This is a genomic window from Streptomyces rishiriensis (assembly GCF_003112535.1).
GTDB lineage: Bacteria > Actinomycetota > Actinomycetes > Streptomycetales > Streptomycetaceae > Streptomyces > Streptomyces rishiriensis.
In genome coordinates this window covers 225454-280490 of sequence record NZ_BEWA01000004.1, presented here as the reverse complement: position 1 = coordinate 280490, position 55037 = coordinate 225454, and the positions used below count along the sequence as shown (strand labels likewise).

General features: G+C 71.7%; 54 protein-coding genes and 3 pseudogenes (2 of these 57 only partly in view). 35 read left to right on the top strand and 22 right to left on the bottom strand.

Going from position 1 to position 55037, the window contains the following annotated elements; translation table 11 throughout:
• The 8 genes from Sri02f_RS08300 to Sri02f_RS08265 all read right to left on the bottom strand — a co-directional run.
• Positions 1-1154 carry the 5' portion of a hypothetical protein gene (locus Sri02f_RS08300; RefSeq protein ID WP_159106677.1) on the bottom strand. It extends 205 nt beyond the left edge of the window, so 1154 of the gene's 1359 nt are visible here — the first part of the coding sequence; its start codon is at positions 1152-1154; the stop codon falls past the left edge of the window.
• 213 nt (positions 1155-1367) lie between these two features.
• Positions 1368-1745 (bottom strand): hypothetical protein, encoded by a 378-nt coding sequence (locus tag Sri02f_RS08295; RefSeq protein ID WP_109000427.1) that lies wholly within the window; start codon positions 1743-1745, stop codon positions 1368-1370.
• Positions 1746-2248: 503 nt separating this feature from the next.
• The gene (locus Sri02f_RS08290) at positions 2249-3712 is read right to left on the bottom strand and encodes a HAMP domain-containing sensor histidine kinase (protein WP_109000426.1); all 1464 of its coding nucleotides are present in this window, start codon (positions 3710-3712) and stop codon (positions 2249-2251) included.
• The gene (locus Sri02f_RS08285; RefSeq protein ID WP_109000425.1) at positions 3709-4443 is read right to left on the bottom strand and encodes a response regulator transcription factor; all 735 of its coding nucleotides are present in this window, start codon (positions 4441-4443) and stop codon (positions 3709-3711) included. The genes Sri02f_RS08290 and Sri02f_RS08285 overlap by 4 nt, the downstream gene beginning before the upstream one ends.
• 122 nt (positions 4444-4565) lie before the next feature.
• Positions 4566-4775, bottom strand: coding sequence for a hypothetical protein (locus tag Sri02f_RS08280; protein ID WP_109000424.1), 210 nt, complete (start codon positions 4773-4775; stop codon positions 4566-4568).
• A gap of 30 nt (positions 4776-4805) precedes the next feature.
• Positions 4806-5993, bottom strand: coding sequence for a S1C family serine protease (locus Sri02f_RS08275; protein WP_109000423.1), 1188 nt, complete (start codon positions 5991-5993; stop codon positions 4806-4808).
• Positions 5994-6146: 153 nt separating this feature from the next.
• Complete coding sequence (locus Sri02f_RS08270; RefSeq protein WP_109000422.1) at positions 6147-7169, bottom strand: LacI family DNA-binding transcriptional regulator; 1023 nt, start codon at positions 7167-7169, stop codon at positions 6147-6149.
• Positions 7170-7274: 105 nt separating this feature from the next.
• Entirely contained in the window at positions 7275-8063 is a 789-nt protein-coding gene (locus Sri02f_RS08265; RefSeq protein ID WP_109000421.1) for a response regulator transcription factor, read from the bottom strand.
• 233 nt (positions 8064-8296) lie between these two features.
• On the opposite strand from Sri02f_RS08265, the gene Sri02f_RS08260 reads away from it, so the two are divergent.
• The 8 genes from Sri02f_RS08260 to Sri02f_RS08230 all read left to right on the top strand — a co-directional run bounded on the left by Sri02f_RS08260 (position 8297) and on the right by Sri02f_RS08230 (position 13879).
• Complete coding sequence (locus Sri02f_RS08260; protein ID WP_109000420.1) at positions 8297-9136, top strand: alpha/beta hydrolase family protein; 840 nt, start codon at positions 8297-8299, stop codon at positions 9134-9136.
• 65 nt (positions 9137-9201) lie between these two features.
• Positions 9202-9456 carry a MoaD/ThiS family protein gene (locus Sri02f_RS08255; protein WP_109000419.1) on the top strand — a complete coding sequence of 85 codons (255 nt, stop codon included), beginning with the start codon at positions 9202-9204 and terminating at the stop codon, positions 9454-9456.
• 1 nt (position 9457) lies between these two features.
• Positions 9458-10888, top strand: coding sequence for a hypothetical protein (locus Sri02f_RS08250; protein ID WP_109000418.1), 1431 nt, complete (start codon positions 9458-9460; stop codon positions 10886-10888).
• A gap of 170 nt (positions 10889-11058) precedes the next feature.
• A complete protein-coding gene (locus tag Sri02f_RS08245) occupies positions 11059-11796 on the top strand; it encodes an LmeA family phospholipid-binding protein (RefSeq protein WP_109000417.1) in 738 nt (245 codons plus the stop codon).
• Between the two features lie 300 nt (positions 11797-12096).
• Complete coding sequence (locus Sri02f_RS44015) at positions 12097-12180, top strand: Ms5788A family Cys-rich leader peptide (protein WP_350818853.1); 84 nt, start codon at positions 12097-12099, stop codon at positions 12178-12180.
• A gap of 140 nt (positions 12181-12320) precedes the next feature.
• A complete protein-coding gene (locus tag Sri02f_RS08240; protein WP_109000416.1) occupies positions 12321-13160 on the top strand; it encodes a sulfurtransferase in 840 nt (279 codons plus the stop codon).
• 78 nt (positions 13161-13238) lie between these two features.
• Complete coding sequence (locus Sri02f_RS08235) at positions 13239-13526, top strand: DUF1416 domain-containing protein (protein ID WP_109000415.1); 288 nt, start codon at positions 13239-13241, stop codon at positions 13524-13526.
• A gap of 80 nt (positions 13527-13606) precedes the next feature.
• Positions 13607-13879, top strand: coding sequence for a DUF3099 domain-containing protein (locus Sri02f_RS08230; protein ID WP_109000414.1), 273 nt, complete (start codon positions 13607-13609; stop codon positions 13877-13879).
• Between the two features lie 68 nt (positions 13880-13947).
• On the opposite strand, the gene Sri02f_RS08225 is transcribed toward Sri02f_RS08230, so the two are convergent.
• A complete protein-coding gene (locus Sri02f_RS08225; RefSeq protein WP_109000413.1) occupies positions 13948-14310 on the bottom strand; it encodes a DsrE family protein in 363 nt (120 codons plus the stop codon).
• Between the two features lie 294 nt (positions 14311-14604).
• On the opposite strand from Sri02f_RS08225, the gene Sri02f_RS08215 reads away from it, so the two are divergent.
• The 3 genes from Sri02f_RS08215 to ygfZ are packed head-to-tail and all read left to right on the top strand — an operon-like array spanning position 14605 to position 16685.
• The gene (locus Sri02f_RS08215; protein ID WP_109000412.1) at positions 14605-15180 is read left to right on the top strand and encodes a heme-binding beta-barrel domain-containing protein; all 576 of its coding nucleotides are present in this window, start codon (positions 14605-14607) and stop codon (positions 15178-15180) included.
• 16 nt (positions 15181-15196) lie between these two features.
• Positions 15197-15709, top strand: a complete 513-nt coding sequence (locus Sri02f_RS08210) for a Fur family transcriptional regulator (RefSeq protein ID WP_109000411.1) — start codon at positions 15197-15199, stop codon at positions 15707-15709.
• 10 nt (positions 15710-15719) lie between these two features.
• Complete coding sequence (ygfZ, locus tag Sri02f_RS08205) at positions 15720-16685, top strand: CAF17-like 4Fe-4S cluster assembly/insertion protein YgfZ (protein ID WP_109000410.1); 966 nt, start codon at positions 15720-15722, stop codon at positions 16683-16685.
• Here ygfZ and dtd read toward each other — a convergent pair whose 3' ends face one another.
• Entirely contained in the window at positions 16686-17111 is a 426-nt protein-coding gene (gene dtd / locus Sri02f_RS08200; RefSeq protein WP_109000488.1) for a D-aminoacyl-tRNA deacylase, read from the bottom strand.
• A 159-nt stretch (positions 17112-17270) separates the two neighbouring features.
• Here dtd and Sri02f_RS08195 point away from each other — a divergent pair, with 159 nt between their 5' ends.
• Both Sri02f_RS08195 and Sri02f_RS08190 read left to right on the top strand, forming a co-directional pair.
• Positions 17271-17837: an RsiG family protein gene (locus Sri02f_RS08195; RefSeq protein WP_174855609.1), complete on the top strand. Its 567-nt coding sequence runs from the start codon at positions 17271-17273 to the stop codon at positions 17835-17837.
• Positions 17838-18228: 391 nt separating this feature from the next.
• Entirely contained in the window at positions 18229-19137 is a 909-nt protein-coding gene (locus tag Sri02f_RS08190) for a winged helix-turn-helix domain-containing protein (protein ID WP_245970520.1), read from the top strand.
• On the opposite strand, the gene Sri02f_RS08185 is transcribed toward Sri02f_RS08190, so the two are convergent.
• A complete protein-coding gene (locus tag Sri02f_RS08185; protein ID WP_109000407.1) occupies positions 19127-19321 on the bottom strand; it encodes a hypothetical protein in 195 nt (64 codons plus the stop codon). The two genes, Sri02f_RS08190 and Sri02f_RS08185, sit on opposite strands and share 11 nt — an antisense overlap.
• A 153-nt stretch (positions 19322-19474) precedes the next feature.
• On the opposite strand from Sri02f_RS08185, the gene Sri02f_RS08180 reads away from it, so the two are divergent.
• The 11 genes and pseudogenes from Sri02f_RS08180 to Sri02f_RS08135 all read left to right on the top strand — a co-directional run bounded on the left by Sri02f_RS08180 (position 19475) and on the right by Sri02f_RS08135 (position 30844).
• Positions 19475-20353 carry a GntR family transcriptional regulator gene (locus tag Sri02f_RS08180; RefSeq protein ID WP_109000406.1) on the top strand — a complete coding sequence of 293 codons (879 nt, stop codon included), beginning with the start codon at positions 19475-19477 and terminating at the stop codon, positions 20351-20353.
• On the top strand, positions 20353-21096 hold the full coding sequence (locus Sri02f_RS08175) for an HAD family hydrolase (protein WP_245970518.1): 744 nt from the start codon (positions 20353-20355) through the stop codon (positions 21094-21096). Before Sri02f_RS08180 ends, Sri02f_RS08175 begins: the two co-directional genes overlap by 1 nt.
• Before the next feature lie 185 nt (positions 21097-21281).
• A complete protein-coding gene (locus Sri02f_RS08170; RefSeq protein WP_109000404.1) occupies positions 21282-24386 on the top strand; it encodes a non-ribosomal peptide synthetase in 3105 nt (1034 codons plus the stop codon).
• 55 nt (positions 24387-24441) lie between these two features.
• Entirely contained in the window at positions 24442-24645 is a 204-nt protein-coding gene (locus tag Sri02f_RS41105) for a hypothetical protein (RefSeq protein WP_159106676.1), read from the top strand.
• Between the two features lie 137 nt (positions 24646-24782).
• Complete coding sequence (locus Sri02f_RS08165; RefSeq protein ID WP_109000403.1) at positions 24783-26972, top strand: phosphotransferase family protein; 2190 nt, start codon at positions 24783-24785, stop codon at positions 26970-26972.
• Positions 26973-27092: 120 nt separating this feature from the next.
• Positions 27093-27230, top strand: a pseudogene (locus tag Sri02f_RS08160) (TetR family transcriptional regulator); the annotation flags it as partial.
• 80 nt (positions 27231-27310) lie between these two features.
• Positions 27311-28264, top strand: a pseudogene (locus Sri02f_RS08155) (ATP-binding domain-containing protein); the annotation flags it as partial.
• A 70-nt stretch (positions 28265-28334) separates the two neighbouring features.
• Positions 28335-28862 (top strand): HAD domain-containing protein, encoded by a 528-nt coding sequence (locus Sri02f_RS08150; RefSeq protein WP_109000402.1) that lies wholly within the window; start codon positions 28335-28337, stop codon positions 28860-28862.
• Between the two features lie 153 nt (positions 28863-29015).
• Complete coding sequence (locus Sri02f_RS08145) at positions 29016-29465, top strand: helix-turn-helix domain-containing protein (protein WP_245970517.1); 450 nt, start codon at positions 29016-29018, stop codon at positions 29463-29465.
• Positions 29466-29629: 164 nt separating this feature from the next.
• Entirely contained in the window at positions 29630-30331 is a 702-nt protein-coding gene (locus tag Sri02f_RS08140; RefSeq protein ID WP_109000487.1) for a hypothetical protein, read from the top strand.
• Positions 30332-30499: 168 nt separating this feature from the next.
• Entirely contained in the window at positions 30500-30844 is a 345-nt protein-coding gene (locus tag Sri02f_RS08135) for a DUF2516 family protein (protein ID WP_109000486.1), read from the top strand.
• Positions 30845-30876: 32 nt separating this feature from the next.
• Here Sri02f_RS08135 and Sri02f_RS08130 read toward each other — a convergent pair whose 3' ends face one another.
• The 3 genes from Sri02f_RS08130 to Sri02f_RS08120 form a co-directional block, all read right to left on the bottom strand.
• A complete protein-coding gene (locus tag Sri02f_RS08130; protein ID WP_167467507.1) occupies positions 30877-32397 on the bottom strand; it encodes a PP2C family protein-serine/threonine phosphatase in 1521 nt (506 codons plus the stop codon).
• Positions 32398-32865: 468 nt separating this feature from the next.
• Positions 32866-33984, bottom strand: coding sequence for a C40 family peptidase (locus Sri02f_RS08125; RefSeq protein WP_109000400.1), 1119 nt, complete (start codon positions 33982-33984; stop codon positions 32866-32868).
• 322 nt (positions 33985-34306) lie between these two features.
• Positions 34307-35125, bottom strand: coding sequence for a class I SAM-dependent methyltransferase (locus Sri02f_RS08120; RefSeq protein ID WP_174855608.1), 819 nt, complete (start codon positions 35123-35125; stop codon positions 34307-34309).
• 271 nt (positions 35126-35396) lie between these two features.
• On the opposite strand from Sri02f_RS08120, the gene mshA reads away from it, so the two are divergent.
• Both mshA and Sri02f_RS08110 read left to right on the top strand, forming a co-directional pair.
• The gene (gene mshA / locus Sri02f_RS08115; RefSeq protein ID WP_109000398.1) at positions 35397-36734 is read left to right on the top strand and encodes a D-inositol-3-phosphate glycosyltransferase; all 1338 of its coding nucleotides are present in this window, start codon (positions 35397-35399) and stop codon (positions 36732-36734) included.
• Positions 36727-37224 (top strand): annotated as a pseudogene (locus Sri02f_RS08110) (type III secretion system chaperone family protein); the annotation flags it as partial. The gene mshA and the pseudogene Sri02f_RS08110, both read left to right, overlap by 8 nt.
• Before the next feature lie 106 nt (positions 37225-37330).
• Here the strand turns inward: Sri02f_RS08110 and Sri02f_RS08105 are convergent.
• On the bottom strand, positions 37331-38179 hold the full coding sequence (locus Sri02f_RS08105) for a helix-turn-helix transcriptional regulator (RefSeq protein WP_109000485.1): 849 nt from the start codon (positions 38177-38179) through the stop codon (positions 37331-37333).
• A 121-nt stretch (positions 38180-38300) separates the two neighbouring features.
• Between Sri02f_RS08105 and Sri02f_RS08100 the strand changes: the two genes are divergently transcribed.
• Positions 38301-38816, top strand: coding sequence for a DUF2000 domain-containing protein (locus Sri02f_RS08100; RefSeq protein ID WP_245970514.1), 516 nt, complete (start codon positions 38301-38303; stop codon positions 38814-38816).
• 82 nt (positions 38817-38898) lie between these two features.
• Here the strand turns inward: Sri02f_RS08100 and Sri02f_RS08095 are convergent, their stop codons facing one another.
• Entirely contained in the window at positions 38899-40167 is a 1269-nt protein-coding gene (locus Sri02f_RS08095) for an MDR family MFS transporter (RefSeq protein ID WP_174855607.1), read from the bottom strand.
• 207 nt (positions 40168-40374) lie between these two features.
• Here Sri02f_RS08095 and Sri02f_RS08090 point away from each other — a divergent pair, with 207 nt between their 5' ends.
• Positions 40375-41136, top strand: coding sequence for a phosphoglyceromutase (locus Sri02f_RS08090; protein ID WP_109000397.1), 762 nt, complete (start codon positions 40375-40377; stop codon positions 41134-41136).
• A gap of 134 nt (positions 41137-41270) precedes the next feature.
• On the opposite strand, the gene Sri02f_RS08085 is transcribed toward Sri02f_RS08090, so the two are convergent.
• From Sri02f_RS08085 to sigJ, 3 genes are all read right to left on the bottom strand, one after another.
• On the bottom strand, positions 41271-42557 hold the full coding sequence (locus Sri02f_RS08085; protein WP_109000482.1) for a M48 family metallopeptidase: 1287 nt from the start codon (positions 42555-42557) through the stop codon (positions 41271-41273).
• Positions 42558-43131: 574 nt separating this feature from the next.
• The gene (locus tag Sri02f_RS08075; RefSeq protein ID WP_109000396.1) at positions 43132-44421 is read right to left on the bottom strand and encodes an NAD(P)/FAD-dependent oxidoreductase; all 1290 of its coding nucleotides are present in this window, start codon (positions 44419-44421) and stop codon (positions 43132-43134) included.
• A 102-nt stretch (positions 44422-44523) separates the two neighbouring features.
• Positions 44524-45468: an RNA polymerase sigma factor SigJ gene (gene sigJ, locus Sri02f_RS08070; RefSeq protein WP_109000395.1), complete on the bottom strand. Its 945-nt coding sequence runs from the start codon at positions 45466-45468 to the stop codon at positions 44524-44526.
• Between the two features lie 618 nt (positions 45469-46086).
• Between sigJ and Sri02f_RS42595 the strand changes: the two genes are divergently transcribed.
• Positions 46087-46527: a DUF4232 domain-containing protein gene (locus Sri02f_RS42595; protein WP_245970513.1), complete on the top strand. Its 441-nt coding sequence runs from the start codon at positions 46087-46089 to the stop codon at positions 46525-46527.
• An 81-nt stretch (positions 46528-46608) separates the two neighbouring features.
• Here Sri02f_RS42595 and Sri02f_RS41680 read toward each other — a convergent pair whose 3' ends face one another.
• Complete coding sequence (locus Sri02f_RS41680) at positions 46609-46767, bottom strand: hypothetical protein (protein ID WP_167467506.1); 159 nt, start codon at positions 46765-46767, stop codon at positions 46609-46611.
• Positions 46768-47186: 419 nt separating this feature from the next.
• Positions 47187-47936, bottom strand: coding sequence for a phosphate signaling complex protein PhoU (phoU, locus tag Sri02f_RS08060; RefSeq protein WP_109000393.1), 750 nt, complete (start codon positions 47934-47936; stop codon positions 47187-47189).
• A 278-nt stretch (positions 47937-48214) separates the two neighbouring features.
• Here phoU and phoR point away from each other — a divergent pair, with 278 nt between their 5' ends.
• Together phoR and phoP are read left to right on the top strand one after the other, a co-directional pair.
• A complete protein-coding gene (gene phoR, locus Sri02f_RS08055) occupies positions 48215-49534 on the top strand; it encodes a two-component system sensor histidine kinase PhoR (RefSeq protein ID WP_109000392.1) in 1320 nt (439 codons plus the stop codon).
• 5 nt (positions 49535-49539) lie between these two features.
• Positions 49540-50211: a two-component system response regulator PhoP gene (gene phoP, locus Sri02f_RS08050; protein ID WP_004000192.1), complete on the top strand. Its 672-nt coding sequence runs from the start codon at positions 49540-49542 to the stop codon at positions 50209-50211.
• Between the two features lie 91 nt (positions 50212-50302).
• On the opposite strand, the gene Sri02f_RS08045 is transcribed toward phoP, so the two are convergent.
• On the bottom strand, positions 50303-50956 hold the full coding sequence (locus Sri02f_RS08045) for a copper chaperone PCu(A)C domain-containing protein (RefSeq protein WP_109000391.1): 654 nt from the start codon (positions 50954-50956) through the stop codon (positions 50303-50305).
• 785 nt (positions 50957-51741) lie between these two features.
• On the opposite strand from Sri02f_RS08045, the gene Sri02f_RS08035 reads away from it, so the two are divergent.
• From Sri02f_RS08035 to cysS, 4 genes are all read left to right on the top strand, one after another.
• Entirely contained in the window at positions 51742-52224 is a 483-nt protein-coding gene (locus Sri02f_RS08035; protein WP_003953493.1) for a CarD family transcriptional regulator, read from the top strand.
• A gap of 308 nt (positions 52225-52532) precedes the next feature.
• Positions 52533-53285, top strand: coding sequence for a 2-C-methyl-D-erythritol 4-phosphate cytidylyltransferase (gene ispD / locus Sri02f_RS08030; RefSeq protein ID WP_109000390.1), 753 nt, complete (start codon positions 52533-52535; stop codon positions 53283-53285).
• Positions 53275-53781, top strand: coding sequence for a 2-C-methyl-D-erythritol 2,4-cyclodiphosphate synthase (ispF, locus tag Sri02f_RS08025; RefSeq protein WP_109000389.1), 507 nt, complete (start codon positions 53275-53277; stop codon positions 53779-53781). The genes ispD and ispF overlap by 11 nt, the downstream gene beginning before the upstream one ends.
• Before the next feature lie 108 nt (positions 53782-53889).
• On the top strand, positions 53890-55037 hold the 5' portion of the coding sequence (gene cysS / locus Sri02f_RS08020; RefSeq protein ID WP_109000388.1) for a cysteine--tRNA ligase. 253 nt of this gene lie beyond the right edge of the window; the window shows 1148 of its 1401 coding nt (coding positions 1-1148); it begins with the start codon at positions 53890-53892; its stop codon lies off the right edge, out of view.

The following is a 55037-nucleotide window of genomic DNA, read 5'->3' as shown; positions in this document are numbered from 1 at the left end:
GCCGCCTTGGCTCCGCTGGTGTTCTGCCGCCACAGGATGCCGTGCTGGCCGACACCGCCGCGCGCGTCGGCCACGTAGAAGTTCGGTGTGCCGCCGCTGGTGGCGCTGTGCGACAGCACCCCCTGCAGCCCGACAGCCTTCGTCTCGTACGCCTTCGTCGCGTTCACGTGTCCGCCGGCGTCCGTGGCGAGGTAGCCGGGGTCGGAGCCGAAGTCGTACCGCCAGATGCGGGCCGGCTGCGTGCCGCCGGACGAGAACCACTCGGTGGCGACCAGACTGTCCGGCACGCTGCTGCGGTCCAGCGAGATGGATCCGAAGCATGGCCGGGAGTCGTCGTCGACAGAGCTGCAGGCCCCGCCGGCGAGGCTGTAGGCGCCGATGGCCGGCATGACGTACTGGTAGCCGCCCGCCGACCATCCACCGGTCACTTTGCCGACCGTCGAACTGTCGACGGTCGCCTGGAGGATGCGCTTCATGTCGAAGACGTACATCACGTTGTTGTCGGCGTCCTTCTCCCACGACGTGACGATCAGCTTGTCCTGGTTCCAGACCATGCCGCCCAGGTGAGTCTTGAGGGCGCGGTAATCGGTGCCGCCGTCGAGCGGGACGACCGGCAGCACCCAGCGATACTTGAAGGCTGCGGGGTTGTTGGCGTCGATGAAGGCGATACGGCCCATGTGGTCGGTGGTGGTGGCGCCGTTCTGCCCCCAGCCGGACAGAATGACCTTGTCGTTGCCCCACATGCCGTCGTTGTCCGCGTCTCCGGACGATGTCACGGACTGCGGCAGCCAGTCCTGTGTCACCGCGTCGCCGGTGTCCCAGCAGTACGAGGACTCAGCGGTCGGCTTCACCGGCAGCGCCGCGGCCTCCGTGCTGTAGCAGCTCGCCGCGTTCCGCATCGTGTGGTTGGCGCTGGCGAGGACCTGGTCGACCCCGCGGGACGTGCCCATCGCGTTCGCCAGGTTGTCGAGCGAGGAAGTCGGAACGCGATGCTCCACCAGTTGGAGCTTGGCCAGCTCCGAAGAGGAGGTGAGCGTGGTCAGGGCTCCGGGATTGTCGCCGGGCGCGGCTTCGGCGGTGTTCGCAGGCATCAACAGCATGGCCACCGCCAAGCAGGCGGTGGCCACAGCGGCTCGCAGGACGTCTGTTCGCATTCCTTGGATCCTCACGTGACGGATGTCGAGGTCGGTTCAACTGCCGTTCTCCGTGACCGACGACGGTCCGCGCAGCGCCATCGGCGGTCATCGAGCAGTCACGTCGGCGGGTGAGGACCCGGCGTCGCCGCGCTCTCCGTGCGCAACGCCTGCAGGGCGACGCGACAGGGCGGGTCCCGGAGCGCTCGGCGCGCCGGGACCCGCCCGGTTCGACTACCGGATGGCGGTGTACCTACAGGCAGTGACCACGTCTCCCGCGTACTCACAGACCTTGATCGAGATGTGGCTCGACTCGCTCAGGTTCTTCGCGAACGTGGCGCAGTTGCCGTCGTTGCTCGGGTCGTTGCCCTTGATGAGGACGGTGCCGTTACCCGGGTCGCTGCTGGAATTGGGGGTGTAGATGTAGCCGCGAACCCCGTACCCGTCCGAGCTCAGGTCGCACACCGTCAGGGTGTCGCCGTTCTCGGTCCATCCGGCCCAGCCGCCGCCGGTGCCCGTGTAGACACCCGAGTCGGCAGCGTACGAAGTGCCTCCGCCGATCAGGAGGCCGGCTGCTGCCAGGGCAAGCGCCCCGGCCAATCGGTACTTCATGTTTCTCCTCGGTAGAGTCGGTCAGGGGCCGCTGGGCGCGAGCAGCGGACAACCACATGGTGCGAATGCGGCGTTGTCCACCAACTCACCTTGTACGACAGTGACTTGCGCTGTTGTCCGGGTGTCTCCCGCGGCGATCACCACCATGCACCGAGGGTTGTCCTCCTGTCGTTGGCGCAGAGTCCACAGCGCCCTACGCAGAGAGTCCATCGGGCCCACGTCCCACACCGGTCGAGCTGTGGACCAACAGGGCCTGCATGAACGGCAGTTGGCGACGGACCGGCGGTCAAGCCGGCCGATTCCGCCCCTGGTGCGAGGTGATGCACACAGCGGATGAACGCGCCGCCGGTGCCGAGCAGTCGCCGGCCGCTGTCACTGCCTGAGGCGTGGTCGCGCGATCGAGGGGCGGTCCCCGTGAGACGGCCCCCGCACGATCGAAGTCCCGCCACACTCCAGCCGCCCAGCAAAACCCGCAGTTCAGACGGCAAAGTCCTGCTGGAGCACTAGGAAAGTTCCGGCGAGCCGGCGGGGGGATCCTCCGGCGGAGGAGTGGGCGCGCCCGGCAGCCGGATCGTCGCCACCGTGCCGCCCCCGTCCGCGCGGGCCAGGGTGACCTGGCCCCCGGCCTGTTCCACGGTGCGGGCGACGATCGACAGGCCGAGGCCCGAGCCGGGGAGGGCGCGGGCGCTGGGCGAGCGCCAGAACCGGTCGAAGACGTAGGGGAGTTCCTCGGCGGGGATGCCGGGGCCGTGGTCGCGCACGGTCAGCGTCCCGCCCGCGAGCCGCACGTCGACCGTGCCGCCCTCGGGGCTGAACTTCACCGCGTTGTCGAGGACGTTGACCACCGCACGCTCCAGCGCGGCCGGTTCCGCCCGGGTGTACCAGGGTTCCAGCGAGGCGGTGATGGTCAGCTCCGGCCCGCGCAGCCTGGCCCGGCGCAGCGCCGACTCGACCGCCTCCTCCAGCGAGATCACCTGCACGCGCTCGCCGCGCTGGCCCTCGGAGCGGGACAGCTCCTGCAGATCGCCGATGAGCGAGGCGAGTTCGGTCATCTGCGCCTTGACGGAGTCGAGCAGCGCCTTGCGGTCGGCGGCGGGGATCGGACGCCCCGTCTCCTCGCTGCGGGTGAGCAGTTCGATGTTGGTGCGCAGGGAGGTCAGCGGGGTGCGCAGCTCGTGCCCGGCGTCCGCGATCAGCTGCTGCTGGAGCTCATGGGAGCTGGCCAGGGAGGCGGTCATCGAGTTGAAGGAGCGGGAGAGCCGGGCCACCTCGTCCTCGGCGTCCTCCTCGACGGGGATGCGCACGTTCAGGTCCTCGGTCCGGGCCACGTGCTCGACGGCTTCGGTCAGCTTGTCGAGGGGACGCAGCCCGGCCCGCGCGACGGCGAGACCGGCGGCGCCGGCGCCGAGCACTCCGACGCCGGAGACGAGAAGCAGGATGAGGGCGAGGTCGTTGAGGGTGGACTTGGTGCCCTTCAAGGAGACGGCCACGACGAGTCCGACGTTGGGACCGGTGTCCCCGGTGACGGTGGTGGTGGCCAGCGGCTGGAGCATCACGCGCACGTCGTCGCCGTTCGCGTCGGTGCCGTCGCGGAAGTAGAGCTTGTCGGTGTCGCCGGTCCTGATCTCGGCCTTGTCGGCCTCGGTGACCTTGACCTTGCCGATGGACGCGCCGAGGACGCAGACGGTCCCGTCCTCCTTGACCACCTGGATGTAGTTGTTGCGGTACGGGTTGTTGGTGTCCTGCTGCGACGTCGGGCAGTTGTTTATCGCCGCGTTGATCATCTGCTCCGGTGCGCGCATGCCCCGTTGCAGGTCGTTGTTGACCTGGTCGTACAGCTTCCCCTGGACGATGAACCAGCAGGTCACCGACACCGCCGCCACCGCGAAGGCCACCGCGGCGGCGACCAGCATCGACAGCCGGGCCCGGATGGGAAGGGCCCGGAACCGCCGTACGACCCTGTTCACTCCGCCCCGCCCTGTCGCAGCACGTACCCCACGCCCCGCACGGTGTGCACGAGGCGCGGCTCGCCGCCCGCCTCCGTCTTGCGCCGCAGGTACATGACGTACACGTCGAGCGAGTTGGAGGACGGCTCGAAGTCGAAGCCCCAGACCGCCTTGAGGATCTGCTCACGGGTGAGGACCTGGCGCGGATGCGCCAGGAACATCTCCAGCAGCGTGAACTCCGTCCGGGTCAGCTCGACCGGGCGGCCGCCCCGCGTCACCTCCCGCGTCGCGAGGTTCATGCGCAGGTCGCCGAAGGTCAGGGCCTCGTCGTCCGCCAGGGCCCCCGCGCCGGCCGCCGCGTAGGAACTGCGCCGCAGCAGGGCCCGCACCCGGGCGAAGAGCTCGTCGAGTTCGAACGGCTTGACGAGGTAGTCGTCGGCGCCGGCGTCCAGTCCCGTCACCCGGTCCCCGACCGTGTCGCGGGCCGTCAGCATGAGGATGGGGGTGGTGTCGCCCGCGCCCCGGATGCGGCGGGCCGCCGTCAGACCGTCCATGCGCGGCATCTGGATGTCCAGCACCACCAGGTCGGGGCGGTAGGCCGCGGCCTTCTCCAGGGCGTCCGCGCCGTCCACGGCGACCTCCGTGCCGTAGCCCTCGAAGGCGAGGCTGCGCTGGAGTGCTTCGCGCACGGCCGGCTCGTCGTCGACGATCAGGATGCGCTGGGTCTCACGGTCGCCTTCGGCGGGGCTCATGGGCGTGGATTCCTCGGGTGTGGTGGGACGACGGGAGGCCGGTCCTGCTGAATCTGCTGAGTGCGTTCAGCGTCGCACGGTTCCCGTGCCGTGCGTGAAGGGCGGGGCGGGCGCGGGACCGATCAGCCGCGCATCGCCGCGAGCCGGTTCAGCGGCACCTTGCGCTGGTGCGGGCGGGCCGCCGTGGTGCGCAGGCCCATCAGCTGCGGGGCCGCCACCTCGGGCGCGCGGGTCGTCGCCGTCGGCGGGTGCAGCGCGTACGCCACGTCGAGGGCCAGGGCGAGGTCGGCCGCGCCGACACCGGTCACCGGGTGCGAAACCTGCTGGATCATGACGTGCTCCTGGCTCGGTCGGTGGTGGGTTCAGCTGTCGGAGCCGCCGGCCCGCAGCGTGGCGAGGTCGGCCTTGACGGTGTTGATCGGGATGGCGAAGCCGAGGCCGACGCTGCCGGCGTCGGAGGAGGACGAGTCCGCCGCGGCCGAGTACATCGCGGAGTTGATGCCGATGATGTCCCCGCCGGCGTCGATGAGCGCGCCGCCGGAGTTGCCGGGGTTCAGGGAGGCGTCCGTCTGCAGGGCCTTGTAGGTCGTCGTGGAGGAGCCCGTGTCGCCGTTGAACTGCTGGCCGCCGAACTGGAACGGCCAGTTGCCGCCGCCGCCCTGCTGCCGGCCCTGGTTCTCGCCCGTGGACACGGTCACGTCCCGGTTCAGGGCGGAGACGATGCCGCTGGTGACGGTGCCGGTCAGGCCCTCGGGGGAGCCGATCGCCACGACCGTGTCACCGACCTTCACGCCGTCGGAGTTGCCCAGGGTCGCCGGCTTGAGGCCCGAGGCGTTCGCCAGCTTGAGCAGCGCGAGGTCCTTCTTGCTGTCGGTGCCGACGACCTTCGCGGTGTAGGACCTGCCGTCGCTGGTCGTCACCTTGATCGAGTTCGCGCCGGAGACGACGTGGTTGTTGGTGACGATCTCGCCGTCGGCGGTGATGACCACGCCGGAGCCGGTGGACGTCCCGTTGCTGAGCGTGGCGCCGACCTCGACGACGCTCGGGCTCACCGTCGCCGCGATGGTGGCCACGTCACCCGTCTTGCTGGACGGCACCACGCTGGTGGTGGTGGACGAGGAGACCACCGTGTCCTTGCCGGTCAGCTCCTGGATGCCGTAGGCCGTGCCGCCGCCTATCGCGGCCGCGACGACCGCCACGGCGGCGAGCAGCGCGAACGGGCCGCGGGCGCGCTTCTTCCGCCCGGGAGGAGTGGGCTCGGCGGCCACCGGGGGGAGCGGAGCGGTTCCGCCGCCGTGGCCGTCGCCCGCGCCGCCGGCGGTCCGGGTCTGCCACACGGCGGTGGGCTCGACCGGAGCCTGCGCGGCCGGCCGGTACGCCGGCGGGGGCGGCCACTCCGGGTCCACCGGGGAGGGGGTCACGGGAGAGGCGGACGCGGGGGACGAGGACGCGGGGGTGGAGGCGTACTGCCGGGCGTCCTCGTACGGGGCCTGGTACGGGGCCTGGTACGGGTTCTCGTACTCGCCGCTGCGGCGGAAGCTCTCGGTCATGGAAGAAGCTTGTCCCCCGACCATGAGAGCCGCCTGAGTGCTCCCTGAGAAGGCCGCCAGAACCGCGTATGCCCCGGATGAGGACCGAGCCGCAAGCCGGGCGGTCCCTCTCAGACAGGCCTCATGGAGGCCGCCGGGGCCTGCCGCCGAAGGCTATGCGCAGCCGCAGGAGCGGCGGGCGACCAGGCGGGACGGGAACACCTTCAGCCGCTCGCGCCGGGACCCGGCCACCCGCAGGCCGTCGTCCAGGACGAGGTCGACGGCGGCGCGGGCCATCGCCGAGCGGTCCGACGCGATCGTCGTCATGGGCGGGTCGGCGAGCGCCGCTTCCTTGATGTCGTCGAAGCCGATGACCGCCAGCTCGCCGGGCACGTCGATGCGCAGCTCGCGCGCCGCGCGCAGCAGGCCGATCGCCTGGTCGTCGGTGGAGCAGAAGACGGCCGGCGGCCGGTCGGGGCCCGACAGCAGGTCCAGGGAGACGCGGTAGGCGTCGTAGCGGTTGTACGGCGCTTCGAAGAGGCGGCCCTCGGTGCTGATCCCGGCCTCGTCCATCGCCCGCCGCCAGCCCTCGACGTGGTCGGACACCGGGTCGCCGACGGACGGCGTCTCGGCGGTGCCGCCGACACAGGCCACGTAGGCGTGACCGTGCTCCAGGAGATGGCGTACGGCGAGCCGCGCGCCGCCGAGGTCGTCGGTGACGACGGCGACGTCGTCGATGGCCTCGGGGCGTTCGTGCAGCAGGACCACCCGGGCGTCCCAGGCGTCGATCTCGGCGGCCGCCTGGTCGTTGAGCGCGTGGCTGACGAGGATGAGGCCCGAGACCCGCATCCCGAGGAAGGCGCGCAGATAGTGGACCTCGCGCTCGGCGACGTAGTCGGTGTTGCCGACCAGCACCATCTTCCCGCGCTCGGAGGCGGCCTGCTCGACCGCGTGCGCCATCTCGCCGAAGAAGGGCTGACGGGCGTCCGGGATGATCAGGCCTATGAGGTCGGTGCGCCGGGACGCCATCGCCTGGGCGACGCGGTCGGGCCGGTACCCCAGTTCCTTGATGGCGGCGAGGACACGCTCGCGCGTGGCCGGGGCGACCGGCCGGGGTCCGTTGTTGATGACGTAACTGACGACGGCGGTCGAAGTCCCCGCCAGCCGCGCCACATCATCCCGAGTCACCTTTGCCACGCGCGGAGTCTACGCGGATGGACCCGCTCTGGGCAGGGCGGACGGAACCTTCCCTGTGCGGAAGCAACGCCCTGTCCGAGCAGGCGCGGGGCCTACCGGCGGGTACTACGCCTCCGCCGGGACCTCGGCGGCGTCACGGGCGACCGTGTCGTCCGCATCGTCCGCCTTTGCCTGCGCGGGGCGGCCCGTTCCGGCCTTCGCGTCGTCGGAGGACCGCTCCCCCTTCTCAGGGGTAACGAATCGATAACCGACGTTGCGGACCGTTCCGATCAGCGACTCGTGCTCGGGGCCGAGTTTGGCGCGCAGGCGCCGCACGTGGACGTCGACCGTGCGGGTGCCGCCGAAGTAGTCGTAGCCCCAGACCTCCTGGAGCAGCTGTGCGCGGGTGAACACCCGGCCCGGGTGCTGGGCGAGGTACTTCAGGAGCTCGAACTCCTTGAAGGTGAGGTCCAGGACCCGCCCCTTCAGCTTCGCGCTGTAGGTCGCCTCGTCCACCGACAGATCGCCGTTGCGGATCTCCATCGGGGAGTCGTCGGCCACGATCTGCTGGCGGCCCATGGCCAGCCGCAGACGCGCCTCGACCTCGGCCGGGCCTGCGGTGTCGAGCAGGACGTCGTCGATGCCCCAGTCGGCGGTGACGGCCGCGAGACCGCCCTCGGTCACGACCAGGATGAGCGGACAGCCCGGACCGGTGGAGCGCAGCAGCTGGCACAGGCTGCGGACCTGGGGCAGATCGCGGCGGCCGTCGATGAGGATGACGTCGGCGCCGGGGGTGTCGACGAGGGCGGGGCCTTCCGCCGGGGCCACCCGCACGTTGTGCAGGAGCAGGCCGAGGGCCGGCAGCACTTCCGTCGACGGCTGGAGAGCGTTGGTCAGGAGCAGCAGAGAACTCATATGTCTGGTTCCTCCTCGGTCCCTGCATGGGGCCCCTCCCGCGGCCTCGGGGGCAGTGGGGGAGTCGTGCGGCACTGCGGCTGTTGCGGCACTGCTCGCGTTCCCGGGGGCCGTACACCCACGGCCACCTGGTGTTTCCCACCCGGTCGCCATTTCGTATACAACGCTTCCGAAAGCACGAAAGGACCCGGGGGCTGCGCTGCCCGAGTCCTCTGTCCAGCAGAATAGCCCACATGAGCAGGGGTCCGGCAGGTCATGTGGCGCGTTCCACGGTTCGTCCGTATTCCGAGACGGGCAGGTGTGCACCATTGCGGACGTTTCTGACCACCGCCGACGGGATTTCCATCGATTCCGTATACGAACCGGGTGACGTCGTATACGACGCCTGCGGGTCACCCGTCCGTCGCCCGGTGTTCGTGATCGCGCACGGGTTCACGGGCGACGTGGACCGCCCGCACCTGCGCCGGGTGGCGGCCGCCTTCGCCCGGCACGGGGCCGTCGTCACGTTCTCCTTCCGCGGGCACGGCCGCTCCGGCGGACGCTCCACCGTCGGCGACCGCGAGGTGCTGGACCTCGCCGCCGCCGTCGGGTGGGTGCGCTCGCTCGGGCACACGCGCGTGGTGACCGTCGGCTTCTCCATGGGCGGCTCGGTGGTCCTGCGGCACGCGGCCCTGCCCGGGGAGACCGTGGACGCCGTGGTGTCGGTGAGCGCGCCGGCCCGCTGGTACTACCGCGGCACGGCTCCCATGCGCCGGCTGCACTGGATGGTCACCCGCCCGGCCGGCCGGCTGGTCGGCCGCTACGGGTTCCGCACCCGTATCCATCACCGGGACTGGGACCCGGTGCCGCCGTCGCCGGTCGAGTCGGCCCCGAAGATCGCCCCCACCCCGCTGCTGATCGTGCACGGCGACCGGGACGGCTACTTCCCCCTCGACCACCCCCGCATGCTGGCCGAGGCCTCCGCCGGCCACGGCGAACTCTGGCTGGAGCACGGCATGGGCCATGCCGAGCACGCCGCCGACGACGCCCTGCTGGCCCGCATCGCGGACTGGGCGGTCGCACGGGCGGGCTAGCCTGGGCCCTGTCGACCACCGTGTCGACCACCGATTCGATGTGACGAACTGACTTGAGGGACGGGATGGCAAAGGTCACGGTGCGCTACTGGGCGGCCGCCAAGGCCGCGGCCGGAGTCGCCGAGGAGCCGCACGACGCGGCCACGCTCGCCGGGGCGCTCGACGCCGCGCGGGAGCGACACCCCGGCGAACTCGTGCGTGTCCTGCGGCGATGCTCGTTCCTCGTCGACGGTGACCCCGTGGGCACCCGCGCACATGAGACGGTACGGCTGGCCGACGGCGGCACGGTCGAGGTGCTCCCGCCGTTCGCAGGAGGGTGAGATGACCGACCAGCCGTACGACGCCTCTTATCAGGGGGGCCGCCCCTACGAGGGCTACCAGGGTTACGAGGGGTACCAGGGCTACGAGGGTCGCGAGGGCCACGAGGGGTACGACCCCCACGCCGGGCAGCACCAGCCGCAGCCCCAGCAGGCGCAGGGTCACCAGCCGCAGCCTCAGCAGCCGCAGGGTCAGCAGGCGTGGCCCGGGCAGCAGCAGGGGTACGACGACCCGCAGGCCCACCAGCAGTACACCCAGCAGTGGCAGGGCCAGACCTGGGAGACCAGCGTCCAGCGGCCGGTCACCGCCGCCGACCCGGCCCGGACCGCCTACCTGCCGCCTCAGACCGGTGATGTCCCCGCCTACGGGAACCCGCAGTCCGCCTACGGCGACTCCTCCGGGTACGGCGGCGCCCCGGCCCGCGGCGACGCCCACGGCTACGGTCACGCCTCCGCGTACGGGTCTCCGGCGGGGGCCGCGCCCCTGCCGCCGGAGAGCCGCTCCGCGGACGGCGACTGGCAGACCCCGGCCCCGCGCCAGGAGGCCCCCGTGCCGTCCTCTCCCGCTCCCTCTCCCGCTCCCGCGCCGACCGGCGCTTCGGCGGCCGCCGCGGGCCTCGCCTCCGGCTCGGTCGCCGGCCCGACCTATGGCCCCGCCACCCTCGCCGGCAACGCCCGCATCACCGACGCCCAGCGGGCCCGCCTCGAAGGCCGCTCGCCGATCATCGAGCCGGGCATGCAGCCCGCCGCGCTCACCGCGCTCCTCGGCCTGCTCCTGTCCGGCACCGCGGCCATCGGCACCTACGCCCTGGTCGTCCCGCTCGTGGCGCTCCAGGCCGTCACGGCGGCGGGCTGGTTCCGGCTGAACGGCATGTGGCCCGCCCGGCAGGGCATCGCGCTCGCCTTCCTCGGCGCGCTGGTCTCCGACGTCGTCCTCCTCGCGGCCGGCCGGGAGCACGCGCCCGCCGCGATCCTGGGCACCCTCGGCGTCTGGGTGCTGCTCTGCCTGGTCCTGCAGCTGCGTTCGCACGCCGACCCCGACGAGCGCATGTACGGGCTGATGGCGACCGTCGCCTCCTCCGCCCTCGCCGTCCTGGCCACCGGGCACCTCGGCGCCGAGCCGGACGCGGTGACGGTCGGCGCGGCCGCCGTGGCGGTGGCCGTGCTGGCCCGTGCGCTGCCGTTGCCCACCCCGGCCTCCGTCGTGGTGGCGCTGCTCGCCGCGGCGGGCGCGGGCATCGCCGTCGGCCAGATGACCGGCATGGGCGCCCGGGGCGCGCTGCTCGCCGCGGGCGCGGCGGTCTGCGCGCTCATCGGCCACCGGGCCGCGAGCTACGACTACCCCTCCCGCTTCGTGCACTTCACGGCGGGCGTCGCCCTGCCGCTGGCCGCCGCGGCGCCGGCGGTGTACGTGCTGGGACGGGCGCTGGCCTAGGACTGGGCCGGGGCGGGCGGGGAACCTGAGGGTCTGTCACAGGTGATCGACAATCCGGGGGCGGCCGGCGCGCTCGGGGTTACCTTGAACCGTTGTCAATGAGAACCGGCCGGTCATCGTGGACCGGCCGTCGTGAACCGTTCAGGCCATCCGGGTGGGGGAACTGCCGCATGCGTGCGCTTCGAATACTGCTGGTCGTCGTCGTGGTCCTGGGCGGCCTGTTCGTGCTCGCGGACCGCCTCGCCGTGAACTTCGCGGAGGGCGAGGTCGCCGACAAGCTGAAGTCCCGCGAGGGCCTCGCCGCCACCCCGGACGTGTCCATCAAGGGCTTCCCGTTCCTCACCCAGGTCGTGGGCGGTTCGCTGGACGACGTCGAGATCGGCATCGACGGCTACGAGGCGGCCACCGGCACCAGCGGCCGGACCATCCGCATCGACGGGCTGCAGGCGGACATGAAGGGCGTCGAGTTCTCCGGTGACTACAGCTCCGCCACCGCCTCCAGCGCCACCGGCACCGCGTCCATCACCTACGCCGAGCTGCTGAAGACCGCGAAGTCCGAGCCGACGCGCGTGATCCAGGGCGTCACCGCCGACGTGATCGGCCTCTCCGACGGCGGCAACGGCAAGATCAAGGTCGCCGTCCAGGCCACCGTGCTCGGCACCAAGCTGCCGCAGCCCGTCTACGTGCTCAGCACGGTCACCGTCGAGGGCGACACCGTCCGCGTGCACGCCGACTCGATTCCCAGCTTCGGCGGGGTGCAGGCCGCCGAGAACGAGGTGCGCTCGATCACCGACTTCCAGCAGAAGATCGACGACCTGCCCGGCGGGATCAAGCTCGACAAGGTGGTCGCCGCGAAGAACGGCGTGGAGATCTCCGTGAAGGGTTCGAACGTCCGGCTGGCCGGGTAGGACTGCCCGGCCGGCGTCGACCTCGGACGAGTGACCACGCACGACTGGCCCTGGACGACCGACCACCGACCACCGACCACCGACCACCGACGACTGACCGCGGACGACCGGCCATGGACGACGATCGTCCGACAGGCGAGACGTGGCCGTCCGCGCTCGAGCTGTGACGACCGATATCAGCGCCCGGAACCCGTGTCCACACGGCCCGGGCGCTCTCTGTATCCCATCATGCGGACGATCGCGTCTCATTATGCGGAGCACTGGTGACATGGCCGCCTGTCCGTCCCTACGATCGAGGACATGATGCAGCGACAGGCGGATCTCACGAAGCGGCGGGCAGTAGACCTGTGCCGCGTCGCCGCCATGCTCTGTCGCCCCTTCTGAGCGGAAGCGCCGCCGGCCTTCCGCGCCTCCCGGCGCCCTCGAACCGAGGGCATCCGTGCGCCGCCCGCCGGCGAGCCCCGGCCGCGCACCCTCTTTTTCTTGCACATCCCTCGCCGTAACTGCCCCGGAGGAGAACGAGCATGAGCCGCAGCGACGTCCTGGTCGACGCCGACTGGGTCGAGGCCAACCTCGACAACGCCGACATCGCCATCGTCGAGGTCGACGAGGACACGTCCGCGTACGAGAAGAACCACATCAGGAACGCGATCCGGATCGACTGGACCAAGGACCTCCAGGACCCGGTCCGCCGTGACTTCATCGACCAGGAGGGCTTCGAGAAGCTCCTGTCCTCGAAGGGCATCGCCAACGACACGCTGGTGATCCTCTACGGCGGCAACAACAACTGGTTCGCTTCCTACGCCTACTGGTACTTCAAGCTGTACGGCCACGAGAACGTCAAGCTTCTCGACGGCGGCCGCAAGAAGTGGGAGCTGGACGCCCGCGAGCTGGTCGAGGAGGTGCCCGAGCGCACCGAGACCTCCTACCAGGCCAAGCCGCAGAACAAGGCCATCCGCGCCTTCCGCGACGACGTGGTGGCGGCCATCGGTTCGCAGAACCTGGTCGACGTCCGCTCGCCCGACGAGTTCAGCGGCAAGCTGCTCGCCCCCGCGCACCTGCCGCAGGAGCAGTCGCAGCGCCCGGGCCACGTGCCGTCCGCCCGCAACATCCCGTGGTCGAAGAACGCCAACGACGACGGCACCTTCAAGTCGGACGACGAGCTCAAGGAGCTCTACGCCGACGAGCAGGTCGACCTGGCCAAGGACACCATCGCGTACTGCCGCATCGGCGAGCGCTCGGCCCTGACCTGGTTCGTGCTGCACGAGCTCCTGGGCGTGGAGAACGTCAAGAACTACGACGGCTCCTGGACCGAGTACGGCTCCCTCGTCGGCGTGCCGATCGAGCTCGGCGCCAACAAGTAACCAGGTCGCGCCCCACCGGGCGACGGACAAAGAAGCGAACCCGACCGGCCTTCCGGTCAGACATCTCTGGAGAAGCACATGTGTGGAGCGAAGGCCGGCGGTCCGGACGCCTCGACGATCAAGCCCGGTGAGACCACGATCCAGGGTCAGGTGACCCGGGACGGCGAGCCGGTGGTCGGTTACGTCCGCCTGCTGGACTCGACCGGCGAGTTCACCGCGGAGGTCCCCACCTCCGCCACCGGACAGTTCCGCTTCTACGCGGCCGAGGGCACCTGGACCGTGCGCGCCCTCGTCCCCGGCGGCACCGCCGACCGTACGGTCGTCGCCCAGCAGGGCGGCCTCGCGGAGGTCGCGATCACGGTCTGAACGATCAGGCAGGGGCCGTGTCCCACGGGTTGGACGCCCGGGACGCGGCCCTTCGCCGTGTCCAGGCCTACCCTGGACGTATGTTGGCCCGCCGACGGCACGTCTACTTCGCGATGATGGGCACCTGCATCGCGCTGTTCGTGCTGGCCTGGTCGGTCGTGCGGCTCTGGTCGGTGCCGGCGGCCGTCGGCATGTGCGTGGTGGCCATGATCATCCCGCCGGTCGCCGCGATGGTCGCCAACCGGCGCGGCCCCGACGACCGCTGGTGGGACGACCCCTCGGGCGACCCCACGTCCGACGAGTGGTGGGACGAACTGGACGGCAGACACCGCCGCCCCCGCGACCGCCCCTGACGACCGGGACAGCCCCCTGACGACCGGGCCCCGGCCCCGACGACCGGGACTCCGCCCCCTGCCCGCCCCTAGTACACGAGCGCCTGCGTCCCGTCCTCCAGCGCCTCCTGCACGAACACCTGGGCTCCGGCGATCCGCACCCCCCCGATGACGTCCTTCTCCGTGATGTCCCGGCGGGCCGCGCACTGGGTGCACAGGGTGAGACGGCCGCCGGCCAGCACCGAGTCGATCAGGTCGGGCAGCGGGGCCGCGTGCGGAAGCTCGAACTCGGCGGCCCGCCCCGGCAGCGCGAACCACGCGGACTCCCCGGTCAGCCACAGCGACACCTCGACCCCGCTGGCCACGGCCACCGCCGCCACCGTGAACGCCTGCGAGCACCGCTCGGGAGCGTCCGCCCCCGCCGTCACCTTGATCACGAGCTTCTTCGCCATGCCCGAATCGTAGTCACGACGCGGCCGGACGGCCGCTCACCGGCGACGCCGCCCGCGACGGCGCACCTCGCAAGGAGGGCCGGGGGCGGGCCGCGTAAGCTGGGGCCCGGCCCTGTCGTACGTGTGCCGAGTCGTACGTACCCCGCAACGCGCTCATCCGAGGAGCACCCGTGGAGATCTTCTTCGAAGCCCTGCTGGTCCTGGTCTGCGTCGGCGTCCTCGCCTTCGCCGGTCTGACCGTGAAGAAGCTGTACCAGGGCCAGCGCTGACCTACCAGTCCAGGAACTGCCACTCATGATCGAGATTCCGTCCGACCTCCACAAGGACCTCGTCCCCCTCGCCTTCCTGCTGGGCAGCTGGGCGGGCGCCGGCGTGCACGACTTCCCGGGGTCGGAGAAGTGCAACTTCGGGCAGGAGGTCACCTTCGGCCACGACGGCCGGGACTTCCTCGAGTACCGCTCCCACACCTGGGTCCTGGACAAGGACGGCAACAAGGTCCGCCCCCTGGAGTCGGAGTCCGGCTTCTGGCGTATCGACGCCGACCGCAAGGTCGAGGTGACGATGGTCCGCGACGACGGCGTCGTCGAGATCTGGTACGGCGAGCTCGCCGACAAGAAGCCGCAGATCGACCTGGTCACGGACGCGGTGGCGCGCACGGCCGCCTCGGGCCCGTACACCGGCGGCAAGCGGCTCTACGGCTACGTCAAGAGCGATCTCATGTGGGTCGGCGAGAAGCAGACCCCCGAGGTCGAGCTGCGCCCCTACATGTCGGCCCACCTGAAGAAGGTCGTCACCCCCGAGGACGTCGAACGCTGGGCGAAGGCGCTCCCCGACGACATGCCCGACGACGGGATCGCCTTCTTCAAGTAGTCCTAGACTCTTGGGTGTGGTGAGCACTGAAAGCACTGACTGGAAGAGCGACCTGCGGCAGCGTGGCTACCGGCTGACGCCGCAGCGCCAGCTTGTCCTCGAAGCTGTGGACACCCTGGAGCACGCGACCCCCGACGCCATCCTCGTGGAAGTGAGGAAGACGGCGTCGGGGGTCAACATTTCGACCGTGTACCGCACGCTGGAGCTCCTCGAGGAGCTCGGGCTGGTCAGCCATGCGCATCTGGGGCACGGGGCGCCCACGTACCACCTGGCCGACCGCCACCATCACATCCACCTGGTCTGCCGGGACTGCGACGACGTCATCGAGGCGGACGTGAAGGTGGCCGCCGAGTTCACGGCCAAGCTGCGCGAGACCTTCGGCTTCGAGACGGACATGAAGCACTTCGCGATCTTCGGCCGCTGCCGGGACTGCGCCCGCAAGGGTTCCGCCGCGAAGGGCGGGGCCGCGGGGCCGACCGCCGGTTCGGCCGCGGGTTCGGCCGCCAAGGGTTCGATCAACGAGTCGTAGGCTTGGGCCCATGAAGAGCCCTCTGCTGTCCCTGCCCGGCGCCGTCCCCGCCGAGGGCGTGGACGAAGACGTCGCCGGTCACTACGGCGATCTGTTCCGTGAGCAGCGCGCCCTGGCCGACGGCGCCGGATTCGTCGACCTCTCGCACCGCGGAGTCGTCACCGTCTCCGGCGAGGACCGGCTGAGCTGGCTGCACCTTCTGCTCACCCAGCACGTCTCCGACCTCGCGGCCGGCCAGGCCACCGAGGCGCTGATCCTCTCCGCGCACGGCCACATCGAACACGCGCTGTACCTGGTGGACGACGGCACGACGGTCTGGGCGCACGTCGAACCCGGCACCCGGGAGGCGCTGCTCGCGTACCTGGAGTCGATGAAGTTCTTCTACCGGGTCGAGGTCGCCGACCGGACGGCCGACACTGCCGTCGTCCATCTCCCGGCGGGGTCGATCACCCCGGCGCCGGCCGGTGTCGTCGTCCGCGAGACGGCGTACGGCCGCGATCTCTTCCTTCCCCGCGCCGACCTGGAGTCGTTCGCCGAGCAGGCCGGTCCGCCGGCCGGGATGCTCGCCCACGAGGCGCTCCGCGTGGAGCACCACCGCCCGCGCCTCGGCTTCGAGACGGACCACCGCACGATCCCGCACGAGCTCGGCTGGATCGCCACCGCCGTGCACCTTCAGAAGGGCTGTTACCGCGGGCAGGAGACGGTCGCCCGCGTCCAGAACCTCGGCAAGCCCCCCCGCCGGCTCGTCTTCCTGCACCTCGACGGCAGCGAGGTGCTCCTTCCGCCCGCCGGCACCGAGCTCCGCGTCGCCGACGAGGACCCCGACGGCCGCAAGATCGGCTTCATCACCACGTCCGTCCGTCACCACGAACTGGGACCGGTCGCGCTGGCCCTGGTGAAGCGCAACGTGCCGGTGGACGCCCCCCTGATGGCCGACTCGACGGCGGCCGCACAGGAGGTCGTGGTCGAGCCCTAGCTAGATCTCGATCAGGACGGTGAACGGGCCGTCGTTGGTCAGGGAGACGCGCATCTGTGCGCCGAACCTGCCCGTCGCCACCGTCGCGCCCAGATCGCGCAGCCGGGCGACGACCTCGTCGACGAGGGGTTCGGCGACCGGGCCGGGGGCGGCCGCGTTCCAGGTGGGGCGGCGGCCCTTGCGGGCGTCCCCGTACAGGGTGAACTGGCTGATGACCAGCAGCGGTGCGTCGACGTCGCTGCACGACCTCTCGTCGTGCAGCATGCGGACCGACCACAGCTTGCGGGCCAGCTGGGCCGCCTTCTCCGGGGTGTCCTCGTGGGTCACGCCGACCAGGACGCACAGGCCCTCGCCGTCGATCTCCCCGACCGTCTCGCCGTCCACGACGACGCTCGCGCCGTCCACCCTCTGCACCACCGCTCGCATGCGGACCATGATGCCGGGTGGCCGCCATGGACTCGTGAGTGGCCCATTTTCCCTCCTTAAGCCCCTGTCTGGGGCCGTTCGGGGGGACTCGGTAACAATGCGGCCGCTTGGGGTGGCACGATGCTTTCCACACGCCGGTCGAGGGGACGGTTGAGGCACATGAGCACACCGAGTACCGGGCGGCCCGCTGTACACCGGCCGCCTGCACAGCGCGGCGACGGCACCGTGCCGCTCGTCGGACCTGCGGAGCACGACCTGGCCGGGCTGAGCCTGCCGGAGCTGCGCACCCTGCGCCGGGACGCCCAGCGCGACGAGGCCGACCTCAGTTACGTGCGGCGCCTGCTCCAGGGCCGTATCGACATCCTGCGCGCCGAGCTGGCCCGGCGCTCCCCGACGGGTGCGGCGTCGGTGGTCGAGCGGTTGTCGGAGATCCTCACCGACGCCCCGGCCCGGCATCGCTCCTCGGCGCGCCACGTCACGCTGGGCACTCCGCACAGTGAGGAGTCCCGGCGGCTGGTCGCCGACATGCTCGCCGACGTCGAGCTCTCCGACCTCGACGCGCGCACCGATCCCGAACTGCACGAGGCGATGGGCCGTCTGGTCCGTTACGAGCAGCAGGTCTCCAGTCGGCGTCAGCGGTTGCAGCGGACGGCCGACGAGTCGGGCGCGGAGATCACGCGGCGCTACCGGGAGGGAGAGGCGCAGGTCGAGGACCTGCTGGTGTGAGGGGGGAAGAACGAGAGGGCGCCGCCCGGGGGTCGACGCCCTGCCGCGAACGCCTGGGCGCCCTGGGTGTTCCGGGGGCCCGGGCTCGTGCTGACGGCTCCTTTCGTCGGGGTGGGAAGGCGGTCCATCCGTAGCTGTTCAGTTGTGGCTGTGCGTTCGCTGTGAAGTTGTGGCTGTGCGGCGATGTTCAGTTGTGGCTGTACGTCGGCGCCGTCTGCTCGGACTCCCGGCTCCCCTCCGGAAGGAAGCCCGACCGGCCAACCGTCTGAAAGTTTGACCACGTTGTTGAAGTTGGCAGCCAACTTCACTGTAGTTATGTCCGCTTGGAAGCGTCCTATAACCATCTCTCTTTGAACTGCCCAAAGATGGCGGGAAGTTGTACTGTGCGGGCGTGGAGACGGAAAATGCCTCCGTCAAGGGGCGGAGGGGAGCCGAGCGGTCGCAGCGCTCACACCGCGAGGTGGCCGACGAGCTGCGCGCCCGCATCAGAGCCGGGGTGCTGCGGCCGGGGCAGCGCATGCCGACGCAGGCCAAGCTGGCGGACGAGTTCGGCGTCGAACGGGGCGCCGTGCGCCGGGCCCTGCGCATTCTGCAGTCGGAGCGGCTGCTGACCAACGTCTCCAAGGGAAGCCCCGCGACGGTCGCGGGGCCGATCGGCCCGGCCGGACTCCCGGTCGGCGCGGGGGCGGCGCCGCAGCCCTCGATGGCGGGCCTTCCGCCGCGCGTCACCGAGGCCTTCGCGGCCGCGCACGTGCAGGTCGACGCCCTCTGTCTGACCGCGGTCTCGCTGACCGCCGCGATCGGCGAGCCGGTGCGGCAGATCCATGCGGGGCAACTGAAACCGGCCAAGATCGACGTCCGTGTCCTGTTGCCGTCCCGGGACATCGACCTCGCCTTCCCGTCGCCGGTGGACAGCTCGGCCACCGGGCGGCTGCAGCGCCGCTGGCTGGCCCATCGCAACGCCCAGGGCCAGGTGCTGCGGCACAACCTGCTGACGCTGCGCTCCACGCACGGCATCGACGTGCACGTCACCTTCCGCGCACTGCCCTTCACCCCGCCCGTGAAGCTGTACCTCCTGAACGGCACGGAAGCGCTGTTCGCCTACTACACGGTCCAGCGGGGGGAGCAGACGGTCGGCCAGGAGAACATGGACATGTACGACGCCGAGGGCACGCGGTCGGTGCTGTTCGCGTTCGAGCGGGGCGCCGGACCGCGTGACACGACGTTCGTCGACCAGTCGCGCCGGTGGTTCGACGCGCTGTGGGACACGATCAGTTCGGAGCTGGTGCTCACGAGCTGACGGCGGGCCCGGTGGCGAGGAGGGCGAGGATCACCGCGCCGACCGAGCTGAGGGCGGGGCTCTTGGCCTTGACGCCCACGCTGAGCAGGAGCAGACCGACGGCGCCGGTGGTGCCGTACTTCCACTGGATGGTCTGCTCGACGCCGACGACGAAGGCGGCGCTGAGGAGGACGAGGACGGGCATGGTGGTTCCCCCCTTCCAGGCTGGGAGCGGGAGGCACATCTTCTGCCAACTCGCCCAAGTTGGTAACCAACTATGACTATGTTGTCCCCACTTGGCAGCAACTGCTAAACAACTTTCAAACAACTCCCGTCAGATGGATCGCAGTTGTAGCGTTTGGTCGTGACCCAGGAGAACGTGGCAGTGAACGGCAGCAGAAGGCTCTCTCCTCAGGAGATCGCCGACGTCCTGCGCGAACGCATCCGGGTCGGGGATCTCAGGGCCGGCGACCGGCTGCCCACCCAGGCCGAGCTGGCCGACGAGTTCGGCGTGGAGCGCGGCGCCGTGCGCCAGGCGCTGCGGGCACTGCAGGACGACGGGCTGCTCACCGACGTCACCAAGGGCAGCCCGCCCCGCATCGCGGAGCCGGCGTCCAGCGGCCCCGAGGAGCCCCAGCCCACCATGGTCGGTCTGGCTCCCCGGCTGACCGCGGCCTTCTCCGTCCCGCACGTGCGCATCGACGCGGCCTGTCTCACCGCCGAGAGTCTCATCCCGGCCCTGGCCGAGCCCCTCCGGCTCATCCACGGCGGGCAGCTGAAGCCCGCCAGGATCGACGTCCGCATCCTCCTGCCCTCCCGGGACATCAGCCTCGCCTTCCCGGTCCCGGTCGACGGCCGGGGCGACGACGACCCCGTCCACCAGCGCTGGCTGGCGATGCGCAACGCCCAGGGGCACGTCCTGCGCCACAACCTCCAGACGCTGCGCTCGCACGGCATCGACGTCAGCATCACCTTCCGCGCGCTGCCGTTCACCCCGCCGGTGAAGCTCTACCTCCTCAACGGCCAGGAGGCGCTCATGGCGTACTACATGGTGACCCGGCGCGAGGAGTCCACCGACACCGGAACCCTCGACATGTACGACGTCCTCGGCACCGAGTCGCTGCTCTTCTCCTTCGAGAAGGCGGCCGGTCAGCGCGACGCCGCGTTCGTGGAGGAATCCCAGAAGTGGTTCGACGCCCTCTGGGAAACCATCACCACGGACCTGACACTCTCCTAGTGACTTCTGATACGCAGCAGACCCAGCACGCGGCCCCCGACACCGAGACCGAGGCGGCGGACTTGCGTGAAGTGATCAGGGGCGCGCGCGTCGTCCTGTGGGACTTCGACGGGCCGATCTGCCGTCTCTTCGCCGGTCACTCGGCGGAGAGCGTGGCCGACGGCCTGGTGGAGTGGCTCGAAGGGCGGGGCCTGCACCACCTGCTGACAGAGAGCGAGCGGGAGTCGCTGGACCCGCACGTCGTCCTGCGCGCCGTGGACCGTCTGCGTCCCGGCAGCGACCTGGTCGGGGAGCTGGAGGAACGTCTCACCCAGGAGGAGCTGAGAGCCACGGCCACGGCGAGGCCCACCCCTTACGCCGACCCGCTGATACGCACCCTGACGGCTCTGGGCCTGCGGCTCGCGATCACCACCAACAACTCCCCCCGGGTCGTCACCACCTACCTGGCGACCCGCGGTCTCACCTCCTGCTTCGCGCCCCACATCTACGGCCGCACCCAGGAACTGCACCACCTCAAGCCGCATCCGCACTGCCTGAACCTCGCCCTGCGCGCCACGGGCTCGGCGCCCGGCACCGCCCTGATGATCGGCGACACCCCCTCGGACTTCCTGGCCGCCCGTGAGGCGGGCGTCCCCTTCCTGGGCTACGCGCGTAACGAGCGCAAGGAGAAACTGCTCAGGGGAGCGGGCGCGACCCGGGTGGTGTCGTCGCTGGAGCCGGTGCTGGAGGCGTTCAGGGGCTGAGCGCCGGGCCCGGCGTCAGGGCTTGGGGGCATGAAGGCCGCACACCAGAGGTCCTCGCCCATAAACACACCAACGACCGACCCGGCCAGAATCGCGACAAGGAGTACTAAGGGGTTCCCCAGTTCCCGTGGGCCGATGATGTTCGGGCCCCGGCCACGAGGCCGACCACGGTCAGGAGACACCTCATGAGTCCCATCTCTCGGCAACATCACGGCTACCGCCGGACGATGTCCGCCGGTGAGTGGCTTTATCACGGCTTGGCTCCTCGTCACGCGAACATGGTCCAGTACGTGGTGGAGGGCGCGGGGACGCTGGACGAGCGACGGCTGGCCGAGGCTGTGACCCGCGCTTCGCAGGCCAGTCCCGGGACACGGCTGGTGCGCGACGGCCGGCTTCTGGTGGACGGCGGTCTCCCGCCGCGCGTCCGGGTCATGGAGGCGGGCTCGTTCGACGGGCGGCTTCTGCACTCGCCCGCGTTCCGGCACCCGCTGCGGAGTCCGGGCGCCACGTTCGAGGTCCTTCTCTTTCCGGGCGGCACGAAGGGCTCTGAATCCGCCGGGGAGCGCACCGCCTTGGTCTTCCGCGCCTCGCACGGCGTCACGGACGCCCGGGGGCTGATGCTGTGGGTCGAGGACGTGTTCCGGGTGCTCCAGGGCTCCGAGCCGTCCGGCGCACCGTCCACGGTGAGCAGGGACGAGTTCCTCGAAAGCCTCGAACTGCCGGGCGGACTCCCGCCGATCTCCCGGAACGTCGGTGAGCTGGTGTGGCCCTCGCCGCTGGGCCCGGTGCCGCGCAAGCCCTCGGGGACACTCTGGCGCCGTCGGTCGGTCGACGGAAGCCACCCGGCGGCGACGGCGAAGGTGGCCGCAGCGGTGGCCGGGATGTACGGCCCGGACGGCGCCGGCCGCTTCCTGGTCCCCGTCGACCTGCGCCGGCACGCACCCGAGATCCGCTCCACGGCCTGGCTGTCGCAGGCGTTCGTGCTGGACGTCGCCGCCGGGGACAGCTGGCAGGAGGTGCACGGACGGGCCCTCAAGGCGCTCGCCGACGGCGCGGAGCTGGCGGTGCGCACTGATCCCAAGATGCTGAAGACCCCGCTGCCACTGATCCGGGCGTTCTCCTCGGCGGTCGGCCGGGCGTCCGCGCGGAAGAACCGCTGCTCGGCGCTGTCCCTCGTCACGCATCTGGGGATCCATGACCTGGCGTCCTTCGGTTGCGACGGCTTCACGGCAACGGCGCTGTACACCCTGGGTGCTACGGGCCCCGGGGCCCCGCCCTCGATCGACATGATCGAGAGCGACGGCCGTACCGAGGTAACCGTGACCTGGCAGGACGGGCCGGGTGTCGCCGAGCGGGCGCAGACGCTGCTGGACGTGGTCGAGGAGGCCCTGTCGCCCCGGGAGAACCGCGTGTGGCAGGGCAACGACACCGCTCGTGCACTGGATTCGGACGCTTCGGTGGTGCAGCGCTTCCGTGAACAGGTGCGGCGCACACCGGACGCTATCGCTCTCAGCGGGCCCGAAGGTCCGGTCACCTACGCGGAGTTGAGCCGCCGGGCCGACGCGGTGGCCAGGACGCTGCGGGACCGGGGCGCGGGTCCGGGGACGGTGGTGGGGCTGCTCGCCGATCGCTCGGTGGCCCTGGTGGCGGGCATATGGGGGGTCTTGCGGGCCGGCGCCTGCTACCTGCCCCTGGACGCGCAGCACCCGGACGCCCGGCTCTCGGGCCTGCTGACGGATGCCGGGGCGGCGTACTGCCTGGTGGAGGAGGCCTATGGGCAGCGGACGGCCGTACCGCCCGGGTGCGAGCAGCTGGCGCTGAGCCGGCTCACGGCCGTTCCCGGCCCGGAGCGCGACGGTGAACCGCTGTTCCAGGACGTCGAGGTGTCGCCGGACGACCTGGCGTATGTGATCTACACCTCCGGCTCGACCGGCCGCCCCAAGGGAGTGCAGATCGAGCACCGCAGTCTGGTGCACTACGCCGACTGGGCCACACGGGAGTTCGGGGTGGACGCGGACACCCGGCTGCCGCTGATCACCTCACCGTCGTTCGACGTCACGGGCACCTCGGTCTTCCTGCCGCTGCTGGCCGGCGGTGAAGTCGTCCTGATGCCGCAGGAGCCGAGCCACCTGTCGCTGCGGCGGTTGCTGCAGACCTCCGGCGCCACCATGCTCAATCTGACGCCGTCCCACCTGGACCTGATCGGGCAGCTCGACATCTCGCCGGACGGCTACCGAAGCGTGGTCGTCGTCGGCGAGCAACTGCGGGTGGAGGTCGCCGCCCGCGCCCAGGAGATGTTCGGACCGCAGTGCCGGATCATCAATCTCTACGGTCCCACCGAGGCGACGATCGGCTGCACCGCCCATACCTTCAAAGCCCGCGAGGACACCGGCATCGCCGTGCCCATCGGGGTGCCGGCGGACAACACCACGGTGCATCTCCTGGACGAGGGCCGTCGCTTCGTGGCCCCGGGGGACGTCGGGGAGATGTACCTGGGCGGCGTGCAACTGGCCCGTGGATACCTGGGCCGTCCCGATCTGGACCGGGAACGCTTCGTCCGTCTCGCCGACGGCAGCCGCGTCTACCGGACCGGTGACCTGGCCCGCGTCATGCCGTCGGGCGGCCTCGAGTTCGTCGGACGCATCGATGACCAGGTGAAGGTGCGAGGCCACCGGGTCGAGCCGGCCGAGGTGGCGCAGACGCTGGAGGACCATCCGGGAGTGACCCGGGCGGTGGTGATCGCGAAGGCCCGGCCGGGGAGCGCCTCGAAGGCGTTGTACGCGTACGTGGTGACCGGCCCTGATCCGGATGAACAAGAGTCCTTGGTCGAGGAGTTGACCGCTTACGTCACGGAGCGGCTGCCCCGGTACATGGTGCCCGCGGCGATCCTGGCGCTCCCCGAACTCCCTTACACGGTGAGCGGGAAGGTCGACACGAAGGCGCTTCCGGACGCCTTCGTGGCGGCCCCCGGAGCCGATGCGGACCCGATGGCGGCCCCGGAGGGGCCCACGGACCCGGTGGAGGAGGCGGTGGCCGAGGTGTGGTCCCGCACCCTCGGGGTGGAGCGCTCCAGACTGGAAGGCCGCTCGGACTTCCACCAGTTGGGCGGGGACTCGCTGTCCCTGCTCGCCATGATCGCCGGGGTCTGCCGGACCGTGCTGGACACCGAAGGAGAGGAGGTGTTCATGGCGGAACTGGCACAGATCGTCGGGGAGCCGACGCTGGACCAGGTGGTCCGGTTGTGCCGGAAGGCGGCGGGGGCGCACAGCCCGGCGCCGGTCGCGGAGTGAGCCGCGGCGGGGGCGGGCGCGCCGGCGGCAGCTCGAACTGGATTCCGAGGAGCAGATGACCGCCCTCGACGTGCCGGGTCTCGGCGCCACGCCCACCCACCAGGTGAAGGACGGCGACCCCGACTCGTCGGGCACGGTGTTCGGGGAAACCCGGCAGGCGTGGTGCGACCCGGGCTGGACGCATCTCGCCGAACAACCGGTCCGCGCTGCGCTAGCATGCCTCAATCGCGCGAGCAATCACTCCCGTCCATCCGTATAAGACGGCGAACCAGCCGGTCCCGGACGGCCTGACGCGGATGAGTGGCACCCACCCATTGGCTCACTTGCATCGCTCCGGTCGTGCGGCGCCTTTACCGTTTGCCCTAACATGCCCAGCGCGAGTATCCGGAGCGGCCAGTGGTCGACCACCTTGTTCCCCTTCGTCACCCCGGGGAACGAGCCGCCGAGGGCACGTCCGGCGTCCTACGTGCCTTCGTCCGGGCCGCGGAGTCCACACAGGCGTCCAGCGGCCACCACCATCGCAACCACGTGCTGCCGCTGACGGACGAGGTGGCGCGACGGCTGCGCCGCGAGCCGGGCACGCTCGTGACGGTGCGCATCCGGCGACGGGACGCGCTGCCCGTGGTGATCAGGACGTGGCAGGACGAGGCGGCGATCCTCGACGCCCTCCAGGGCGTCCTGCCCCACGCCCCCGCGTGCCTGGTCGAGACACCGGACTACGCCGTCCACAGCTATGTGGACGGCGTGCCGCTCTCCACCATCTGCGGAAACGGTAAGCCTGTCGACACCCTGCTGATGAGGGCGCTGGCGGGCCTGCTGGCCCAGATGACCCAGGTGCGCCTGTCCGCGTTGCCGGCCCTGCCGAGATCGTGGCCCGCCAACCACAGCGACAGCCAGGCCTTTCTGAGGACCCTGGCCCGTCTCGCCGACGCGGAGATCCGCAAGCCGAACTGGGACGAGTTCGGCGGACTGTTCAAGGCGTTGGGCGTCTCCGACGACGCGCTGCTCCGGCTGGCCGAGCGGGTGCCGGCCATGACCCGGCGGCCGTACAGCCTGCTCCACGCGGACCTGCACCGGGACAACGTGATCGTCTCGTACGACGGCGACCCGCCGCTCGTCTGCGTCGACTGGGAGCTTGCGACGTACGGCGACCCCCTGCACGACCTCGCCACCCACCTCGTGCGCATGCGGTACCCGGACCACCAGTGGGACGAGGTGATCGCCGCCTGGGCGCAGGCCATGCGGGAGTGCCGGCCCAGCGCGATCAAGGGGCTCGCCAGGGATCTGCGCCACTACCTCGATTTCGAGCGGGCGCAGTCCCTCTATCCCGACGTCATGCGGGCCGCGCGGTCCCTGCTGGAGTCGTTCACCCAGAAGAGCCTGGACGAGGCGACGGTGGAGGTGGGACGGGCGCTGCGGGCGGCGGCGGCGCCCCTGCGGCTCAGGAACGTCCCGACGAACGACGAGATCGGACGGGCCCTGTTCCGGTGGCTGGCGTCGCGGGGCGACGGGGCGGTCGGCGGCCGGGACTGGATCATGAAGGCCTTCGGCTGGCAGCCGGATCCGCGACTCACCGAGAACCCCCGCTTCCCGGCCTCCGCCGTGCGGGAGGCGCTGCTCGCGGAGGGAGCCGCTCCGGCGCACCGGGTCTTCAAGGGGACCGCGCACCTCAACTCCGTGGTCCGGGTGCAGGGCACGCGCACCCCCGTGGTCGTGCGCCGCAAACTGCCCGACGTCTCGCGCCGGGAGCCCAAGTACCTGAGCGAGCACGTCGTCCTGCAGGCGATCCAGGAGTCGCGGGTCCGGGTGGCGGCGCCGGAGGTCCTCGCCCTGGGTGTGAGCTATCCGGACGACCAGCTCAGCATCCACACCTACGAGGGCACCCACATCGACCGGGCGCCCGTCCACCCGGTGAACGGCCTGCTGCCGCACGAGGCGGACGCACTCGTCGACCAGTTGTGCGAACTGACCCGGGTGGACCATGGGTTGATCGATCCGCAGGCCGGGCACGTGGATTTCTGCGAGTGGCTGAAGGAACAGCTGGTCGGTCTGGTCCGCGACCTGCCGAAGAAGTCGCTGCAGCTGGCCCGCACGCTGGGGCTGCCCGACGAACGGCGGCTGCGGGAGATCCTGTCGGGGCACCGGGTGGGCCATCGGGCGCCGGCCCTGCTGCACGGCGACCTCAACCCGTGGAACCTGGTGCGCCGCGACGACGCCCTGGCCCTGACGATCATCGACTGGGAGATGGCCCTGGTCGGCGACCCGCTCTACGACCTGGTCCGGCACATGCATCTCACGCCGACCAAGCCGGAGATCAGGGAGCGGATGTTCCTCCGCTGGCAGCGGCGGCTGGCCCCGGAGTACACCCGGGACTGGGGGAAGGACTGGGTCGTCTACCGCCGGATCGAGATCGTCCGCTCCGCGTACATCGACCTCGACCGGCTGGCGACCGGGTCGGGCCTGGACGCTCCCAACGTCCGCCGGGCCGTCAACTCCTACGCCGACACCCTCGCGGCGGCCACCGCGTCCCTCGGTCTCTCCGTCCCCGCGACGGCAAACCCCTATCTGGCCCGCGCCCTGGCCTAGGCGTGCCGTCCCGACAGGTTGGTGACGCGGCCGGCTGGTCTGGGACCGTCGATGCCGGAGTGCTGCCGTCCCGTTGGCGCGGCCCCGCCGGGTGACGGGCGGGGCCCGTAGGCTCGCCCCATGAGTGAGACCGGGCTGCGTGAGCGCAAGAGGCAGCGGATGTACCAGGCCGTGTCGGAGGTCGCCGTCCGGCTGTTCCTGGAGCGTGGCTTCGACGCGGTGTCCGTCGCCGAGGTCGCCGCGGCGGCGGAGATCTCGGCTGCTCTCGGCGGCGCTCGGCAGCACTTGCCGGCGCTCGCCGGCACTCGACTCCCGGCCGCCCCAGGCTCGAGCTGGTCGAACGCCGGAACGGGCCGCGCCCGGCCTCCTGGACCCGCCGGATCGAACGGGCGCGGGCCGTGAGCGCGTGCGTGGAAGCGGTGTGGCCGAAGCTGCGCCCCGAGGAGGTCGTCGCCGGACTCCTCATGGACGCCGAGGCGTTGGCACGGGCGGCGTCCGGCCTGCTGGACGCGGACGAGCAGCGCGCCCTGCTCTGGCCGCGCCCGCCCCGCTCCCCGAAGTCGGCGCGCTGGTCGACGGCCGACCTCGTCCTGCTCGACGAGGTGGCCGGCCTCCTGGAACACCCCCGGGGCTACGGGCATGTCGTGGTCGACGAGGCTCAGGGCCTCTCGCCGATGGAGTGCCGCGCCGTCGCCCGCCGGGTCCCCTTCGGCTCGCTCACCGTCCTCGGCGACCTGGCGCAGGGCACCACCCCGTGGGCGGCGGCCTCGTGGCAGGTGCAGATGACCCACCTGGGCAAGCCGGACGCCACGATCGTCCCGCTGACCACGGGCTTCCGCGTCCCGGCCGCCGTGCTCGCCCTCGCGGGCCGTGTCCTGGACCGCCTCGACGTCGACGTGCCGCGGGCCGACTCGCTGCGCCGCGACGGCGAACTGCGCGTCCGGCGGGCGAACGGCGACCTGTCCGGCGCGGTCGTCGCCGCCGTGCGCGACGCGCTCGCCCACGAGGGATCGGTCGGCGTCATCGCGGCGGACCCGCAGGCGGCCGCCGTCCGCGAGGCGCTCACGGCGGCCGGCCTGCCGTCCTGCGGCCCGGACGAACCGGCCGCCCGGGTGACGGTCGTCCCCGCGACCCTCGCCAAGGGCCTGGAGTACGACCACGTCGTCGCCGTCGAACCGGCGGCCGTCGCGGAGGCGGAACAACGCGGCCTGAACCGCCTGTACGTGGTGCTCACCCGCGCGGTGACCCGCCTGGAGATCGTCCACGAACGCCCCCTGCCCTGGGAACAGTGAGCCCCGTACCGCCCTCCGCGTGCCCCTTCGGAGTTACGGCGAAGGGGTGACCGGGGCATCCTGGACGGTGATGCTGCTCTTCCTCGACGTCGACGGGACGCTGATCCCGTTCGGAGGCACGGACCCCTACCCCGAGTACGGGCCGCCGTCCCCCGCGCACCCTCTCCTGTCCCGGCTCGACCCGTCCCTCGGCCCCCGACTCCTCGCGCTGGGGTGCGAGTTGACGTGGGCGACGACCTGGCTGGACGACGCGAACACGCTCCTCGCACCCAGGCTCGGCCTCCCCGCGCTGCCGGTCGCGGACTGGCCGGACGAGACATGGCCGGACGCGGACCAGCCACCGGGAGGCGGCGGCGTCCACTGGAAGACGCGGACCCTGGTGTCCCTGGCCGCGGGCAGGCCGTTCGTCTGGCTCGACGACGAGATCACCGACGCCGACCGCGACTGGGTGGCCGCCCACCACCCCGCGCCGGGTCTCCTGCACCGCGTCCACCCCGCCCACGCCCTCCGCGACGCGGACCTCGCGGCGGTGACGGAGTGGATCGCGGGCGGGCGGGCACGGACTGTGCGGAGGCATCCCGGGCCGCCGGCGCGGTGACGGGGCTCAGGAGTGGGCGGGTGAGGCGTCGAGGGCGGCGGCCGGGGCGAAGGGCGCCGGCCGCAGGGTGCGGTGTCCTCCTCCCGAGTGGTGTGGCGCACTTTTGCAAGCAGGTGCTTGCAATAGTTAGCGCGGGTGGGGCAAGGTGGAGGCATGGCATCGCTCAACGTCGGCAATCTCGGCGAGTATCTGCGCGAGCAGCGGCGCAACGCGCAACTGTCGCTGCGGCAGCTCGCCGACGCCGCCGGGGTGTCCAACCCGTATCTGAGCCAGATCGAGCGCGGGCTGCGCAAGCCGAGCGCGGAGGTGCTGCAGCAGGTCGCCAAGGCGCTGCGGATCTCCGCCGAGACGCTGTACGTGCGGGCCGGCATCCTCGACGCGGAGCGGGACGGGGAGGAGTACCGACGGGAGGGCGCGACCCGAGCGGTCATCCTCGCCGATCCCACGCTCACCGAGGCGCAGAAGCTGGCGCTGCTCCAGATCTACGAGTCCTTCCGCAAGGAGAACGGGATCGGGAGCGACCACCGCGGCCACGTCGGAACGGACGGCGCGGACGCCCGGGCGCAGGAGAGCGACGCCGATCCGCAGCAGACGGCCGGTTGACCGGTCCAGGGGACCGGCCGCACCGCTGCGGAACCGCGCGACCCTCGGCCGAGGGCGACGTGGACGCACTCGATGTGATCGAGGCGTTCGCCGTACTCGGCTCGCACGACGCATACGACGCACACGACCTGCACGACGAACGTCAATCCGGGAGGACCTTCACCATGGCCATCACCGACGACCTGCGCAAGACCCTCAGCGACCCGACTCCGCTCTACTTCGCCGCGGGCACCGCCGACCTGGCCCTCCAGCAGGCGAAGAAGGTGCCCGGCCTGGTCGAGCAGCTGCGCGCCGAGGCCCCGGCCCGTTTCGAGGCGGTCCGCAACACCGACCCCAAGACCGTGCAGGAGAAGGCGGGCGCCCGCGCCAAGGAGGCGACCGCCCGTGCCAAGGAGGCGACCGCCCGCGCCAAGGAGGCGCAGGAGTCCCTCCAGTCCAGGGTCACCGACTTCATCAGCACCCTCGACGGGGACATCAAGAAGCTCGGCAGCACCCTCGACGCCGACCTGAAGAAGCTCGGCGAGTCCGCCCAGGACTTCGCGCTGCGCGGTGTCGGCGTCGCCGCCGAGTACGCCGTCAAGGCCCGTGAGACCTACGAGAAGGTCGCCGAGCACGGCGAGCAGGCCGTGCGGACGTGGCGCGGTGAGGCGGCCGAGGAGATCGAGGAGCTGGCGATCGCGGTCGAGCCGAGCGCCGAGCCGAAGACCGAGCCGAAGACCGACCCGGTCCAGGTCAAGGAGACCGGCGCGCCGAAGCCCGCTCCGGCCGCCGTCACCGTGCCCGCCCCGGAGGCGAAGACGTCCACCGTCAAGAAGGCTCCGGTGCGCAAGCCCGTTGCGAAGAAGACGACGCCGCCCACCAAGTGAGACCGGCGGCCGGGACGGACACGGCGAACAGCGATATACGGTCACGGGCCGGGCACTGATGCGGTGCCCGGCCCGTTGTACGGGTAGGCGAAGGGCGGTTGCGGGTACCGTGACCGCGTAGGACGAGCAGGGTCGAGTCGAGACGCGTCGAATCGGGTGGTGGGCGTTGTGCTGATGTCAGGCTTCGCGGGACTGATGTGGCTGTTGTACCTCGCCATGCTGGTCCTCGCCGTGGTGGCTCTGGTGATGGCGGCCGTGTTCCGTGACGACGCCTACCGGGCCGCCGACAAGCAGAACAAGGGGTTCTGGCTGATCATCCTCGGCATCGCCGTCGCGGTGAACCTGCTGGTGCCGATGCTCTTCCTGCAGCTCGCGGGCCTCGTCGCCACGATCGTCTTCTTCGTGGACGTGCGCCCCGCCCTCAGGCAGGTCTCGGGTGGCGGCGGCTGGGGGCGCCGACGCGGCGGAAGCAGCAGCGACGGCCCGTACGGTCCTTACAACGGCGGACGCTAGCCCCTGGCCGAACCCGGCAGGCCGGACCCCGCTCAGGGAACCCGGTCCAGCAGGACCACCGCCACGTCGTCCGTCAGCTCGCCCCCGTTGAGCTCGCGCACCTCGTTCACCGCGGCCCGCAGCAACGCCTCCCCGCTCAGCCCCTCGGAGAGCTGCCGGCGGATCATCTCCACCATGCCGTCCTGACCCAGCCGCTCCCGGCCCTCGCCGATCCGCCCCTCGATCAGGCCGTCGGTGTACATCATCAGGCTCCACTCGGCCCCCAGCTCGACCTGGGTCCGCGGCCAGCGCGCGCCCGGCAGCAGGCCGAGGGCGGGGCCGTTGTTGTCGTGGGGCAGCAGACGTGCGGGCCGGTCCGGGCGGGCGATCAGCGGCGCGGGATGGCCGGCCAGGCACAGGCCCGCCCGGCGGCCGTCGGGCGCGATGTCCACCGTGCACAGCGTCGCGAAGATCTCGTCGTCGTCGCGTTCGTGCTCCAGCACCTGCTGGAGGGTGTTCAGCAACTGGTCTCCGCACAGACCCGCCAGGGTCAGCGCCCGCCAGGCGATGCGCAGCTCCACGCCGAGCGCCGCCTCGTCCGGGCCGTGTCCGCAGACGTCGCCGATCATGGCGTGCACGGTGCCGTCCGGTGTGCGCACGGTGTCGTAGAAGTCGCCGCCGAGCAGCGCGCGCGAGCGGCCGGGGCGGTAGCGGGCGGCGAAGCGCAGCGGGGAGCCCTCAAGAAGGGGCGTGGGCAGCAGGCCGCGCTCCAGCCGGGCGTTCTCCTGCGCGCGCAGCTTGCCCTCGGCGAGCCGCCGCTCGGCGGTGTCGGAACGTTTCCGCTCCACGGCGTAGCGGATGGCGCGGCTCAGCAGCCGGCCGTCCAGCTCGTCCTTGAAGAGGTAGTCCTGGGCGCCCACCCGCACCGCCTCGGCGCCGCGCTCGGCGTCGCCGGACGCGGTGAGCGCGAGCACGGCGTGCCGGGGCGCGAGCCGCAGCACGTGCCTCAGCACGGCGAGCTCGTCGTCGTCCCCGGCGGCCGCGGAGGCGCGGCCCGGGGCGGGCAGGGCGAGGTCCAGCAGGATGCAGTGGACGTCGTCGGTGAGCAGCCGCTCGGCCTCGGTGAGGTTGCGAGCGGTGCGCACCCGGATCGGCCTGTCGTCCGAGTCGCGCACGTCGCGCACGATCGGGGCGGCCGTGGGGTCGTCCTCGATCAGGAGCAGGGTGAGGGTGGTGTGGGCGGAGCCCACGCCGGCGGCGACCGCGTCACCGCAGCTCACGCCGTTGGCGCCGGTGGCGCTGTTGGCGCCGGTGGCGCCGGTGGCGCCGGTGGTGCCGGTGGTGCTCACACCGGTCGTGCTCATGCCGGTAGTGCTCGCGCCCTGGTGGGCGTCTTCGGCGGGCGTGGCGTTGCGCGTGGCGTCGTTGTCGTCGGCCGGCGTCGCCTCGTCGCGACCGGCTTCCTCGCTGCGGACGGCTTCTTCCTTGGAGGGACCGCCGACTGCGGGCGCGGCCTGCGCCTGACCACTTTCCACGGCCGGGATCGCTCTCTGCCGCGGTACGGGTACGGGCATCGTCTTGGGTTCCTTCCCTCCCCCCGAGGGCTGGCGGGGGCGAGGGACCTCGACCCACCGACCGGGACCATAGCGGCAGAAGGCGTCGCAACGGAATGGTGTGACGCACGGTGTTTGAGCTCTGGCCACTGTCATATGCCGCGTTCCGTACCGCAGTTGGGCACGGCGGGAACCGGGCGGGAATGACGAACGTCACGTCCGTCCGGGGTTTGGGGCGCGGGAACGGGTGCCGTGGGTCACGTGCCCCAGGTCACCTGCCGCCTCCAGACCGCTCACCCCGGATCACTCGTCCCGGCCGTGCGTCTGCGGTCCCCACCCCTGCCGTCCCCCCGCCCGATGCGCGCACTTCAGGGCATTTCAGGGCACGCCAGGGCACGCCAGGCCACGTCAGACCACGTCAGAGCACGTCAGAGCACGCCAGAGGCCGTCAGAACACATGGGCGCGCTCGGCGGCGCACGTGGGCCCGGTCACGCGTCCGGTCGTACGACCCCGAGTATCGGCATCGAACCCGCCCCGGCGAGCGTGACCGTACGGCCCGGACGCGGGGCGTGGATGATCGAGCCGTCGCCCACGTACATCGCCACATGGCTGGCGTCGCTGAAGTAGATGATCAGGTCGCCGGGGCGCATGTCCTCGACGGGGACGTGCGGCAACTGCTTCCACTGCTCCTGCGAGGTGCGCGGCATCGCCCGGCCGGCGCTCTTCCAGGCCTCGGAGGTCAGTCCGGAGCAGTCGAAGCTGTCCGGGCCCTCGGCGCCCCACACGTACGGCTTGCCGATCTGCGCGGTGGCGAACTGCACGGCCTTCCTGCCCTGCTCGGACGCCGCGCTGTCGATCTCGTGGAGGATGCCGGTGTCCAGCCAGGCGGTCTGCGCCTTCTGCGCGCTCTGCCGCTCCAGCTCCTCGAGGCGCGCCTTCTCCTTCTTCTCCAGCCGGGATTCGAGCTTCTCGGCCTCCGAGATCTGCTTCTCGATCTTCTTCTGGGCGGCAGCCTTCGTCTTGCGGCCCGTCTCCAGCTCGGCCCACTGCGCGGAGGCGTCCTTGGAGTACTGCTCCAGGTCCTGCTGCGTGCGGGTGAGTTGGGTGATCAGGCCCTTGGTCGCGCGCTGGCCCTGGCGTACCCGGCCCGCACCGTCGAGGAACTCCGACGGGTCGTCGCTCAGCATCAGCTGCGCCTCGTCCGGCAGGCCGCCGGTGCGGTACTGGGCCCGGGCCGCGGCGCCCGCGCGGTCCTTCAGCTCCGCCAGCTTCTCCTGGCCCGCGACGATCTTCTTGGCCAGTTCGACGATCTCCGCCGACTGCTTCTGGGCCGCTTCCTCCGCCGCGTTGTAGGCGTCGGTGGCGACCGCGGCGTCGTGGTAGAGCGTCTCGAGGCGGGCGCGGACGGCCTCGAGGTCCTTGTCGGCGGTCGCGGTCGAGGGGAGCGCGGGTGTCTGGGCGCCCGCCGTCGGCGTCGAGGTCGTGGCCGAGGTCGTGGCGGGCGTGGGGTCGGGGCTCGCGAACGCGGCGCCGGGCGCCCCCAGCACGGTGATCGCACAGACCACGGCCACGGCCGTCGCCAGCAGGCCGCGCTTGCCCGTTCCCATACCCCGTCCCCCCACCACTGATTAACCGTCAGTAACTTACGGTGCTCGGGGGATCGTGCCATGTCACAGCCGAAAACGACAGAGCGGCGACAGCCACGACAGCCATGACGGCGATGACGGCCACGACAGCCACGACAGCCAGCGGACCCGCGACGGAACGGCGACGCAGCGGCAGTCGACGACGCGAACGACGTGAACGACACAGTCGCGGAGCGTCCGCAGCAGTCCTTCCCCTCGTCACCGCCCCGATAGGACGATCTCCCCGCCTTGTGTGACGAACGACGCACGGAGATCGTTCCCGGCTGCCCGGGGGGAATCCCGTTCAGCGCCCGGGCGCCAACGCGCCCCACCGAACCGTCACTTCGCCCTGCCGCCATCGCGCCGGCCCGTCCGTCACCGGCCAGTCGGCCGTCAGGTCCCGTACCGCGCGGATCCACCGCTGACGGGCGCCGTACGACGCGTAGGGCGCGGCCGCCGCCCAGGCGCGGTCGAAGTCGCGCAGGAACGCGTGCACCGGCTCGCCCGGGACGTTGCGGTGGATGAGCGCCTTGGGCAGCCGTTCGGCCAGGTCCGAGGGTCGTTCCAGGGAGCCGAGCCGGGTCGCGAACGTGACCGTGCGCGGCCCTTCGGGCCCGAGCGCCACCCACACGTGCCGGCGTCCGATCTCGTCGCAGGTCCCCTCGACCAGCAGGCCCCCGCGCGACCCGACCGCGGGATCGGCCGGCGCGAGCCGTGCGCACAGCCGCTCCCAGACCCCGGCGACCTCGCCCTCGTCGTACTGCCGCAGCACGTTGGCGGCGCGCACGAGGTGCGGCCGCCGGGCGACGGGGATCTCGAAACCGCCGTGCCGGAAGACCAGTCCCTCGCGTTCGTACGGCGCGGCGGCCGCGACCCGGGCGGGCTCGATCTCGACGCCGACGACCCGCGCGCGTGGCGCGACCGAACGCAGCCGGTGCAGCAACTCGACGGCCGTCCAGGGGGCGGCCCCGTAGCCGAGGTCGACGGCGACGGGCTCGACGGCGCGCCGCAGCTCGGCGCCGTGCGTCGCGGCGATCCACCGGTCCATGCGGCGCAGCCGGTTGGGATTCGTCGTCCCGCGCGTGACCGTGCCCACGGGGCGGACGGAGGCGCGGGATGTCATACCCAAGAGGGTAGTGCGGCGCTGTGGCCGGCCGGTGCGGCGCTGTCGTCGGCCCGTCCAGGCGCTCGAACACGGGTGCTGCGCCAAAGAACGAGCCCCCGCTAACGCCCACCGCCCTCGAACGGTTGAGCGATGCAGGGTAATGACTCGGCAAAAACCGCCCCTTTCCCGAACCCGCTCGGAATGGGAATCCCTTCGACCGGCGTTGCACCCCCCTGGAGGGCGCGCCACACCCTCCTTCCGGCATGCCCGCAGCAAGGAGGAACGGCCCGTGAGCCAGTACGCCAACAGGCTCGGGCGTCGCTCCACGGCGGCTCCCTCGCGGCTCAGGCTCCACCGCCGCCCCCGCCGCGTCGCGATGCTCTCCGTGCACACCTCGCCGCTCCACCAGCCCGGCACCGGTGACGCCGGCGGCATGAACGTCTACATCGTCGAACTGGCGCAGCGCCTCGCCGCGATCAACATCGAGGTCGAGATCTTCACGCGCGCGACCACCGGCGGTCTCCCGCCGACGGTGGAGCTGGCCCCCGGGGTCCTCGTCCGGCACATCGACGCCGGCCCCTACGAGGGTCTCGCCAAGGAGGACCTCCCGGCCCAGCTGTGCGCCTTCACGCACGGCGTGATGCAGGCCTGGGCCGGTCACCGCCCCGGCTACTACGACCTCGTGCACTCGCACTACTGGCTCTCCGGCCATGTCGGCTGGCTGGCCGCCCAGCGCTGGGGCGCCCCCCTGGTACACGCGATGCACACCATGGCCAAGGTCAAGAACGCCAACCTGGCCGACGGCGACACCCCCGAGCCCGCCGCCCGCGTCATCGGCGAGACCCAGATCGTCGTCGCCGCCGACCGCCTCATCGCGAACACGGCGGAGGAGGCCGACGAGCTCGTACGGCACTACCACGCCGAACCCGGCAAGGTCGCTGTCGTGCACCCCGGCGTCAACCTCGACCGCTTCCGCCCCGCGGACGGCCGCGCCGCCGCCCGCGCCCGCCTCGGCCTGCCCCAGGACGCCCTGGTCCCCCTCTTCGCGGGCCGCATCCAGCCCCTGAAGGCGCCCGACATCCTCCTGCGCGCGGTGGCCGTCCTGCTCGACGAGCGGCCCGAGCTCCGCTCCCGCATCGTCGTCCCGGTCGTCGGCGGCCCCAGCGGCAGCGGCCTCACCAAGCCGGAGGGGCTGCAGAAGCTCGCCGCGCGGCTCGGCATCGCGGACGTCGTCCGGTTCCGGCCGCCCGTCGACCAGGACCAGCTCGCGGACTGGTTCCGGGCGGCGTCGCTGCTGGTCGTCCCCTCCTACAGCGAGTCCTTCGGCCTGGTCGCCATAGAGGCGCAGGCGGCCGGGACCCCGGTGCTCGCCGCCTCGGTCGGCGGGCTCCCGGTGGCCGTCCGCGACGGCGAGACGGGCTTCCTGGTGCAGGGCCACGACCCGGCCGGCTACGCGCGCGTGCTCGAGCGTTTCGCGGACGGCCCCGAACTGCCCGCCCGCATGGGCGCGGCCGCCGCCGCGCACGCCCAGTCCTTCGGCTGGGACACGGCGGCCGCGGCCACGGCCGACGTCTACGCGGCCGCGACCCAGTCGCACCGCCGTCGCGTACGCTCCGAGCATGGGTGACCTGGAGAAGACCGCCGCACAGGCCATCGAGGCCTTCCTGCGGGACGCGGAGCTGGAGTGGGAGAGCACCGGGCCCGGCGCCTACGTGGCCCAGCTGCCCGGCACCCGCAAACTCAAGACGACCGTGTCCCTCATCGCCGGCCGCCACTCCCTCTCCCTCAACGCCTTCGTCATCCGCCACCCCGACGAGAACGAGTCCGGCGTCCACCGCTGGCTCCTGGAACGCAACCTGAAGCTGTACGGCGTCGGCTACGCCGTCGACCAGCTCGGCGACGTCTACGTCACCGCACGCCTGCCGCTCGCCGCGGTCACGGCCGACGAGTTCGACCGCCTCATGGGCCAGGTCCTGGAGGCCGCCGACGGCGCCTTCAACACCCTGCTGGAGCTGGGCTTCGCGAGCGCCATCCGCCGGGAGTACGAGTGGCGCGTCTCCCGGGGCGAGCCGACGCGCAACCTGGACGCCTTCGCCCACCTGACCCAACGGCCGTCGGCCCCCTCCGGCCCGATGGACGCGACGGGTTCGACGGACACGACTGACGCGACGGACCCGACTGGCGTGACGGGTTCGACGGACGCGACCGGCTGACCGCCGCCGTTCACATGACGGCGGGACCGCCCCGCCGCCCGTACCGTCCTGGCGTGACCCCCACCAACTTGCGGAAGTGCCGGGTCAGATGGGCCTGGTCGTAGAACCCGGACGCCGCCGCGACCTCGCTCGACGGCAACCCGTCGAGCAGGAGGCGACGGGCGCGGTCGACCCGGCGGGCGGTCAGGTACTGGTGCGGCGCGATGCCGTAGGCCGAGCTGAACGCCCGTACCAGGTGGGCCGGATGGGCCTGGACCAACCCGGCCGCCTCGTCCAGCGCGAGACCTGCCACGACCCGTTCGTCGAGGAGTTCGCGCAGCCGCCGTGCCAGGTCGGGGTCGGGGCGCGGGGAACCGGTGGGCCGCAGGCGGGGCCGGAGGTGGGCCCGCAGCCGCTCGCCGATGAGCGTCAGCCGGCTGTCGGCCTCCAACTCGTCGCCGGGCCGGGCGAGCGTGGCGTGCAACTGGCCCACCCGCCGCCGCAGCACGGGATCGCGCAGGTCGGGCGCGTCGACGGCCGCCCCGACGAGGTCCTCGCCGAGCACGCCGGAGTCGAGGTAGAGGACCCGCTTGCGGAACCCCTGCGACGTCGCGGGCGAGCCGTTGTGGGGCACGTGCGGCGGCAGCAGGGAGACCGTGTCGTGCGGCGTCCCGTGCTCGTGCCGGTCGAGGTCGTAGCGCACCGCGCCGTCGTCGACGATGAGCAGCGTCCACGCCTCGTGGACGTGCATCGGGTAGGCGTACTCGGTGAAGTGGGCGTGGAAGACCTCCACGACGCCCGGCACGCGGGGCCGCCAGGCACGGACGTCGGCCGTGGGCTGTGCGGCCGGCTGCTGAGCGGCCAGGTGCTGGGCGGCCATGCAAAGAACGTACAAGACGGCGGCTGACGACGAGCGGCAGTCTCGTCGTATGGACAGCGCGAACACGACGACCACGACGAAAACGACGAAAACGACGAAAACGACGAACACGACGAAGACGATGAACGCCACGGCCGCTGGGAACACCACGCTCGCCCCCGCTACCCCCGCTACCCCGGCCGTCCCCGCTACCCCGGCCGCCCCCGCTGCGGCGAACGCCGAACAGATCCGCTTCGACACGAAGATCGCCGTGCTGCTTCGCGAGGACCTGGAGACCTGGCAGCGCCTGAACGTCACCGCGTTCCTGGTCAGCGGGCTCGGCACGGAGCTCCCCGAGGTGATCGGGGAGCCGTACGAGGACGCGGACGGCGTCCCGTGCCTGCCGATGTTCCGCCAGCCGGTACTGGTCTTCGAGGGCACGAAGGAGACGTTGAAGACCGCCCACGCGCGCGTGCTGTCCCGCTCCCTCCCGCGCGCGGTGTTCACGAGCGACCTCTTCGCCACCGGCAACGACCGCGACAACCGCGCGGCGGTGCGCGCCGTGCCGACGGCCGACCTGGACCTGGTCGGGCTGGCGCTGTACGGCCCGAAGAACGCGGTGGACAAGGTGCTGAAGGGGGCGAGGATGCACCCGTGACGCCGACGGCTCAGGCGGCTCCGACGGATGAGTCGGAGCCGATGGATGAGTCGGAGCCGATGGATCAGGGGGCTCCGACGGCTCAGGCGGTGCTGACCTCGGGCTTCGCCGGCGCGGCGGCCGTACGCTCGGCGGCGGGCGCGGGCGTCTCGTCCGGGAGCCGGCGCATCAGCAGCCCGTAGCCGAGCCCCGCCGCCGTCCCGACCACCGCGCACATTCCCCAGAGCCACTCCGCGCCGAGCCGGTCGATGACGAGGCCGGACATCAGCGGGGCGACCAGGGAGGCCACGGCCCACGAGAGCGTGTACATGCCCTGGTAGCGACCCCGGCCGTGGGTGGGGGAGAGGCGGACGACAAGCCCGGTCTGGGTGGGCGCGTTGACGATCTCGGCGAGGGTCCACACGCAGACGGTGAGCGCGAACACGCCGACCGATCCGGCGAAGGCGGTCAGCCCGAACCCGTATCCCGCGAGCACCGAGGAGATCACCAGCAGCCGCCGGGCGTCCCGGTGCTCGATGAACCGCGTCACGGGGATCTGCAGCGCGACGATGAGGACGCCGTTGACGGCGATGGCCATGCCGTAGTCGGCCGCCGTGAACCCGGCCGCGCCCATCGCCACCGGCAGTCCGACGGCCCCCTGCTGGAAGACGAGCGCGACGAGGAAGGACAGCCCGACGACGCTCATGAAGCGCCCGTCGCGCAGGACGGTCCCCAGCCCGACCTTGTCGCTGTCGTCGCCGCCCTTGTCCGTCTGCTCGGGCCGTGACTCGGGCAGCTTGAGGAAGACGACGATCGCGCACACGAACGTCATCCCGGCCTCCAGGAGGAAGCCGGCGCGGTAACTGACCTCGGCGATGAACCCGGCGCCCGCGGACGAGACGGCGAAGCCGAGGTTGATGGCCCAGTAGTTGAGCGAGAAGGCGCGGACCCGGTCCTCGGGCCGCACGATGTCCGCCATCATCGCCTGCACGGCCGGCCGGGAGGCGTTGGAGGCCATCCCGACGAGGAACGCGACTCCGGCGATGGCGACGGGATGCTCCATGAACCCGAGCAGCGCGACGGAGGCGGCGGTGGAGGTCTGGGCGATGAGCATGGTGGGCCGCCGTCCGAGCCGGTCCGCCATGACCCCGCCGCCCAGCGACGAGACGACCCCGCCCAGCCCGTGCAGCGAGGCGACGAGCCCGGCGTAGGAGGCGGAGTAGCCGCGGTCCAGGGTCAGGTACAGCGCCATGAAGGTGGCGACGAAGGCGCCGAGCCGGTTGACGAGGGTGCTCGTCCACAGCCACCAGAACTCTCGGGGCAACCCGGACAGCGTCTCGCGGGCGGCACGTCTCAGCACGGCGACAGGCATGGCGGATCCCCCGGAGTGTAAGTGGCGCAGACAGCTCTCAGAACTTACGAGGGGAACGGAGGCGGAGGCCACTCATTTAACAGAACCGGTCAATCGTCACGCCCCTGCCACAGCCCCACCGCCGACTCGTCGCCCGTCCCACCGCCGTCCTGTCCGCTGTACGAGCAGCCGCACACCGCATCGGAGCGGTCGATTACGCTCATACGCATGGCCGACGCACCGTACAAGCTGATCCTCCTCCGCCACGGCGAGAGCGAGTGGAACGCGAAGAACCTGTTCACCGGCTGGGTGGACGTCAACCTCAACGAGAAGGGCGAGAAGGAGGCGGTCCGCGGTGGCGAACTCCTGAAGGACGCCGACCTCCTGCCCGACGTGGTCCACACGTCCCTCCAGAAGCGGGCGATCCGCACGGCCCAGCTGGCCCTCGAATCCGCCGACCGCCACTGGATCCCGGTCCACCGCTCCTGGCGCCTCAACGAGCGCCACTACGGTGCGCTGCAGGGCAAGGACAAGGCGCAGACCCTCGCGGAGTTCGGCGAGGAGCAGTTCATGCTCTGGCGCCGCTCCTACGACACCCCGCCCCCGCCCCTCGAGGACGGCACGGAGTTCTCCCAGTCCGAGGACCCGCGCTACGCGACGATCCCGCCGGAGCTCCGCCCCCGCACGGAGTGCCTCAAGGACGTCGTCATCCGGATGCTCCCCTACTGGTACGACGGCATCGTCCCGGACCTCCTCGCCGGCCGCACGGTCCTCGTCGCCGCCCACGGCAACAGTCTGCGCGCCCTCGTCAAGCACCTCGACGGCATCTCCGACGCCGACATCGCGGGCCTGAACATCCCGACGGGCATCCCCCTCGCCTACGAACTCGACGCAGCCTTCAAGCCGATCACCCCGGGCGGCACCTACCTCGACCCGGAAGCAGCGGCGGCAGCGATCGAGGCAGTCAAAAACCAGGGCAAGAAGAAGTAACGCGACACCGGTCAGCCCCCGACCTGCGGTTTTCTCGTGGGGCGGGGGCTTTTCGGTGGGCTGGGCCGTCTGCGGGCCGTCGGCGGTGAGGCAAGCGGGAGGTCCCGGAAGCGGCAGGGGCGTGCGCGGGGGCCTCAGTCCCCGAGGCCGTCGCGCAGCAGGCGCCGGGCCACCTCCGTGCGGGCCCCGGCGAGTTCCATGACGATCCGCTCGGTTCGGTGGGCCTGCGGCACCACCGCGGCCCCCACGGGTTCCCCGACGAGCAGGCAGGCGCGCCGCAGATGGGTCGGCGGGTGGGTGGTGTCGACCTGGTGTCCGCGCCGGGCTCCGGCGCGGCGCTGTCGTTCGTACTCGTGTTCCGGGACGGACGCCACGTATGCGGTGAGCAGTCCCCACAGTTCGTCGGCCCGGGCTGTGGCCTCCCGGGTGGACCTCCCCCCGCCGAGAGCGGCCCGGTTTGCCTCGCTGCGCAGCAGGACCTCGATCGTTTCGGTGATGAGCAACCGGTCCATGAGGCCCACCGCCGCCTGGGTGGAAGCGGTGCGGGCGGCCCGCCGGTCGGCGAGGTACTCGGCCCGTACCCCGGCCCGCGACGTCAGGCGGACGAGCAGTTCCAGCACTCCTCGGACCAGCAGGCGTGGCACCACGTAGAGGGCGTTGACGGCCATCTCGACGGCGGAGGGATGCGGAAGCGGCCGCAGGGTGTGGTGCCAGAGGGACAGGGTGCGCACCGCCGTGCCCACCACCAGGCCATTGCGCGTGTCGCCGTTGGCGTAGTGGGCCAGTTCGTGGCCGAGCAGCGCGATCCGCTCTGCGGGCGTGAGGACCTCCCACAGCGGCATGCCCAGCACCAGCAGCCGCCGGCCGCGCAGACCGTACGTCCTGACACTGGCGTTGATGCTCCCGTCCACGGCGATCGCGTGCACGCTTCGGGTACCGACCGTCCGGGCCACCTCGTCCACCAGGGCGAAGAGTTCGGGCGCGTCGGCCCGGAACAGCACGGGCCGGTCGCCGGGCAGGCGGCCCACCCTCGGGGCGAGCGCCCAGGCCAGTACGAGGAGCACCAGACCCGCCGCCACGGCGGCCGCGCCCCGGCCCGCCACCACGCACCAGACACCGCCGACGGCGAGCGCGAGGGTGAGGCCGTGCACGGTCAGGGCGAGCGCGATGGCCGTCACGGCCGAGGTGTCGCGCCGCGGGCGCGGTGTGCGCCCGCTCAGCATCTCGGTGAGTAGTTGCTCGCCATGTCGTCGGGCCAGGGCGCGCTCGGCTCGTTCGAGCCGTCCCGCCTCCGGCCGCGGCTCCGCGGGGTCCACGTTCCAGTCGCAGGCGGCGCACCAGAGGGTGAACCGGCTGTCGCCGCGGATCTCCGCGCCGCATTCCGGGCACGGCTGTGTCGTGTCTCTGGCGACGACGGGCACCACGGTTTCCCCTCCTCCGCGACCCTCCCCGAGCCGCTACCTGCCAATACGAGCTGATCTGATCACGCGATGAAGCCACGGTGAAGGTGCGGTCGTCCGTACGGCCTGAACCGTGACCCAAGTTGGCCCGTCTGCTGCCGTGGTCGCTCCACCGCCGTCGGCGTCACAAAGGGAAGTCGAAGGCCCAGGCGGCGACGGTGACCTAGAGGGCCGTGACGGCTTCGCCGGCAGGGGGCTTTTCGGTGGTACGGTCCCGGGCCACGGCGGAGGGCGACGGTGTGCCGGAGAAGGTGGCGTGGGTCCTGGTTCGGGATGGCCTGGTGTTGGTGACGCGTAGCCATGGAAGAGACCGGTTCTACTTCCCGGGCGGGCATCGTGAGCCGGGCGAGTCCGACAGCGAGACCCTGGTGCGGGAGAGAAGGCCTGGTTCCGCTACGCCGACCGGCACCGGGTCTCGGCCGTCGACGGGATGGTCTTCGACGCGCTTCACCGGGCCGGGCGGCTTGTCTGAGGGAGAAGTCCGGGAGCGGTGGTTCTCTGGTCGGGGCCCGGTGTGTTCGGTGTGTTCGGGACGTCAGGGGGCCGGTGTCCTGGCCGGTGAGTCGGCTGCCGCGGGCGGGGCGCTCGTCGTGGTGGGGGTGTCCGTCGGGTTCGTTCGGGGGAGTTGCCGGGTGATGCGGCGGGGGCCGGTCGGTACGAGGAGCGGGTGGGCGACGCCCCAGGCCGCGCCCTTGCAGACCAGTTCCTTGTAGAGCGCGGCGAGGCGTCCCGTGAGGGCCGCCCTGACGGCGCGGTCGTCGGCGGTGACGTACTGGATGAGGCCTTCCCTGCGGCCCAGCGAGATGCACTGGTTGAAGTAGCGCAGCGGCACGTTCGGGACCTTTCCCCCGGTCAGGCGGCCCGCGATGGCGTCGGCCGCCTGCCAGGCCATGGGGACGCCCGAGGCGCACGACATTCGCAGCGGTTTGTCGCCGGGGCCCGTCATCAGGGCCGCGTCGCCGATGGCGTACACGTCGGGGTGCGAGGCCGAGCGCAGGGTCCGGTCGACCACGATCCGGCCCGCGCCGGTGACCTCCAGGGCGGTGGCCTGCGCGATGGGGTGGACGGCGAAGCCGGTCGTCCAGACGGTGACCGCGGACGGGACGGACCTGCCGTCGGCCGCGACGACGTGGCCGGCCTCGACGGCGTGGACGACGGTGTGCTCGTGCACGGTGATGCCGAGATCGTCGACGACCTTGCGCAGGTGCCGGCGGCCCTTGGGCGAGAGCCAGTCGCCGAGGCCGGCGCGCGCGGCGAGGGAGACGTCGAGGTCCGGGCGGGCCTCGGCGATCTCGGTCGCGGCCTCCACGCCGGTGAGGCCGGCGCCCACCACGACCACGGGCTCTCCGGCGGCCAGTCGGGACAGGCGCTCGCGGAGCCGGAGCGCTCCGGGCCGGCTCGCGATCTGGTGGGCGTGCTCGGCGGCGCCCGGCACGCCCTGGTCGTTCCAGCCGCTGCCGAGGGCGTACACGAGGGTGTCGTACGCCAACTCCTCGGTGCCGTCGAAGCCGTCGAAGCCGTCGGTGACGTCGGAACCGTCAGCGGCGTGGACGGCCTGGACGGTGACGGTCCTGCGGTCGACGTCGAGGCGCGTGACCCTCGCGATCTTCAGACGGACGCCGGTGCCCGCGAACATCTCGCTGAGCGGCCGGGGCCTGAGCTCCTGGCCCACCGCCAGCTGGTGCATCCGGACGCGCTCGACGAAGTCGGGCTCGGCGTTGACGAGGGTGATGGCGACGTCTTCGCGGTGCAGTCGCCTGGCGAGGCGCCCGGCGGCGATGGCTCCGGCATATCCGGCCCCGAGGACGATGATGCGGTGCTGCATGTCGCTGCTCCTGTCTTGAGCGGCCTGAGCTGATTCGCCACTTGAACCGGGCGGCCCGCCGTTTCCTGACAGAAGCGCGATGTGAAGCACCTCACATCGCGGTCAGAAGGCGCGGAGCAGGGGCTCCCCGTGGTCGGCGGCGGCCCAGCGCCTGGTCGCGCGCTCGAGCTTGTCGGGGTTGACCTGGTTGCGGAACGCGGCGATGCCGTCGGCGCCGATCTCCAGGCACATCACGCCGATGACCCGGCCGTCGAGGACCGCCACGAGGGCCGGGGCGCCGTTGGCGGTCGCCGCGTAGACGTCGGGCGAGCCGCCGACGAGGGACCGCTTGGCCCGGCTGGGCTTGAACAGGCCGCGCATGAAGGTCGCGACCGCGAGAGCGCCCTCGAACGCCTTGGCGCGGGCCGGGACCTTCCCGCCGCCGTCGCCGATCGCGATGGCGTCCTGGGTGAGCAGCCGCACGAGCGGCTCGGTCCGGCCGCTGGTGGCGGCCGCGAGGAACTCCTCGACGATGCGCCGGGCCGCGGCTTCGTCGATCTCCGTGCGGGCCCTGCCCTGCGCGACGTGTTTCTTGGCGCGGTGGAAGATCTGCTGGCTGGCGGCCTCGGTGAGACCGAGGATCTCGGCGATCTCCCGGTGCGGGTAGTCGAAGGCCTCCCGCAGCACGTACACCGCCCGTTCGTTGGGGGAGAGGCGCTCCAGCAGGGTGAGCACCGCGTAGGACACCGATTCCCGCTGCTCGGCGGTGTCGGCGGGGCCGAGCATCGAGTCCCCGGCGAGCAGCGGCTCGGGAAGCCACTCGCCCACGTAGGTCTCGCGCCGCGCGCGGGCCGACGTGAGCTGGTTGAGGCACAGATTGGTGAGCACCTTCGTCAGCCAGGCCTCGGGGACCGCGACGCGCTCGACGTCGGCCGTCTGCCAGCGCAGGAACGTCTCCTGCACGGCGTCCTCCGCCTCGCTCGCGGAGCCCAGCAGGCGATAGGCGATGGCCTCCAGGCGGGGCCTCGACGCCTCGAACCGGTCCACGTCGCTCACGGTCAGGGCCATGGCACGGATCCTAGCCCGCAGGCGTCGCGGGCCGCGTTTCGTCACCGCTGGGTCACAGGCGGCCGGTCGGAAGAACCTTCGCGGCCTTCCGGTCCGTCTGCCCGGGTGAGCAACGGCGCGAAGCGGACGCCCGCGCCGATTCGGAATCGGGGGAACGGCATGCGTGACACGGATGGCAGCGCGGGCGGAAGCGTCGGCGGACGGGAGAACGGACCGGAGAGCGGAACGGGGAACGGCCGGGAGAACCGGGTCGGGAGCGGGGGTGCCCTTCGGGGGGTGCTCGGGCACGCGCGCCGCGGTTCGGTGGCGGCTGCCGTGGTGGCCTCGGCAGCCCTTGCGATGACGGGGTGCCAGCCGACGGACTCGCCCTCCCCCGCCGGGAGTTCCGCCCCCGTCACGAGCCCCGCCGCCGGGGGGTCCTCCACGGGGGGTTCCTCCTCCGCCGCGAGCTCCGCCCCGGCCGGTTCAGCGTCCGGCGGGTCCGCGTCCGGCGGTTCCGCGTCCTCGGGCCCCGCCACCGCCTCGGCCCCGGCTCCCGGCACCCCTTCGGCCTCCGCCCCTGCCTCCGCCTCCGCTCCCGCCTCGGCGTCGCCCGCCGGCGGTTCGTCGGGCGGTGTCGTGGCGACCTGTGCGGCGAAGAGTCTCAAGGTCACCGCCCGGCAGGCCGCCGAGCGGCCGACGGGCACCGGGACCGGCGCCGCGATCGTCACCTTCACCAACGTCTCCGGCCGGGCCTGCGTCCTCAAGGGGCACCCGTCCGTCGCCGGGGCCGGGAACGGCTCCCCGGCGCACAACTCCCCGCTCGCCGTCACGCCCGTCGGACCGGCCGTGCCGGTCACGGTGGCCCCGGGCGGCAGGGCGTGGGTGAAGCTGACCTTCGTGCAGGTGCAGGGGGAGGCCGACGGGTACTGCGTGTCCGGTGCGAAGCCCTCCGTGTATCCCACGATCGTCGTCGGCCTGCCGGGTTCCGGGGCGCATCAGGTCGCCCTGGACGACGGGCAGTTCGCCGAGTGCGACAACACGGTGACCGTCACGGCCGTGGCGGCGGCCAAGTCCTGACGCGTCCCGGGGGCGGCGAAGGGCCCCGGCGTCGTGTCGACACCGGGGCCCCGCGTCCGCGTACGTTCGTCCGGTGCGCCCTCAGCCGCACTGGCAGGGGTTGCCCGACTGGCATCCGCAGCCGCACCCGGAACCGCAGCCGCACGCGCCGATCAGCATCAGGTTCCTGATCTCGGCGGGCTGCTCGGTCGGGCGCTGCTGTGTCGGGTCGGGCGTGGGAGTGCTGGGGGACTCGGCCATGGGTTCCTCCCGGAGGCGTAGGACCTGTCAGGACCTGTGCCCATTCCATGCCCGTTCCCCTGGGCGCATCAACGGCGCACAGTGTCTTGCGCACACCCTGGCCGGATTCGGTACGCCCCCGGCGGACGACCGCGCGCGGGCGGGCCGGATCCCCACACGCACCACCCGACCCGTCCGACGCTCGTGCCGCTGACGCCCGCACCGCGGATACCCGCGCTCCGGACGCTCGCCGCATCCCTGGCGTCCGCGGCCGCCGGGCGCCCTCTCCGGCGCCCGGTCGCCCCCCTCGCTGCCCCAGAGGCCATGCCCACTGCCCCGGAGACTCCCGCCCCGGAGACTCCCGCCCCGGAGACTCCCACCCCGGAGGCTCCCGCCCCGGAGACTCCCGCCCCGGAGGCTCCCGCCCCGGGGGCCTCGCCTCAGATGCTCTCGTCCTCGGCGCCCGCTCCCGCTCCCGCTCCCGCGCCCGCTCCCGCGCCCGTTCCGGCGGTCGGCTGGATCTCCGGCGGCAGGTCCTGCTGGAGCTCGTCCGCGTGCTCGCCGGTCACCAGGAACACCACGCGCTTGGCGACGGCCACCGCGTGGTCGGCGAACCGCTCGTAGTAGCGGCCGAGCAGGGTCACGTCGACCGCGGTCTCGATGCCGTGCTTCCACTTGTCGTCCAGCAGGTGCTGGAAGAGCGTGCGGTGCAGCAGGTCCATCTCGTCGTCGTCCTGCTCCAGCTGGAGCGCCAGGTCGACGTCCTTGGTGATGATGACCTCGGCCGCCTTCGCCATCAGGCGCTGCGCGAGCTGGCCCATCTCCAGGATCGTGGCGTGCAGGTCGTGCGGCACCGCACGGTTGGGGAAGCGCAGCCGGGCCAGCTTCGCCACGTGCTGGGCGAGGTCGCCGGAACGCTCCAGGTCGGCCGACATCCGCAGCGACGTGACGACGATCCGCAGGTCCGTCGCCACCGGCTGCTGGCGCGCCAGCAGCGCTATCGCCCGCGCCTCCAGATCGTGCTGCAGCTCGTCGACCCTCTTGTCGGCCTCGATGACGCTCTCGGCGAGCTTCAGGTCGGCGTCGAGAATGGCCGTCGTGGCGCGTCCGATCGCCGACCCGACCAGCCGGGCCATCTCCACCAGGCTGTCGCCGATCGAGTCCAGTTCCTCGTGGTACGCGTCCCGCATCAGGGTTCCCTCTCGTACGTCGTTCTTGGGGTTCGGGTTCGGTTCCGGGGGCCAGAACCGGCCGCGACACCAGGTCGGATCCGGTTCTCCGACCGGCGCCGACCGGCCCTGTGACCGGACCTGCGAACCCCACGGTGCCACGCTCCGCCCCGTACGCGTCGATTTCCGTCACCTCAAATGAACCACCACTGGCTCCAAGGTGAACTCTGGGCGACGAGTGTTCGAGCTCGCACCTCGATGGCTGTGGCCAGGACCGAACCCGTGCCTAACCTGGGGGCATGGACGTGAACGCGGCGGTCGCCGCAGCGGCAGCGATCGCCGGGGTGCTCACCGGTGTCATCGCCATGCTGGCGTTCCGCTGGAGCGAGCGGGAGCAGAAGCGCCCCACGCGCACCTCCCTGCACACGGACCCGGTGCTTCCGCCGGGCGTGGACACCGTCCTGTCGGTGCTCCGCTCCTCCGCCGTCGTCCTCGACGAGGCCGACGCCGTCGTCAAGGCCAGCTCCGCCGCGTACGCCCTCGGGCTGGTCCGCGGGGGCAAACTCAGCGTGGAGCCCATGCTGAAGATGGCCCGGGACACCCGACGCGACGGGGAGATACGCCAGGTGGAGCTGGACCTTCCCCGGCGCGGGACGGGACGCGGCGAGGCCCTCGCCGTGTCCGCCAGAGTGGCCCCGCTGGGCTCACGGCTCGTGCTGCTGCTCGTGGAGGACCTCACCGAGGCCCGCCGCATCGAGGCGGTCCGGCGGGACTTCGTGGCGAACGTCAGCCATGAGCTGAAGACGCCGGTGGGCGCGCTCTCCCTCCTCTCCGAGGCCGTCATGGACGCCTCGGACGACCCTGAGGCGGTGGAACGGTTCGCCGGCCGTATGCAGATCGAGGCCACCCGGCTGACCAGCCTGGTCCAGGAGCTCATCGACCTCTCGCGGGTCCAGAACGACGATCCGCTGGAGGACGCCGAACCGGTCGGCATCGACGAACTGGTCGCCGAGGCCGTCGACCGCTGCCGGCACCAGGCCGGCGCCAAGCAGATCACCATGGCCGCGGCAGGCCCGGCCGACCTGCGCGTCTGGGGCAACCGTGGCCAGCTGGCCGCGGCCCTGGGCAACCTGGTCGAGAACGCCGTCAACTACTCGCCCGCCCGTACCCGCGTGGGCATCGCCGCCCGTCGGGTGAACGCGCCGGGCGGGGACCTGATCGAGATCGCCGTGACCGATCAGGGCATCGGCATCTCCGACAAGGACAAGGAGCGCATCTTCGAGCGTTTCTACCGGGTCGACCCCGCCCGTTCCCGTGCCACCGGCGGCACGGGCCTCGGGCTGGCGATCGTCAAGCACGTGGCCGCCTCGCACGGCGGGGAGGTCACGGTGTGGAGCGCCGAGAACCAGGGCTCCACGTTCACCCTGCGGCTGCCGGAGGCGGGCGCGGCCCGCGACCGCGCGCAACAGCGTCCGGACCCGGACGAGGTCGACGACGTCGACGACCTCGACGACGTCAACCCCTCCTCTTCTCACCCCTCACGCCCGGCGCCGCCCCGCGCCTCATCCCCGAATTCGACCGCGTACCAGACGCTTTCCGCCCCGGAGGTCCATCCGTGACCCGAGTGCTCGTCGTCGAGGACGAGGAGTCCTTCTCCGACGCCCTGTCGTACATGCTCCGCAAGGAGGGCTTCGAGGTCGCGGTCGCGACCACGGGCCCCGACGGACTCGACGAGTTCGAGCGCAACGGCGCCGACCTCGTGCTCCTCGACCTGATGCTGCCGGGCCTGCCCGGCACGGAGGTGTGCCGCCAGCTGCGCGGCCGCTCCAACGTCCCCGTGATCATGGTGACCGCCAAGGACAGCGAGATCGACAAGGTCGTCGGCCTGGAGATAGGGGCCGACGACTACGTCACCAAGCCCTTCTCCTCGCGCGAGCTGGTCGCCCGCATCCGGGCCGTGCTGCGTCGCCGCGGCGAGCCGGAGGAGGTGACGCCGGCGGCCCTGGAGGCGGGCCCGGTCCGCATGGACGTCGACCGCCACGTGGTGACGGTCTCCGGCTCCAAGGTCGACCTCCCCCTGAAGGAGTTCGACCTGCTGGAGATGCTGCTGCGCAACGCCGGCCGCGTCCTGACCCGCATGCAGCTCATCGACCGGGTGTGGGGCGCCGACTACGTCGGCGACACCAAGACCCTCGACGTCCACGTCAAGCGCCTGCGCGCCAAGATCGAGCCGGACCCGGGCGCTCCGCGCTACCTGGTGACGGTCCGCGGCCTGGGCTACAAGTTCGAGCCGTAGGCCGGCGCACATGGCTGAAGGGCGGCGCCCCACGCGGGGCGCCGCCCTTCAGCCATGTCCTGGGCCCGCGGGCTCAGTGGCCGGCTGCGGCCTACGCGTTCGGGGAGGCCGAGCCGGACGGCGATCCGGACGCCGCGCCGGACGGCGAGGCGTTCCCGGAGGGCGACGCGCTGCCGGAGGGCGACGCGTTGCCGGACGGCGACGGCGAGGGCTTGGCCGAGGCGCTGGGGACGGAGCTGGGGCCCCAGGAGGAGAAGTAGCCCTCGGCGGGGACGACGAAGGCGCGCAGGCTGACCGCGCCGGTCTCGCTGAAGGTGAAGGTCACCTTCTGCGCGTTGCCGTCCTGAACGGCCTCACGGCTGCTCGGCAGGACGGCGGAGGCGTTGTTCGCTCCGCCGATGACGACCGAGCCGTGGGCCGGGACGGTGATCTTGCCGTGGCCCTTGGCGGGCTTGAGCTCGGCGGACTTGCCCGTGCCGTCGAGGGCGACGGACTCCAGGGTCTGGGGGTTGTCGCTGCCGTTGAAGACCGTCGCCGAGATCACCGCGGGACCGGTCGACTGCAGGTCGGGCTGGGTGATGACGAGGACGTTCTGCAGCTTGATCTGGCCGACGTGGGCGGCGGCGTTGTCCGGCTTGATCTCCAGGGTCTGGGAGTCGTTGCCGGCGCCGCAGGCGGCGAGCGAGGCGATCGAGAACGCGATGGCGGAGGCGGCGAGGGCGCCGCGTCGAAGGCTGCTGCTCACGGCGGCGGCAACTCCTTTTGTACGCGCGGGCGGCTTTCCTTTGAACAAAGCCGTCCTAAGGGTCTGTCAGCAGCCTCAGGTTACCGAGCCCTTCCCACGCCGCCGCACCCGACCCGCCTCTGGAGTGATCTCGGGCCCGACGGACCTCCCGGCCACTCTCCCGGCCGCACGTCCGGCCACTCTCCCGGTCGCACTTCCGGCCACTCTCCCGGTCGCACTTCCGGCCGCGCCTCAGGCCGCACTCCCCGCCGTCTCGCGGCTGATGGCCGGCGCCCCCCGTCACACCCGTCCTGACACACCCGTCCCGACACACCCGTCCCGACGGTCGCTCGCGACCCGTGAGTCACATTGGCTTCATCCGTGGTCCACCTGCTCGCGCGTCATTCCCATAAGCGCGGTCCACGTCCGGCCGCGGATTTTCCGTGAAGGAATGCGCGCCCGTTCCGGAATTGATCACGCCCCCGGCCGAACGGCTGATGATCAATTCAAGAAACGGCTCGTAACCGGCCGGGCGCACCGAACGGAGTAACGGAAGTCGCACATGCGGAAGCGGACATATGTGGACGTTCGGCCGTTCGGGCGGGACTTCGGGTGCGTGTAGCGTACGCGTTTCTCCCCCCTCGGAGAGCGGCTCCGACCTGCGGATACCTGCCCCCGCAGGCCCTCCGCAGCACGTCCGTGTTGGTGTTGTCAAGCCCCGAGATATGCCCTGACCTGCGAAAACGCCATTCAGAACCCGGAGTTTCCGTGTTACCCTGGATAGCCACGGAAGGGGTACCTGTCACATGACGTTCAAGGTTGGCGACACCGTGGTCTATCCCCATCACGGGGCCGCGCTGATCGAGGCTATCGAAACTCGCCAGATCAAAGGCGTGGACAAGACCTACTTGGTGCTGAAGGTCGCCCAGGGCGACCTGACGGTACGTGTGCCAGCGGACAATGCGGAGTTCGTCGGCGTGCGTGATGTGGTCGGTCAGGACGGGCTGGACCGGGTCTTCGAGGTGCTGCGCGCGCCGTACGCCGAGGAGCCCACGAACTGGTCGCGTCGTTACAAGGCAAATCTGGAGAAGCTCGCCTCCGGCGATGTCATCAAGGTCGCGGAAGTCGTGCGTGACCTGTGGCGTCGTGAGCGCGAGCGCGGACTCTCCGCCGGTGAGAAGCGCATGCTCGCCAAGGCCCGCCAGATCCTGGTGAGCGAGCTCGCTCTCGCGGAGAACACCAACGAGGACAAGGCCGAAGCCCTGCTCGACGAGGTTCTCGCGTCCTGACGCCGGCTCTCACCGGCCTCGGCACACCGAAGAACACTGAAGAACACTGAACTGCCGCGGTGCCCGATGACGTATCTCCCGTCGCCGGGCGCTGCGGCATGTTCACGTTCGGACATCGCCGGACCGCCCCGCTCCGACCGCCTGCCCCATGCCCCGCCCTCACGGGGGTGACCCCCCGATACTTTGGTGTGCCGGGCCCGGGCTGCTGCCTCGACCGGTGCGTCACGGAAGGGTCGGTCAAGGCGTCGCGCCCGGCACTTCCCAGGCCATACCCACGGCAGGCCAGCACACAAACCTGACAGGAACCGATGTCTGACGATTCGCGTCCCTCCCCCGCGCCCGCCCGCACGGCCGCGGTGATTCCGGCCGCCGGCCGGGGCGTCCGCCTCGGTCCGGGCGCACCCAAGGCACTGCGCGCGCTGAGCGGCACGCCCATGCTGATCCACGCGGTACGCGCCCTGGCCGCCTCCCGCGCCGTCTCCCTGGTGGTCGTCGTGGCCCCGCCCGACGGCGCCGCCGGGGTCAAGTCGCTGCTCGACGCGCACGCGCTGCCCGACCGCACCGACTTCCTGGTCGTCCCCGGCGGCGACACCCGCCAGGAATCGGTGAAGCTGGGCCTGGACGCCCTGCCGCCCGAGTACGAGATCGTGCTGGTCCACGACGCCGCCCGGCCTCTCGTCCCCGTCGACACGGTGGACGCCGTCATCGAGGCCGTCCGCGAGGGCGCCCCGGCCGTCGTGCCCGCGCTGCCGCTCGCGGACACCGTGAAGGAGGTCGAGCCGGCCGCAGCCCCCGGCGACGCCGAGCCGGTCGTCGCCACCCCCGAGCGAGCCCGCCTGCGCGCCGTGCAGACCCCGCAGGGCTTCGACCGCGCCACCCTGGTCCGCGCCCACGAGACGGTCGAGAAGGACGTCACCGACGACGCCGGCATGGTCGAGCAGCTCGGCCTGACGGTCGTGGTCGTCCCCGGCCACGAGGAGGCCTTCAAGGTCACCCGCCCCCTGGACCTGGTCCTCGCGGAGGCGGTCCTGGCCCGCAGGAGGCTCAACGATGGCTTCTGAGACGCCGTTCGCCGGGACCCCGCTGCCCCAGGTCGGCATCGGCACCGACATCCACGCCTTCGAGGAGGGCCGCGAGCTGTGGTGCGCGGGCCTGAAGTGGGAAGGGGAGGGCCCCGGACTGGCCGGGCACTCCGACGCGGACGTCGTCGCGCACGCCGCCTGCAACGCGCTCTTCTCCGCCGCGGGCCTCGGCGACCTCGGACAGCACTTCGGCACCGGCCGCCCCGAGTGGTCCGGCGCCGCGGGCGTCACCCTGCTCACCGAGGCGGCCCGGATCGTGCGCGCGGCCGGCTTCGTCATCGGCAACGTCGCCGTCCAGGTCGTCGGCCCCCGGCCCAAGATCGGCAAGCGGCGCGACGAGGCCCAGAAGATCCTCTCGGAGGCGGCGGGAGCCCCGGTGTCGGTGTCCGGCGCGACCACGGACGGACTGGGCTTCCCCGGGCGGGACGAAGGCCTGATGGCGATCGCCACGGCGCTGGTCGCGCGCACCGGCTGAACCCCCGCCGCGGCGCACGCCCCGGCCCGTGCCCCGGCATGTCACGAATATGTGGCCCTTGGGCGGAAGGGGCCCGGGGCACTGCCCCGCGCCCACTACCCTGGTGGGGTGACCATTCGCCTGTACGACACCAGCGCCCGGCAGATCCGTGACTTCATCCCGCTCACGCCGGGTTGCGTCTCGATCTACCTCTGTGGCGCCACCGTGCAGGCCGCCCCGCACATCGGGCACGTCCGCTCCTACCTGAACTTCGACATCATGCGCCGCTGGCTCATCCACCGCGGCTACGACGTCACGTTCATCCGCAACGTCACCGACATCGACGACAAGATCATCGCGAAGTCGCACGACCAGGGCCGCCCCTGGTGGTCCATCGGGTACGAGAACGAGCGGGCCTTCAACGACGGCTACGACGCCCTCGGCTGCCTCCCGCCGACCTATGAACCGCGCGCCACCGGGCACGTCCCCGAGATGATCGAGATGATGCGCGGCCTCATCGAGCGCGGCCACGCCTACGCGGCCGACGGCAGCGTCTACTTCGACGTGCGCTCCTTCCCCGGGTACCTGGAGCTGTCCAACCAGGACCTCGACGACCTGCGCCAGCCCGCCGAGGAAGGCATCACCGGCAAGCGCGACCCGCGCGACTTCGCGATGTGGAAGGCGAGCAAGCCGGGCGAGCCCGACTGGGAGACCCCCTGGGGCCGCGGCCGCCCCGGCTGGCACCTGGAGTGCTCGGCCATGGCGCACAAGTACCTGGGCTCCGCCTTCGACATCCACGGCGGCGGCCTCGACCTGATCTTCCCGCATCACGAGAACGAGATCGCCCAGGCCAAGGCCTACGGCGACGAGTTCGCCCGGTACTGGGTGCACAACGCCTGGGTCACCATGAGCGGCGAGAAGATGTCGAAGTCGCTGGGCAACAGCGTCCTCGTCTCCGAGATGGTCAAGCAGTGGCGCCCGATCGTGCTGCGCTACTACCTCGGCACCCCGCACTACCGCTCGATGATCGAGTACAGCGAGGAGTCCCTGCGCGAGGCCGAGTCGGCGTTCGCGCGGATCGAGGGCTTCGTGCAGCGCGTCATCGAGAAGAGCGGCGGAGTCGTCGAGCCCGCGGCCGAGGTGCCCCCCGCGTTCGCCGAGGCGATGGACGACGACCTGGGCGTTCCCCAGGCCCTGGCCATCGTGCACACGACGGTCCGGCAGGGGAACTCGGCCCTCGCCGCCGACGACAAGGAAGCCGCCGTGGCCCGCCTCGC

Bases quoted from the DNA above. Each gene is read 5' to 3' on its own strand.
- Sri02f_RS08295 (WP_109000427.1), bottom strand. From the start codon at position 1,745: ATGAAGTACCGATTGGCCGGGGCGCTTGCCCTGGCAGCAGCCGGCCTC.
- Sri02f_RS08285 (WP_109000425.1), bottom strand. From the start codon at position 4,443: ATGAGCCCCGCCGAAGGCGACCGTGAGACCCAGCGCATCCTGATCGTC.
- Sri02f_RS08280 (WP_109000424.1), bottom strand. From the start codon at position 4,775: ATGATCCAGCAGGTTTCGCACCCGGTGACCGGTGTCGGCGCGGCCGAC.
- Sri02f_RS08275 (WP_109000423.1), bottom strand. From the start codon at position 5,993: ATGACCGAGAGCTTCCGCCGCAGCGGCGAGTACGAGAACCCGTACCAG.
- Sri02f_RS08265 (WP_109000421.1), bottom strand. From the start codon at position 8,063: ATGAGTTCTCTGCTGCTCCTGACCAACGCTCTCCAGCCGTCGACGGAA.
- Sri02f_RS08260 (WP_109000420.1), top strand. From the start codon at position 8,297: ATGAGCAGGGGTCCGGCAGGTCATGTGGCGCGTTCCACGGTTCGTCCG.
- Sri02f_RS08255 (WP_109000419.1), top strand. From the start codon at position 9,202: ATGGCAAAGGTCACGGTGCGCTACTGGGCGGCCGCCAAGGCCGCGGCC.
- Sri02f_RS08250 (WP_109000418.1), top strand. From the start codon at position 9,458: ATGACCGACCAGCCGTACGACGCCTCTTATCAGGGGGGCCGCCCCTAC.
- Sri02f_RS08245 (WP_109000417.1), top strand. From the start codon at position 11,059: ATGCGTGCGCTTCGAATACTGCTGGTCGTCGTCGTGGTCCTGGGCGGC.
- Sri02f_RS44015 (WP_350818853.1), top strand. From the start codon at position 12,097: ATGATGCAGCGACAGGCGGATCTCACGAAGCGGCGGGCAGTAGACCTG.
- Sri02f_RS08240 (WP_109000416.1), top strand. From the start codon at position 12,321: ATGAGCCGCAGCGACGTCCTGGTCGACGCCGACTGGGTCGAGGCCAAC.
- Sri02f_RS08235 (WP_109000415.1), top strand. From the start codon at position 13,239: ATGTGTGGAGCGAAGGCCGGCGGTCCGGACGCCTCGACGATCAAGCCC.
- Sri02f_RS08230 (WP_109000414.1), top strand. From the start codon at position 13,607: ATGTTGGCCCGCCGACGGCACGTCTACTTCGCGATGATGGGCACCTGC.
- Sri02f_RS08225 (WP_109000413.1), bottom strand. From the start codon at position 14,310: ATGGCGAAGAAGCTCGTGATCAAGGTGACGGCGGGGGCGGACGCTCCC.
- Sri02f_RS08215 (WP_109000412.1), top strand. From the start codon at position 14,605: ATGATCGAGATTCCGTCCGACCTCCACAAGGACCTCGTCCCCCTCGCC.
- ygfZ (WP_109000410.1), top strand. From the start codon at position 15,720: ATGAAGAGCCCTCTGCTGTCCCTGCCCGGCGCCGTCCCCGCCGAGGGC.
- dtd (WP_109000488.1), bottom strand. From the start codon at position 17,111: ATGCGAGCGGTGGTGCAGAGGGTGGACGGCGCGAGCGTCGTCGTGGAC.
- Sri02f_RS08195 (WP_174855609.1), top strand. From the start codon at position 17,271: ATGAGCACACCGAGTACCGGGCGGCCCGCTGTACACCGGCCGCCTGCA.
- Sri02f_RS08185 (WP_109000407.1), bottom strand. From the start codon at position 19,321: ATGCCCGTCCTCGTCCTCCTCAGCGCCGCCTTCGTCGTCGGCGTCGAG.
- Sri02f_RS08170 (WP_109000404.1), top strand. From the start codon at position 21,282: ATGAGTCCCATCTCTCGGCAACATCACGGCTACCGCCGGACGATGTCC.
- Sri02f_RS41105 (WP_159106676.1), top strand. From the start codon at position 24,442: ATGACCGCCCTCGACGTGCCGGGTCTCGGCGCCACGCCCACCCACCAG.
- Sri02f_RS08150 (WP_109000402.1), top strand. From the start codon at position 28,335: ATGCTGCTCTTCCTCGACGTCGACGGGACGCTGATCCCGTTCGGAGGC.
- Sri02f_RS08145 (WP_245970517.1), top strand. From the start codon at position 29,016: ATGGCATCGCTCAACGTCGGCAATCTCGGCGAGTATCTGCGCGAGCAG.
- Sri02f_RS08140 (WP_109000487.1), top strand. From the start codon at position 29,630: ATGGCCATCACCGACGACCTGCGCAAGACCCTCAGCGACCCGACTCCG.
- Sri02f_RS08130 (WP_167467507.1), bottom strand. From the start codon at position 32,397: ATGCCCGTACCCGTACCGCGGCAGAGAGCGATCCCGGCCGTGGAAAGT.
- Sri02f_RS08125 (WP_109000400.1), bottom strand. From the start codon at position 33,984: ATGGGAACGGGCAAGCGCGGCCTGCTGGCGACGGCCGTGGCCGTGGTC.
- Sri02f_RS08120 (WP_174855608.1), bottom strand. From the start codon at position 35,125: ATGACATCCCGCGCCTCCGTCCGCCCCGTGGGCACGGTCACGCGCGGG.
- Sri02f_RS08105 (WP_109000485.1), bottom strand. From the start codon at position 38,179: ATGGCCGCCCAGCACCTGGCCGCTCAGCAGCCGGCCGCACAGCCCACG.
- Sri02f_RS08100 (WP_245970514.1), top strand. From the start codon at position 38,301: ATGAACGCCACGGCCGCTGGGAACACCACGCTCGCCCCCGCTACCCCC.
- Sri02f_RS08095 (WP_174855607.1), bottom strand. From the start codon at position 40,167: ATGCCTGTCGCCGTGCTGAGACGTGCCGCCCGCGAGACGCTGTCCGGG.
- Sri02f_RS08090 (WP_109000397.1), top strand. From the start codon at position 40,375: ATGGCCGACGCACCGTACAAGCTGATCCTCCTCCGCCACGGCGAGAGC.
- Sri02f_RS08075 (WP_109000396.1), bottom strand. From the start codon at position 44,421: ATGCAGCACCGCATCATCGTCCTCGGGGCCGGATATGCCGGAGCCATC.
- sigJ (WP_109000395.1), bottom strand. From the start codon at position 45,468: ATGGCCCTGACCGTGAGCGACGTGGACCGGTTCGAGGCGTCGAGGCCC.
- Sri02f_RS41680 (WP_167467506.1), bottom strand. From the start codon at position 46,767: ATGGCCGAGTCCCCCAGCACTCCCACGCCCGACCCGACACAGCAGCGC.
- phoU (WP_109000393.1), bottom strand. From the start codon at position 47,936: ATGCGGGACGCGTACCACGAGGAACTGGACTCGATCGGCGACAGCCTG.
- phoR (WP_109000392.1), top strand. From the start codon at position 48,215: ATGGACGTGAACGCGGCGGTCGCCGCAGCGGCAGCGATCGCCGGGGTG.
- Sri02f_RS08035 (WP_003953493.1), top strand. From the start codon at position 51,742: ATGACGTTCAAGGTTGGCGACACCGTGGTCTATCCCCATCACGGGGCC.
- ispD (WP_109000390.1), top strand. From the start codon at position 52,533: ATGTCTGACGATTCGCGTCCCTCCCCCGCGCCCGCCCGCACGGCCGCG.
- ispF (WP_109000389.1), top strand. From the start codon at position 53,275: ATGGCTTCTGAGACGCCGTTCGCCGGGACCCCGCTGCCCCAGGTCGGC.